Source organism: Shewanella sp. 10N.286.52.A9 (assembly GCF_041468985.1).
Lineage (GTDB): Bacteria > Pseudomonadota > Gammaproteobacteria > Enterobacterales > Shewanellaceae > Shewanella > Shewanella japonica.
Map to the genome: position 1 here is coordinate 1 of NZ_JBFRJQ010000030.1, position 54016 is coordinate 54016.

General features: G+C 40.3%; 49 protein-coding genes and 1 pseudogene. 8 read left to right on the top strand and 42 right to left on the bottom strand.

Translation table 11 applies throughout. The annotated features are described in order from the left end of the window. Nucleotides 1-51 precede the first annotated feature (51 nt). From AB4128_RS18310 to AB4128_RS18380, 15 genes are all read right to left on the bottom strand, one after another. Nucleotides 52-471, bottom strand: coding sequence for a hypothetical protein (locus tag AB4128_RS18310; protein ID WP_372038565.1), 420 nt, complete (start codon nt 469-471; stop codon nt 52-54). 109 nt (nt 472-580) lie between these two features. Beyond that, nucleotides 581-952, bottom strand: a complete 372-nt coding sequence (locus AB4128_RS18315) for a hypothetical protein (protein WP_055026554.1) — start codon at nt 950-952, stop codon at nt 581-583. 102 nt (nt 953-1054) lie between these two features. Next, entirely contained in the window at nt 1055-1438 is a 384-nt protein-coding gene (locus AB4128_RS18320) for a DUF6678 family protein (protein WP_192021234.1), read from the bottom strand. Between the two features lie 100 nt (nt 1439-1538). Continuing rightward, the gene (locus AB4128_RS18325) at nt 1539-1919 is read right to left on the bottom strand and encodes a hypothetical protein (RefSeq protein ID WP_372038566.1); all 381 of its coding nucleotides are present in this window, start codon (nt 1917-1919) and stop codon (nt 1539-1541) included. A 72-nt stretch (nt 1920-1991) separates the two neighbouring features. Then, complete coding sequence (locus tag AB4128_RS18330; protein ID WP_372038568.1) at nt 1992-2285, bottom strand: hypothetical protein; 294 nt, start codon at nt 2283-2285, stop codon at nt 1992-1994. 100 nt (nt 2286-2385) lie between these two features. Continuing rightward, entirely contained in the window at nt 2386-2850 is a 465-nt protein-coding gene (locus tag AB4128_RS18335) for a hypothetical protein (RefSeq protein WP_055026575.1), read from the bottom strand. 119 nt (nt 2851-2969) lie between these two features. Further along, complete coding sequence (locus tag AB4128_RS18340) at nt 2970-3737, bottom strand: hypothetical protein (RefSeq protein ID WP_372038569.1); 768 nt, start codon at nt 3735-3737, stop codon at nt 2970-2972. A 123-nt stretch (nt 3738-3860) separates the two neighbouring features. After that, a complete protein-coding gene (locus AB4128_RS18345) occupies nt 3861-4112 on the bottom strand; it encodes a hypothetical protein (protein WP_055026093.1) in 252 nt (83 codons plus the stop codon). 108 nt (nt 4113-4220) lie between these two features. Beyond that, nucleotides 4221-4559 (bottom strand): hypothetical protein, encoded by a 339-nt coding sequence (locus AB4128_RS18350; protein ID WP_055026094.1) that lies wholly within the window; start codon nt 4557-4559, stop codon nt 4221-4223. A 423-nt stretch (nt 4560-4982) separates the two neighbouring features. After that, entirely contained in the window at nt 4983-5930 is a 948-nt protein-coding gene (locus tag AB4128_RS18355) for an alpha/beta fold hydrolase (protein WP_372038570.1), read from the bottom strand. 121 nt (nt 5931-6051) lie between these two features. Further along, nucleotides 6052-8310 carry a molybdopterin cofactor-binding domain-containing protein gene (locus tag AB4128_RS18360; RefSeq protein ID WP_372038571.1) on the bottom strand — a complete coding sequence of 753 codons (2259 nt, stop codon included), beginning with the start codon at nt 8308-8310 and terminating at the stop codon, nt 6052-6054. Nucleotides 8311-8312: 2 nt separating this feature from the next. Beyond that, complete coding sequence (locus tag AB4128_RS18365) at nt 8313-8780, bottom strand: (2Fe-2S)-binding protein (protein WP_318643770.1); 468 nt, start codon at nt 8778-8780, stop codon at nt 8313-8315. A 3-nt stretch (nt 8781-8783) separates the two neighbouring features. Then, nucleotides 8784-9440 (bottom strand): nucleotidyltransferase family protein, encoded by a 657-nt coding sequence (locus tag AB4128_RS18370; RefSeq protein ID WP_372038572.1) that lies wholly within the window; start codon nt 9438-9440, stop codon nt 8784-8786. Next, nucleotides 9440-10465, bottom strand: coding sequence for an XdhC family protein (locus AB4128_RS18375; protein ID WP_372038574.1), 1026 nt, complete (start codon nt 10463-10465; stop codon nt 9440-9442). Before AB4128_RS18375 ends, AB4128_RS18370 begins: the two co-directional genes overlap by 1 nt. A gap of 336 nt (nt 10466-10801) precedes the next feature. Then, the gene (locus AB4128_RS18380; protein WP_055026099.1) at nt 10802-11446 is read right to left on the bottom strand and encodes an MBL fold metallo-hydrolase; all 645 of its coding nucleotides are present in this window, start codon (nt 11444-11446) and stop codon (nt 10802-10804) included. A 330-nt stretch (nt 11447-11776) separates the two neighbouring features. On the opposite strand from AB4128_RS18380, the gene AB4128_RS18385 reads away from it, so the two are divergent. After that, nucleotides 11777-13075: an alpha/beta fold hydrolase gene (locus AB4128_RS18385; RefSeq protein WP_372038575.1), complete on the top strand. Its 1299-nt coding sequence runs from the start codon at nt 11777-11779 to the stop codon at nt 13073-13075. Nucleotides 13076-13419: 344 nt separating this feature from the next. Here the strand turns inward: AB4128_RS18385 and AB4128_RS18390 are convergent, their stop codons facing one another. The 5 genes from AB4128_RS18390 to AB4128_RS18410 all read right to left on the bottom strand — a co-directional run bounded on the left by AB4128_RS18390 (nt 13420) and on the right by AB4128_RS18410 (nt 18866). Next, nucleotides 13420-13914, bottom strand: a complete 495-nt coding sequence (locus tag AB4128_RS18390) for a hypothetical protein (protein ID WP_119969615.1) — start codon at nt 13912-13914, stop codon at nt 13420-13422. 177 nt (nt 13915-14091) lie between these two features. Next, nucleotides 14092-15078 carry an HlyD family secretion protein gene (locus AB4128_RS18395; RefSeq protein ID WP_372038576.1) on the bottom strand — a complete coding sequence of 329 codons (987 nt, stop codon included), beginning with the start codon at nt 15076-15078 and terminating at the stop codon, nt 14092-14094. Continuing rightward, nucleotides 15078-15530, bottom strand: a complete 453-nt coding sequence (locus AB4128_RS18400) for a hypothetical protein (protein WP_372038577.1) — start codon at nt 15528-15530, stop codon at nt 15078-15080. The genes AB4128_RS18395 and AB4128_RS18400 overlap by 1 nt, the downstream gene beginning before the upstream one ends. 237 nt (nt 15531-15767) lie before the next feature. Next, a complete protein-coding gene (locus tag AB4128_RS18405; RefSeq protein ID WP_055026104.1) occupies nt 15768-16646 on the bottom strand; it encodes a prohibitin family protein in 879 nt (292 codons plus the stop codon). 204 nt (nt 16647-16850) lie between these two features. Continuing rightward, complete coding sequence (locus AB4128_RS18410; RefSeq protein ID WP_372038579.1) at nt 16851-18866, bottom strand: DNA topoisomerase III; 2016 nt, start codon at nt 18864-18866, stop codon at nt 16851-16853. A 431-nt stretch (nt 18867-19297) separates the two neighbouring features. On the opposite strand from AB4128_RS18410, the gene AB4128_RS18415 reads away from it, so the two are divergent. Next, entirely contained in the window at nt 19298-19480 is a 183-nt protein-coding gene (locus AB4128_RS18415) for a hypothetical protein (RefSeq protein WP_055026106.1), read from the top strand. 195 nt (nt 19481-19675) lie between these two features. Here the strand turns inward: AB4128_RS18415 and AB4128_RS18420 are convergent, their stop codons facing one another. The 15 genes from AB4128_RS18420 to fabB all read right to left on the bottom strand — a co-directional run bounded on the left by AB4128_RS18420 (nt 19676) and on the right by fabB (nt 36866). After that, complete coding sequence (locus AB4128_RS18420; protein WP_080916143.1) at nt 19676-20002, bottom strand: hypothetical protein; 327 nt, start codon at nt 20000-20002, stop codon at nt 19676-19678. Nucleotides 20003-20082: 80 nt separating this feature from the next. Further along, nucleotides 20083-20487, bottom strand: coding sequence for a VOC family protein (locus tag AB4128_RS18425; RefSeq protein WP_372038580.1), 405 nt, complete (start codon nt 20485-20487; stop codon nt 20083-20085). A 217-nt stretch (nt 20488-20704) separates the two neighbouring features. Then, nucleotides 20705-21379, bottom strand: a complete 675-nt coding sequence (gene lepB / locus AB4128_RS18430; RefSeq protein ID WP_372038581.1) for a signal peptidase I — start codon at nt 21377-21379, stop codon at nt 20705-20707. A gap of 370 nt (nt 21380-21749) precedes the next feature. After that, nucleotides 21750-22640, bottom strand: a complete 891-nt coding sequence (locus tag AB4128_RS18435; protein ID WP_372038582.1) for a dienelactone hydrolase family protein — start codon at nt 22638-22640, stop codon at nt 21750-21752. A gap of 117 nt (nt 22641-22757) precedes the next feature. Continuing rightward, nucleotides 22758-23003, bottom strand: a complete 246-nt coding sequence (locus AB4128_RS18440) for a DUF2164 domain-containing protein (RefSeq protein WP_055026111.1) — start codon at nt 23001-23003, stop codon at nt 22758-22760. A gap of 192 nt (nt 23004-23195) precedes the next feature. Beyond that, nucleotides 23196-24263, bottom strand: coding sequence for a DUF4382 domain-containing protein (locus AB4128_RS18445; RefSeq protein ID WP_192023049.1), 1068 nt, complete (start codon nt 24261-24263; stop codon nt 23196-23198). A gap of 320 nt (nt 24264-24583) precedes the next feature. After that, nucleotides 24584-26095, bottom strand: coding sequence for an amidophosphoribosyltransferase (purF, locus tag AB4128_RS18450; protein ID WP_372038583.1), 1512 nt, complete (start codon nt 26093-26095; stop codon nt 24584-24586). A gap of 33 nt (nt 26096-26128) precedes the next feature. Next, nucleotides 26129-26617: a CvpA family protein gene (locus AB4128_RS18455; protein WP_055026114.1), complete on the bottom strand. Its 489-nt coding sequence runs from the start codon at nt 26615-26617 to the stop codon at nt 26129-26131. A 115-nt stretch (nt 26618-26732) separates the two neighbouring features. Next, nucleotides 26733-27329 (bottom strand): SPOR domain-containing protein, encoded by a 597-nt coding sequence (locus tag AB4128_RS18460; protein ID WP_055026115.1) that lies wholly within the window; start codon nt 27327-27329, stop codon nt 26733-26735. Nucleotides 27330-27342: 13 nt separating this feature from the next. Continuing rightward, on the bottom strand, nt 27343-28635 hold the full coding sequence (gene folC / locus AB4128_RS18465; protein WP_372038584.1) for a bifunctional tetrahydrofolate synthase/dihydrofolate synthase: 1293 nt from the start codon (nt 28633-28635) through the stop codon (nt 27343-27345). Nucleotides 28636-28677: 42 nt separating this feature from the next. After that, nucleotides 28678-29463 (bottom strand): tRNA pseudouridine(38-40) synthase TruA, encoded by a 786-nt coding sequence (gene truA / locus AB4128_RS18470; protein WP_372038586.1) that lies wholly within the window; start codon nt 29461-29463, stop codon nt 28678-28680. 127 nt (nt 29464-29590) lie between these two features. Beyond that, nucleotides 29591-33079 (bottom strand): FimV/HubP family polar landmark protein, encoded by a 3489-nt coding sequence (locus AB4128_RS18475; protein WP_372038587.1) that lies wholly within the window; start codon nt 33077-33079, stop codon nt 29591-29593. Between the two features lie 178 nt (nt 33080-33257). Then, entirely contained in the window at nt 33258-34274 is a 1017-nt protein-coding gene (locus AB4128_RS18480) for an aspartate-semialdehyde dehydrogenase (RefSeq protein ID WP_055026119.1), read from the bottom strand. A gap of 2 nt (nt 34275-34276) precedes the next feature. Beyond that, a complete protein-coding gene (locus AB4128_RS18485; RefSeq protein WP_372038588.1) occupies nt 34277-35443 on the bottom strand; it encodes a 4-phosphoerythronate dehydrogenase in 1167 nt (388 codons plus the stop codon). 211 nt (nt 35444-35654) lie between these two features. After that, nucleotides 35655-36866 (bottom strand): beta-ketoacyl-ACP synthase I, encoded by a 1212-nt coding sequence (gene fabB, locus AB4128_RS18490; RefSeq protein WP_065110650.1) that lies wholly within the window; start codon nt 36864-36866, stop codon nt 35655-35657. A gap of 265 nt (nt 36867-37131) precedes the next feature. Here fabB and mnmC point away from each other — a divergent pair, with 265 nt between their 5' ends. Together mnmC and AB4128_RS18500 are read left to right on the top strand one after the other, a co-directional pair. Next, nucleotides 37132-39183 carry an FAD-dependent 5-carboxymethylaminomethyl-2-thiouridine(34) oxidoreductase MnmC gene (mnmC, locus tag AB4128_RS18495; protein ID WP_372038589.1) on the top strand — a complete coding sequence of 684 codons (2052 nt, stop codon included), beginning with the start codon at nt 37132-37134 and terminating at the stop codon, nt 39181-39183. 21 nt (nt 39184-39204) lie between these two features. Continuing rightward, a complete protein-coding gene (locus AB4128_RS18500) occupies nt 39205-39681 on the top strand; it encodes a hypothetical protein (RefSeq protein WP_282167727.1) in 477 nt (158 codons plus the stop codon). A 2-nt stretch (nt 39682-39683) separates the two neighbouring features. Here AB4128_RS18500 and AB4128_RS18505 read toward each other — a convergent pair whose 3' ends face one another. The 6 genes from AB4128_RS18505 to prmB all read right to left on the bottom strand — a co-directional run bounded on the left by AB4128_RS18505 (nt 39684) and on the right by prmB (nt 45010). Continuing rightward, nucleotides 39684-40229: an RNA methyltransferase gene (locus AB4128_RS18505; protein WP_055026124.1), complete on the bottom strand. Its 546-nt coding sequence runs from the start codon at nt 40227-40229 to the stop codon at nt 39684-39686. A gap of 25 nt (nt 40230-40254) precedes the next feature. After that, nucleotides 40255-40530 (bottom strand): YfcL family protein, encoded by a 276-nt coding sequence (locus tag AB4128_RS18510; RefSeq protein WP_372038590.1) that lies wholly within the window; start codon nt 40528-40530, stop codon nt 40255-40257. A gap of 3 nt (nt 40531-40533) precedes the next feature. Further along, nucleotides 40534-41676 (bottom strand): ATP-NAD kinase family protein, encoded by a 1143-nt coding sequence (locus tag AB4128_RS18515; protein ID WP_372038591.1) that lies wholly within the window; start codon nt 41674-41676, stop codon nt 40534-40536. Between the two features lie 74 nt (nt 41677-41750). Beyond that, nucleotides 41751-42932 carry an MFS transporter gene (locus tag AB4128_RS18520; protein WP_372038592.1) on the bottom strand — a complete coding sequence of 394 codons (1182 nt, stop codon included), beginning with the start codon at nt 42930-42932 and terminating at the stop codon, nt 41751-41753. Further along, nucleotides 42933-44027 carry a chorismate synthase gene (gene aroC, locus AB4128_RS18525; protein WP_055026128.1) on the bottom strand — a complete coding sequence of 365 codons (1095 nt, stop codon included), beginning with the start codon at nt 44025-44027 and terminating at the stop codon, nt 42933-42935. Between the two features lie 38 nt (nt 44028-44065). Beyond that, nucleotides 44066-45010: a 50S ribosomal protein L3 N(5)-glutamine methyltransferase gene (gene prmB / locus AB4128_RS18530; protein WP_055026129.1), complete on the bottom strand. Its 945-nt coding sequence runs from the start codon at nt 45008-45010 to the stop codon at nt 44066-44068. A gap of 80 nt (nt 45011-45090) precedes the next feature. On the opposite strand from prmB, the gene smrB reads away from it, so the two are divergent. After that, entirely contained in the window at nt 45091-45615 is a 525-nt protein-coding gene (gene smrB / locus AB4128_RS18535; RefSeq protein ID WP_065110656.1) for an endonuclease SmrB, read from the top strand. A 93-nt stretch (nt 45616-45708) separates the two neighbouring features. On the opposite strand, the gene sixA is transcribed toward smrB, so the two are convergent. After that, entirely contained in the window at nt 45709-46182 is a 474-nt protein-coding gene (gene sixA / locus AB4128_RS18540) for a phosphohistidine phosphatase SixA (RefSeq protein WP_055026131.1), read from the bottom strand. A 179-nt stretch (nt 46183-46361) separates the two neighbouring features. Between sixA and AB4128_RS18545 the strand changes: the two genes are divergently transcribed. From AB4128_RS18545 to AB4128_RS18555, 3 genes and pseudogenes are all read left to right on the top strand, one after another. After that, the gene (locus AB4128_RS18545; protein ID WP_372038594.1) at nt 46362-49175 is read left to right on the top strand and encodes an insulinase family protein; all 2814 of its coding nucleotides are present in this window, start codon (nt 46362-46364) and stop codon (nt 49173-49175) included. 275 nt (nt 49176-49450) lie between these two features. After that, complete coding sequence (locus AB4128_RS18550) at nt 49451-53740, top strand: EAL domain-containing protein (RefSeq protein WP_055026132.1); 4290 nt, start codon at nt 49451-49453, stop codon at nt 53738-53740. Nucleotides 53741-53822: 82 nt separating this feature from the next. Continuing rightward, nucleotides 53823-54016: pseudogene (locus AB4128_RS18555) on the top strand (hypothetical protein); the annotation flags it as partial.

Here is a 54016-nt window from a genome sequence, read left to right on the forward strand (position 1 = left end):
TGTGGGAAGCGCCAAAAGCTCGAAATTAGCTATTGACGCCATAGTCTCTTGTTATAAAGCCGTTCTCGGAACCCAATACATTACTTTGTTTACCCCCTGATTTTCAACAACTTGAGGGTGTGAAGCAAATTGCATAATTTTTGCGGTAACTTGCTCTTTACCAAAGGATTTAATACAGGGCTCAATGAACCACCTATTAAAGCTTGGGTCATGCTCCATTAATGCTGCGAGGACTAAATCGTCAAAAAGAGACTTTGGGACAGGGTTTACTTTTTCCAAAAGTTTTACAACAAACCACTTTTTCTCAGAATCAATTAAGGCTGCAGTAAACCATGCTAGTGAATAGGAATTATCTTTTGGAAAATTTGAAGCAATTTTTCCTATTAATTTTCGCACTAATTGATGGCTCTGGTTTTTATCTTTGAGCGATTTAATTTGAGTATATTCTTCGTAATGTGCTTCGAGGTTCATCCCTTACCTTGGGCTTTATAACGCCCCATTAAGAGGCGCAAAATGCATGGCTATAATTAGTGAGGTACGAACGCAAACCATGCTTTTTGCGTCCTACTTTAGTGCCTTGTTATAGGGCTTTTCTATCCCAGACAACAAATGATGCGTTCACAGCACTACTTGCAGATAACGCCAGTTGTTCATTGTCAAAACCATTCAACTCTTGAAACATTGACATAAACTCGGGTGCTTTAGGACTTTCAGAGGCTAAGTAAAAATCAATATTTTCACACTCAAACTTCCAAAACAAATCATCACTGAATGGGCCTTTATCGTTTGTAATGATTTTAATAAATCGAATAGTTTTTGGGTCAACATTGATTCTTTTACCAAATGACCCTTTACACAAAAACATATCACCAACTTCAATTAACCATGGGCCACGAGGATAAAAGTTTTCGTTACCTGATTTTTTACGAAATAGTCGATTTAACAATGACACTTATTGAGCCCTATAACGCCCTAATAATGGGCTAAAAATTGTTGGCTAAAATGTTGAGGTACGAAAACAGCAAACTGTTTTTAGTCCTTATTTATTAGCTTGTTAAGTATACTCTTCACCAAAACTCTCGTAACACTTTGGAAAGTAACCCCAGATCCTGATTGTTGATTTAGTTGTTTCGAACTCAAAACCAATTTTTCTCACAAAAGTTAATACACTTTCAGTTAGTTCTATATCAATCCACTCAACGCAAAGTAGTGGAAATGGTAAGTGATAATACCACTCGCTATCCCAGCCCGATATGTAGCCATTAACAACCTTAGTTCGGTAGCAAGGAGGATTGGGGAGCTCACGCATTTCTGAGATGAGTTCATTCCATTTTGTGTTGTTGGCAGCACCAACTAATTGCTTTTCAGCAATGTTCCTTTTAGCTTCTTTCACGTCCTTTTCATCGGACACTGCATTAGCCATTGGCAGAAGACTCATGTGTATACCTAACGCCCTAATAATGGGCAAATTGCAGTTGGTTAAAATACGCGACGAAGGAGCAAAAACCAACTGTAATTTGTCCTTATTTATTAGCTTGTTAGGTGCACTTGAGCCTGTAGTTTATAAAAAACATTGCATGCTCTACATGATTAGTTGCATCAATCATTTCCCATGTTCTTATAACCGTACAACTTGAATTTGTACTTTCGACAAATTTATCAACTAACTTTGCTCTTAAATCATCATCGTAATATGGACTAGCTGTATTCAATTCAAAAACACACAAGTAATAGTTATCTTTAAAGTTGCTTGGCTCTTTAAAGCAGGAATATCCATTTTTTACGGGTACAGGTTTATGAGGTGTAGTTACACATGCACTCAGCCCTAATAACAATACAGTGATTAAAATAGTCTGAAACAAACTCATACTTACCTGTGCACCTAACGCCCTGCTAATATGTGAACCGAGTGCTGTCATGCTATTTGCGCAGCAAATAGCATGACAGCCTTGGTGAATCTGAATTTAGCAGCTTGTTAGCTAAGTTTCATACTAAGCATCGTGTACTGCATAATGAATAATTCGCTTACAAGCTTCGTCTGAACCGATTTTCTCTTGCCTCATGGCATCCAACATTTCTTTGACCAAAAAAACTTCTAGAAAATACGCCTTGCCAGAACAATATTTTTCAGCAACTTCTGATGTCGGTAATGACAGCTCTTCATCAGACATTTCAATTATCTGAGCATCTGAAGAAGCTAGGTAACTCCCCTCAATCAACTCGGCAAAAATTATGCCTTCATCATTGTAGTTCTCAATAGACTCAATTAATTGTCGAAGTTCCATTACTACCTAGCTAACGCCCCAATAAGAGGCAAAAAATAGTTGGTTATACTTGTGAAGCATGAACAAAACCAACTGTTTTTTGTCCTGCTTGATTGGCTTGTTATAAGTTGCCAACTCTACTGCTTTGGTTTTCTTTACTCTGGTCGTGAGGCATGCAATTGTTATAAGCATATGCAATATGATGACGATTATTGTCATCCAAAATATCACACTTAATATTACAAGGATTACCTAACGCGCTTCTCCAATAGTGATGCTTATGATCGTACGCTGTTTCAAATTCAGCGGTAATTATCACCGAAGTAATCCACGCCAATGGTATATCATGTTTTCCCAGCAAGCGTGTGAGCATATTGTGGTAATGGGTAAGCATTCCATCAAACTCTGTTGAGCTCGGGCTTATAGCTTTACCTTTCAGGTCAATTAAAACGGTTTTTCTTTCAAGTTGAGCCACAAGTTTGTAGAGTTTGCCAATCCCCCAATATCCATCAATATCATTATTCCTGCTATTGAATGAGCCAATAATGCCACTAGCAATACTACCTAACTCTCTTCGACGAGCCATAATTCTCCAGCTACTCCTAACGCCCGCATAAGGGGCTGATAATGCTTGGCTATACTTGTGCAGCGAAGCGGAACCGAGCCAAGCGTTAGCAGTCCCTTCGCTTGATGCGCTTGTTAGGCTTACTTGTCACACTTTACTAATCGCTCAGTGCAATGCCCTTCAGGCCATTCAGATTGCTTCCAACAAAACGACTTATCATCTTTCAATATCAAATCCCAGAGAAACATTTCTCCTTCATCTGTTTTCTGAGTTTCATTGATCACTATTGTACGCAAATATTTATCCCCCTCAGACAAAATTGAATAAACTATTCTTTCGTACAATTCATCACTAGTTGTTAGTTTCATTCCTGATTTCGAAGTGTGATACATTTTTGTACCCGCATCATCGAAAGAGATGTTAATGACGTGTTCATCATTGCAACTATCTTCTTGATTACCCCAATCCCAATTCCCTGTTAGTGACTTCCTGATATCATCTTCAGTTACCGAGAAATATATACCCGCTGAATCATAACCTTCTATGCCCATTTCTGCATACCAATCGCCGGGTTTGTCTGTACTTTTATCTAAGTCATGTGAACACCAAAAATTGAAGTTACTGCCATCCGATTGGAAAGTATTGAATTGAGAATTTATTACTCGCCTATTACCATCATATATTATGCAGCTATATCTATATTTGCCTGCGGGTAAGTTCCATTCCGAATAGACGTAAAATAGTTTGTGATCTAGCTGAATAGAGTCTATTTCATCGGTTGGCACCCCATTACCATCTAATGAACTTGTTACAAGAATCCTATAACCACCAATTTTATCCACATTTGCCATTGATAGTTGGCTAAAAGCCACAGTTAAAGTGATCGATAAAAAACAAACTATTTTCATGTGATACATCCTGTAATCCTAACGCTTTGCTAAGGGGCAATTGACTGTTGGCTATACTTGCGCGAAGCGCCAAACCAGCTGTTAATTGTCCCAGTGAGTTTACGAACGAACTTGAGCAACTTGTTATAAGCCATCTTTAGCACCATGCGTAAACAGTAAAAATTTAGGGGCGTACCCTGTGAATGTTACATGACCTGATATGTAGCCCATTATCAAAATCACAGCTGTGAATAACCAAATAAAATGATCATAGGGTTCTGTGAAAGCAATGAAGATAATCATAGGGACAAGTAAAAGGGTCAATATAAAAATAAAACCAGATAACACTCTAAATGGGGTTCTGACTTTTGCTAATTGTTCCCTCGAAATACTCATACTTACCTTGGCTTATAACGCCGCATTAAGCGGACAAAAATAGTGGGTTAAAATGTGTAGCGAAGCGAAACGTAACCCACTGTTTTTTTGTTCCGTTTAAATGCCTTGTTATGTTTTTTTTGCCAAGTCGAGAGCAACCATTAACTGAACTTGCTTTATACGACTAAGCTCATGCTTATATTCAGAAAGATCAATTTCATCAAATACAGGAGTTACATTGGAATCTTGGCGATCAAGTTCAACCTTTACTAAATAACTTCCATCAATGATGACAAGATATATATCTTCATATTGCTCAGGTATCCAATTTAATACATATGCATTATCAATTGAATGACCTTTAGACTTTAGTGCGAGGCTGAGTTTAGACTCCGATAAAAGACTACGTTTTGATTCTTCCAGCTCAGCTCTGAACTCGTTTTCAACTCTGCTACCAATTAATTTCATAATTCAATTCACAGTAAAACCTAACAGCGTATTAGCGAGAATTCCGATAAACACCCTTAGGTACTTTACCAAAACTTGATCACTAGCAGCTCTATTTATTAATAATTTTAATAACTTAACAGCCACCATTATCTAAATCAATCAGCTTAACTATGGATAAAAACGAGAATTGAGTTAACCAAGAGTTATTTTGGGTCGTTATGTGAATATTCATGATTAAACATTTCAAATGAGATTTGGGTTACTGACATAAAATAATCATTCACTCAACGCGAAAAGGCGCTCCCAACGCTGCTTATAAATGATGAAGCCAATCACCTCTCAATGAGTTAGGAAAGACTAACTTATCTCGTCAATTATGTATGCTAGTGGGCTAACGTCCCTATCTCTAGTATCACAAGCATTAACCGGTTCACATAATGGTTAATGCGCGTTCGTAAACGTGAGAAATGATTCTGCGGTTGCTGATGGCACTTCAACCATAGGCAAGTGCCCCACATCCGTCATAACGGCTAATCTGGCATGTGGAATAACCTGCTTGAGAACAGATGCCCCTGACACATGCAATACTCTATCTTTGTCTCCCCAAGATACGAGTACGGGTCCTTTATAATGATTCAAGACCTTATCAAGAGGTAAATCTGGGTGCGGTTCGCCATTTTTCATTCTATGAATTTGTTCAAATATTTTGCTATTTATTGCTATATTCTCACTTACCTGACTTGCTAAATAACGAATAATTGGCGATGGGATGAATGGCGGTTCGACAAATAAAAAATCAAATAACGCTGAGAATTCCGCTTCTGTTTTCGGTAAAACAATGGGGGCTAATCCCTTCTTAGTCGCAGCAAACATGTCACTGATTTGGGCACCTTCAACTCCAAATGGGCTTATAAGCCACAATTTATCAACTGAATTAGGATATTGAGCAGCAAAATTTCCTGCAATGTATCCCCCCATAGAACTACCCGCTAAGCTAAATTTTTCTAAGCCAATTGCCGCTGTTATTCGATGTAATCTATCGACCTGAGAAGCAACATCATAGTCTAATGCTATATTCTTTGTGCTATTGCCAAATCCTGGTAAATCAATTGCGATAACATCAAATTGATCGACTAAATAGCCCGATAAACGATTCCAGTTATCTTTATCTGCGCCAAAACCATGCAGTAAAACTAATTGTGGCCCGCTACCTCCTCGCAGATATTCAATTTCAAGTTCCCCAACCTTAACTCGATTAACGTCTAGGCTAGCCATACTGCGTTCAGTTTTGATTAGGTAATGAAATAATGTCGAAACTGGCGTGACGGTATACAAAAAAACTAAGCTGACACTGAGCCCCAACAATAAAAAAGTGAAACGTTTTTTCATGTAGTCAATTCCTTTTAACATTACAACAAGCCTTCCTTCACGACATTTTATAAAAACTTAAACCATAAAAAGCCCAAGCTAGTTAATAGCTTGGGCGTAAATACGACTATAAATACGTCGTCTACATTTTTAACACTTTACTCAGCGGTAAATCGCGATAACGTTTACCAGAGGCTGCAAATATCGCATTGGTTAAACTCGGTGCCACTGGCGGCACGCCGGGTTCACCTACGCCTGCAGGTTTGGCATCTGACTCAACAATAATGGTTTCAATTTCTGGTGACTGACCGATGCGTAGTAGCGGATAGTTATGGAAATTAGATTGCTCGACTTTACCGTCTTTGTAACTAATTTCGCCCATCATTGCGAGGCTTAACCCAAATATAATCGCGCCTTCCGTTTGCGAGTGCACTCTATCTGGGTTCACCACTGTGCCTGCATCAATGGCGGCGATACTCTTCAGAACCTTTAGCTTATCGCCATCCATTTCAACTAATGTGGCGACAGCAACATAACTGACGAAGCTGCGATGCACGGCAAAACCCCAGCCTTGATTGGCTTTGATTTTAGGCTGTTTAGCCATAGCCTTTTCAACGGCATCAATCACACCTAAATAGCGGCCAATATCAATGGGAAAATCTTCTAGCGTCTCACCATAGTTACCGTATTTCACCACTTGGTTTTCAAGCTTTTCTTGTCGCGGTTTGCCCAATAGCTCACGCCACATGTTAATACAGGGTTTGCCTGCATTAACAGCAAGTTCATCGACAAAGCTGCCGACACCAAAACCATGCTGAATATTACACACTGAGCGCATCCAACCGATACGGGAATGCGCAGTAGCTTTGACTGATTCCAATTGAATTTGGCTTAAATTAAACGGCATATCCGAAAAACCAAGATCTAACTCCCCTGCTGATGGCATATCGACGCCTTCAGCAAAGGTTGAGCTAATTGATGGAAAACCTGTACGGGCAAGTAACGCCACTGGGGCTTTATTGCCATCTAACTTTGCTTGGTAATGCTGCGCACTAATCGCATGGTAATACCCGTTTTGAATTTCATCTTCACGGCTCCATAACAGCTTTACAGGTTTGGCGATTTTTTGTGATAACCACGCGGCCTCGGCGCTAAAGTCAGGTTTTGATTTTCGGCCAAAACCACCACCTAGTAAAGTGACATTCACTTTAACTTGTTCATCTTTTAAGCCTAAAACGCCAGCGACATTCTTTTGAGTACTTTGCGGCGTTTGGGTCGATGCCCACAACTCACAGCCGTCTTTGGTGACAGATGCTGCAGCCGCTGGCGGCTCCATCATGGCATGGGTTAAATACGGCACGGTATAAACCGCTGACAAGCTATTATCATCGCTCCAATCGGTCACTGAGTCACCTAACTGTCGAATCACAGCTCCTGGCTCACCGACCCGTTTAACAAGCTCTGCTAAATCGGCATCCGAGTCATATTGGCTGTTTGCTGATTCTGTCCATGTGATGTTTAAGGCTTTTCGCCCTTGCAGCGCACTCCAGCTATTGGTTGCGATAACGGCAACGCCCCCTAATGGCTGAAATAGCGGTGCACCTTTTGATATCGGGATTTGAATCACATCCAACACCCCTGCGACTTGACGGGCGGCGCTATCATCTAAAGTAGCCACATCACTACCTAATACTGGCGGGCGAGTAATTGAGGCGTGCACCATTCCTGCTACTTTGACATCAAAACCATATTCAGCTTTACCGTTAAGCATATCGTCCATATCAACAATCGTGGGCGATTTTCCGATATGGGTAAATTTTGATGCAGGCTTTAATGTGACACTATCAAGTACGGGTGTTGGCAAAGCGGACGCTGCAATCGCGAGCTCACCAAATGATAAGCTTTTACCATTGGTTTTGTGATGCACTTTACCCGCTTTTGCATACACATCTGATGGAGAGACTTGCCACTGGTTAGCGGCGGCTTGCTCTAACATGCTTCTTGCTGTTGCGCCCATTTGACGCATTTTTTGATAATGCTTACGAATACTCCGGCTGCCATCGGTGTTTTGGCTGCCAAACTCTTCATCTGCGAGACCTTGTACGACAACAATTTGATCCCAATCGGCTTCTAATTCATCGGCTAAAACTTGTGGCACACCTGTTCTGATCCCCTGACCCATTTCTGAGCGGTGACAGGTTAAATACACCTTATTATCTTCGCCAATGGCGATAAAGATATTCAGCTGTGCTTGCTTACCTTGGGCTATTGCCTCTTGAGCGATAGCCATAGGGCTCCAAGCTAAACCTGATGCCCCTAGTGCTAAACCGCCTCCTACTGCACCAAACAGCTTTAGCACATTACGGCGACTAATATTCTCTACTGCGGTAAATGTGGTCATGGTTATGCCTCCACTTTACTATTGTCTGCAGCGGTATTGATCGCAGCTTTAATACGGGGATAAGTGCCGCAGCGACAAATATTGCCTGACATCGCATCATCGATTTGCGCTTCAGAAGGTTTGGCTGTGGTACTAAGTAATGCTGCAGCAGACATGAGTTGCCCAGCTTGGCAATAACCACATTGCGGCACATTGTGTTTCTCCCATGCCGCTTTTAACTTATCAGCTTCAAGTCCTTCAATGGTCGTTACAGACTTACCTGCAGCCTGCTTAATGCTGGTTAAACAACCGCGAACAGGTTTACCATCAACATGCACAGTACAAGCCCCACATAGACCGGCACCGCAACCATATTTAGTACCAGTTAATCCTAAGATATCTCGTAGTGCCCACAATATCGGCATATTCGGATCTGCATCTAAGGTGAAGCTCTTTCCATTAATTTCAAGTGTTTGCATCTCTTGTGACATCACTTACTCCTTGTTAGCCAACCACCAATTAAGATCGGCTTTAGTATCAATATCAATGGCGGCTTGCTCTAACGGTAGTACTGCCAAGCTTTGATTTGATAAATGTTGTAATAATAATTTTTTAGCACCAGCATCACCTGGTAATTGTTGTAGTTGTTGAAAATCTTCAGACAAAAATATCGCAGGTACTCCAGGGTTTTGTTGGTAATACGCTGCTGTGGTTTGACCAAAAAGACAAAACACACGAAAAAGGCTCATATAGTGTTGTTGAGTGATAGCAACTTGATCTGCCAGCGATAGCAATAAAGCATCGGCATGTTGTGCTTGGGCATATTCCGCCGCCATCGCAACTGAACTGCCAATACCTGTCTGCCAATCTGGGTTAACTAGGTACTCAGTGTTACTTGGTAATAAAGGAAGCAAAGTATCTTTATGACCACCGAGCATCACAACTGGTTTATCCATGCCCATCTGCTCAGTTGCTTGCGTCAGTTCATCTAAGCTGTGAGCAAGCAAACTTTGGTTTTTAGCCTGAACATCAGGATCGTTCACTTCTGGACCTGACACCAAAGCAGCAAGCTTAGCACCATCAAATCGGCTGCTTTGTCCTGCCGCTAGCATCACTGTGGTAATTTTGGGAATAGAAGACAAAAAAGTCATCAGTCCATCACCCTATCAAGTCTACTGACATCATCTTGTTGCGCAAAATGATGATGAAGTACTCCATGACACTGAGATAAAATACTCAAAGCGACTGAGCTCGGTAGCTCGCCACCAATCGCTAATCCGGCTGGAGCTGAGATAAATCCACTAAAATCTTGTGGGCGTAAACCTGCCATGGCAAACACTTTGTCACGTCGATGACCAGGTCCAAGTAATGCAATATATCTGATTGCTATCGGCTGCAACGCCGTTAATGCGTCGCTATCTAGCTCAAGGTTATGGTTCATCACAACGGCAGCATCTAAGTGAGAAAAATCACTGTGCTGGCATTGTGTTAATGGGGTTTTATTAATTTTGGCGGTTGGAAAGTCATAACTTCTTGCATAGGCCGTGCGGCTATCAAATACGGTAACTTTCCAGTCTAACTGATTTGCCATGGCTGCTAATGGTTGCGCATCTAATCCACCACCAAAAATGCCAAGATGAAAAGGTGCTCTAACTGGCACTTGTAGAAGTTCACCTTGCTCGTTTGTTATTTGGGTTGTTTTAGTTAACGAAGAGGATTGTAACTGCACTGCAGGAATAAACTTCCCTCGAGTATTTGCGGCATGGGAACCGTCGTCATTCAGTGATAATTGATAATAGCCCTGCCGGCCGACAGTGAGTTGCTGATGTAGCTCATGCAAACCTAGGTATTGGTTATCAGCCAGTAAAGGAACCATCATAATGTGCACAATGCCACCACAGCCTAATTGATAGCTGGTGTCATTTTCATCGGTAGCATCATAGGTAAGTTGCAATACTTGTTGTGATTGAATCGCATGTTGGGCATGACGACGTAAATCAGCTTCTAAACATCCACCGCTGAGCATTCCTAATGTTTTACCCAAAGGATCGAATAACATCATTGCCCCAGGCTTACGGTAAGATGAACCTTCAACAGAGGTAATAATGGCTAATGCCCAATCTAATTGCGACTTTTCAGCCCAAGTATCTAACAATGATAATAAGTGATGTGCCATAAATCCTTGCCTATCATTTTAATTCCTTTTCGCACTTATTGCGCTAACCCCAAAAGGGAGCAGGCAGCATAACGCTGCCAAAGCGAACTGACCTTTGCACCTCAAGTCATTGGATATAGACAAACGAAAATGAGCATACTGCAAAGCGAGTCTGTATAAGCTAACAAAGGATAGGCATAAAGCAAAGATTAGTAACGCCTAATAAAAAAACCGTTAACGATTTAGTCGGCGTATTACCAGCAAGACGGGGCTCTTGCTGGCTTATGAAGTAGAAGTAAAAGCGTAATAAAATGTAACAATAACTGAATCAATGACCCATTAATTATTGATAACGGCTTAACCAAGCAGCTGATCTGCTACAAACGGGTTATGCTGACGTTCTTCTTCAAATGTTGACATTGGTCCATGGCCCGGAATAAAGCTGACTTTATCGCCCAATAGCCAAAGCTTTTGAGTAATTGAATGAATTAATTGCTTATGGTCAGATTGTGGAAAATCAGTGCGACCAATAGAGCTTCTAAATAACACATCGCCAACCCAAGCTAAATGCGACTCTGCAGAGTGAAATACAATATGGCCAGGTGTATGGCCGGGACAATGCAATACCGATAAGGTTTGTTCGCCGATTGTCACCTTATCACCTTCATTGAGGTATTGTGTCGGCTCAAAGGGGTCGATATGCGGAAAACCAAAGTTTTGACTCTGTTTAGCTAGATTATCAAACCAAAACTTGTCGGCACTATGTGGGCCAACAATATCAATATTTAATTGATTAGATAACATTTTGGCGCCGCCAACATGGTCAATATGCCCATGTGTTAATAATATTTTCTCTAAAGTAAGCCCAAGTTTTTCGACTTCAGTGACGATGCGGTCAATGTCACCACCAGGATCAACGACTGCAGCGAGTTTGGTTTTTTCACACCAAATCACACTACAATTTTGCTGGAACGGGGTCACTGGAATGATTTGGTATTTCATGTCTTACATCCTCACTTTAGCAGGCGTTTGCTTTGTCGCTATTATGCGTTAAGTGGCGCAAAAAAGTTTGATCTATCTTTGCAATCAACAAAATAAATTGACGAAAAATGATATTCAAAAGCCACTTGAATTAAATCACTCGGTTATTAACACGTGAAAAGCGATTAAAAGGTTAAATAATCAACAAGTTAAAAATGCTGTAAATGATAACAAACATAAATCAGTAAAAGCGAAAGGTAAATTACTAATATACCCTCAGTTTTTGATTGTGATTGATAGTTAAGCTTTCTACAATACTACCTTTCTCTAGCCTTTATTCACAGGTACAGCATGCAAATGGATAGCATACTTTCAGGTATTGTTTCAAAGAAACATTTTTTCTCGGTTCCCTTAAATTATCAACAACCTGAAGGCGAGAAAATTACTGTATTCGCCCGTGAAATTGTTAGCACTGAAAACCAGCATAAAGACTTACCTTATTTGGTTTATTTTCAAGGTGGGCCGGGCTTTGGCGCTGTAAGACCTGTTGAAAACAGCGGCTGGATTAAACGTGCATTGCAAGAGTTTCGTGTTATTTTACTCGATCAGCGTGGCACTGGCTTATCAACCTTATTAAATCATGTCACCCTGAGCCATTTATCCCCTGAAGCACAAGTTGAATATGTCAGCCAGTTTCGCGCCGACAATATTATTCGGGATGCTGAAACGATTCGATTGCAGCTAACTAACAATACCCAATGGAGTATTTTAGGCCAAAGTTTTGGTGGTTTTTGTGTGCTGCAATATTTATCAGCGGCGCCAGATTCAATTAAAGAAGCCTATATTACTGGCGGCATTCCTTCATTAACGCGCCAAGCTGACGATGTCTATCAAGCCACTTATAAGCGAGTGATTAAAAAGAACAATGATTTTTATCGCCGCTTCGGAGACGCTGCCAAACTGACTGCCGAATTAGCTGAATTTATTAAAAACAACAACGTTATATTAGCCACGGGTGAGCAGTTAACGGTTGAGATGCTGCAGTTATTAGGCGTTAACCTTGGTATGGAACAAGGGCCTGAAGCGGTTTATTACTTATTGGAACAAGCCTTAATCGACACCGCAAACGGTAAACAAATTAACCCGTTATTCTTGCATCAATTTTGCCAATTGTTAGATTTTAACACCAATCCAATTTTTGCTTTAATGCATGAATCAATCTATTGCCAGCAGTTCCATCAACGTGGCGCAAATTGGTCAGCACATCGTGTGCGAGAACAATTTCAGCAATTTAACTATCAAAAAGGTCAACGATTACTCTTTACTGGTGAAATGATTTATCCATGGATGTTTGATCAATTTAATCAGCTTAAGCCTCTTAAAGACTTAGCTGATGCTGTTGCATCCAAATCTGATTGGACTAATTTATATGACGTCGATATTTTGATGCAAAATACGGTGCCGGTAGCTGCAGCTATTTTTAGCGAAGATATGTACGTTGATATGAACTACAGCCTTGAAACAGCGGCATTAGTCGATAACTTACAGTATTGGGTGACTTCGGAATATGAGCATAATGGGATCCGCATCGATGGCGAGCACATTCTAGATAAATTGATTTCATTAAATCGCTCTAAGAGCCTGAGATAAATACTTTTAAGCTGAAAGCAGCGTCAGATCACACTATTGAACGCTAAATTAATCTTCAGTTAAGTAAGTGCATCCATACTCAAACCTGTTCCGCCCTTTATGTTGTGAACTAGTGAATTTTATGAGTAGGTTCTTAATGAGCTTACTCATTTTTTTTGCCTTCAATTTATTGAATTTAAAAATAAAGATTATAAAGCAATAGGTTGGATTAATTTTGCGCTGTAAACACAAATAAAAAAGCCAAAGCAAACTCAGCTTGCTTTGGCTAATCAGAAAATCCCTTATCTACCTGTCATCAGTTATCAAAATAAACTGAGTTGATTTTACTTAAGCAATATCGGTCTTTATGCAGTGGTCTCTAATTCGTTGTCACTCGGCTTATCACGCAATGAAAAGTATATTTTTGACACAATAAATTCAGCAATCAAAATACCAAAGACCAGAACAAAGAACGCAACCAAGCCATCAACAGGCCCCGTAAAGGTAATAGCATCACCAAATGCTAAGTTAATTGCTTCAAGCATGATTATTTTTGAAAAGAACAAAATCGCCCAAGTGCTTAAAGCGCGATAAACTTTTGGTGCAGTTCCTGGTTTACTTTTAAAGTAATCAGCTAACTTATGTTCAAAAGCAATAGTGAGCTTAAGTAATAATTGCAGCAAAATAGCCACAAGTAATGAAATCGAAAATGATGACACGTTAATGTGTTGCCAAAACTCATCAAGTAAGTTCAATACCGTTAAATCGACTAAAACGGCGAGAGTGTAACCCACGAAGTACCGTTGAGGACTATTAAAACCATGTAAGGGTCTTGCTAAAGTTGTTTGCTCTTCAGACATCATAAACCTCTAATATTTAATCAAATAACACCACTTACATCATCCTAACAAGTTGACAACAATCTTCAATCTAAAATTCCGTTTATATTGGGCTATTTTGGTTTCTTTTTACTGCAAACTCGAAGATGATTAGAATGCGCCAAAGTAACTCTTCATAGCTTTCAGTCTTAATGATGATTAGAATGCGCCAAAATAACTCTTCATGGCTTTTAGTCTTAAGGTTGCTGCGCCTAACATGTCAATCGGTCCAAGTAACGAAAAAGGTTTCTCAGTTGATATCCAAGCAGACCCTCGGGCGCCTATTGGAATTTCAATGCCCTCTGGATCAGTAAACTCAATTAGCACTGTGCGGCCAATATTTTTAGCGTTACTCACTAACTGCTTTGCTACGCCTTGCTCTTGGCTACTATGACTGCCTCGTGCTTCACCTGTTGCCAATGACACAGAATGGACTCGTCCTCTAAAAATATGGCCTGGATACGCATCGACATAAAACTCTGTAAATTGACCTTGTTTGACTCTGCTCCATAGCTGATCTGGAATACGCATTTCTAAAATTTTTGTTTCAGTATTCCACAGTTGGATGTTACCAACCCTTGACCCTGCAGCGGTATCAAGACGGGTGACAGCACCATCAAATGGAGCTCTAATTTCAAGTTGGCTTGCTTCGAATTCCACTTGTTGTTTTTGAGCAACTAAAGACTCTCGATCAAATTTCAAAGCATTCAGTCTTGACTGATACTGGTCAATATCGCGCTTAGCAACCACGTGCTCAACTTGCGTTAATCTAGCTAAATCTTGCTCAGTTTGGCTGATTTCAGTATTTAAACTGTTAATTTCAGCCTCTATTTTGCGCAAGTTATTCGTTTCTTCATTGTTGACCAATGTATAAAGCAACTGACCTTTTTTAACCTTCTGATTATGCTGCACATAATATTGGTCAATCGACTCTGTAATTGGGCTTAACACTGCCGTTTGCGCCCGAACAACTGATGAGTCAGTTAAGTCGACTGGTGAATAAAAGCGATGTGCAAAAAACACAGCAAGGTTAATAAGTACACCTACCACTACCATTGAAATGTAGTTAGCTGTGGTTTTTTTCACTAAACCGGTTTTTAATAAAATCCAGCAAATTAAAATGTATGGGTAAAGTAATTCTTTCATTATGCTTGTCTCGCTTTTATTACTGCAGAAATTTTCTTCCAATCTGTCACCACGATAAGGATGGCCGCTATCCATAACTCGTTATAAAAAAAGCCGATCGTACATAGCCAGAACACTAACTTGGCTTGCCCTGTATGCGCCGCATATTTTTTAGGCAGTGAGTGCAATTTCCAATACCCCCAAATCGCTAAGCAAATTGTCACTATTAACATCATTGTTAATGCGCCAATAAAGACTTCAGTGTCTAAAAACTTGGCTTTAAGTGCTGATGTTGTTGTCCAGTAATCAGCTGGAATATCTTGATGATGGACAGTAAAGCCACTGGCCAAAAATACCGAACCAAGCGCCACTGTGATTAATGCCAATAAGATAAAAAACTTAGCTTTATGACGAGCAAAAAAGCCGTTAGCTGACTGAGTGTTAGGATGCGTTGTAGTAACTGTATCTGTCATAACCTGCCTTAACGTAATGTGAATGAATCATCGGGTATGGCAGAAATTATAGGGAGTGCTCGCGCGCTAAACTTACCATTATGCGCCACATTTTTTTTACTTGATAAAATCGGTCGTAATACATTGGAGCAAAAAAAAGCGCAATAGTAAGACTATTGCGCTTATCGATTGTAGCTATTGGCTATTGGCTATTGGCTATTGGCTATTGGCTATTGGCTATTCAGGACTGAGCTGGATTTAATTACTTTTAGTCTCACGAATATCCATAATAGGCATAACCCCCTCGCCCATCATGGTGCTAGGCAACTTACCATCCCATGCTTGGGCTTCTGTTAACTTCACAATTAGTGGATTGTTTTTAAGAGCTTTCGCCTTTGCTTCAATGGCTTGTGCTTCTGCTTTACCTCTTAACAGAATTGATTGCGCCTCAGCTTCGGCTATTTTTAAAATACCTTTTGCTTTAGCATCTGCGGTATTCACCGCACGTAATGCTTCTAGACGCTGCCTTTCAAGCTTATGCTCTTCAGCTGCTGCTAAGTTCTTCTCAGTTTGTTTAATCTCAATCGAGTTAATGTATTTTTGCGGAAGAATAATATTCTCAATTTGAATATTATCTACAACCACTGGGAAGTTTGCCATTTCTTCTGATAAACGACGCTCAATCCCTTGTATCGCACTGGCCCTATCTTGAATTAACTGCTCAGCTTCAAACTGTGGGATCGTATCTTTGGTCGCAGAACGAAAACGAGGATCTAAAATACGCTGTTCAAATTGACTTAAGCCGCCATAACTTTTAAACAAATCTAAAGCGGCTTCTTTATTGACAGTCCAGTTAACCGATACTTCGATGGTTACAGGCATTTGCTCTTTAGTGCTTGAAGCCATTTTTTCTGCATTTTTACGGGTTCTAACTTCAATGACTTCAACAGTTTCAATAAATGGGATTTTAAAATGTAATCCAGGGTTTTGTTGATCCATTGCTTCGCCAAAGCGTTTAACAACCCCTACATGCCCCTCGATAACGATGTAGTAAGAGTTAAAAACTGCAATGATTAATAATAATAAAGGCAAGGCTTTAAATAACGAACCTGTGCTAAAAACATCCTTGATATTCATAAACTTCCTTTTGATTTAATGATGTAGTTAAATTAAAGGCGCTAGATTACCTAAAACAAACAAAATCGCAACATCAAATCAAAAAGAACCTTGTAAAGCTTGTATTCGCACGCACGTTACTCAGTGACAGTAACGCTATTCGATCAACACTAAGCTAATCACTAGCCATACCTTTATATTGCTTGGCTTACTCCATAAAACCAATTAACTCGTTGCCTTCTTTGGTGGCCTTTTCTTAGAGGCCGATTTTGCACCCGTTGTGGACTTGCGTTTATAACCCGTTTTAGCGCCGCTTCGGCGTTTTTTGTAACCAGGACCTGTCACACCCGCTAAGGCATTAGGTAACTGATTAGCAGCTTGAGTAACCAATTCATTGAGCTGGGTAATTAAAGGAGACATAAATGCATCGTAACGTAATTGCTTTTGGCTAATGGCATCTAAACTACTTTCCCATAATGCGGTCATATCAGGTGTGGTCGCACTTTCTGGTAGTGAATGAACTAGTCCGACTCCGACTTGGGTTGCCACAATTGACTTCCCTTGACGCTGCAAATAACCTCGTTTAAATAATAATTCAATAATGCCTGCACGAGTCGCTTCAGTGCCGAGTCCATCGGTATCTTTAAGGATTTTTTTTACTTCGCTATTGCTCACAAAACGATTAATCCCTGTCATGGCGCCAAGTAATGTCGCATCAGTAAAATGCTTCGGTGGTTGGGTGGTTTTCTCAAGCAGTTCACCACGAGAGCAATGTAATTGCTGACCATTTACAAGCGGAGGTAAGGTGCTGAGTTCCTCTTCATTTTTATGCCCACTTGGGCCATTTGTATCACTCATGCTTGTTTTGCTCGATTGGCTTGAAGCAAATAGTTGTTTCCACCCCATTGCAGTTTCTTGTTTCGCTTTAGTGGTAAAGAGTCCTCCAGCGATGGTCACTTCCACTTGGGTTTCATCATAAAGATAAGCTGGATAAAACTGGGCTAAATATTGCCTCGCAATGTGCGAGTACAATTTTGCTTCTTTGCTCGACAAAGAGGTTAAATTAGCCATTTTTTCAGTGGGAATGATGGCATGGTGAGCGTCGACTTTTTTATCATCCCAAGCTTTAGATTTAAGCTTAGCGTTTGGCGAATCAATTTTTGCAGTTAACGTCGCGTCATTACTGACAATTGCTTTTATCACCTGCGGTGCAAGGCCATGTTGTTCAGCAGGTAAATAACGACTATCTGAGCGCGGATAAGTAATCAATTTATGGCGCTCGTATAAGCTTTGACAAGTATCTAAGACGTCTTTTGCGCTCATACCGAAACGTTTAGCTGCATCAATTTGCAGTGACGATAAGCTATAGGGCAAAGGTGGATTTTGGCGTTTACTTTTAGCTTCAAGCTTAGTCACCTGTGCAGGCTGATCAGTAATTCGACCAACAACATTTTCAGCTAAGCCCTTTGCTAACACGCGACCTTCTTCATCCATATATGGCTGGCACGCTTCACTTGGCTTCCATTTAGCGGAGAATGATTCATTTTTGTCAGTTAATAAATGCGCAAGTACTTCATAAAAAGGTTTAGGGACAAAATTGGCTATTTCCTCATCACGCCTCACGACCAAACCTAAAACCGGTGTTTGTACTCGGCCAACCGACAATACTCCTTGATAACCCACTTTTTTGCCTTGAATGGTATAGGCTCGGGTCATATTCATGCCGTAAAGCCAATCAGCACGGCTGCGAGCTAATGCTGATGTTGAAAGCGGAACGAACTCTTTATTGCTGCGTATTTGTCCTAGTGCTCTTTTGACAGCGCTAGGGTTTAAATCACTAATAAGTAGACGCTGGGTTTGCGCTAACTTATCAGCTTTAACACCAGCATGTGCTATCACTTCATCAACCAGCAATTGCCCTTCTCTATCTGGATCGCCCGCATTAACAAGACTTGAGGCTTGTTTTATCAATTTTTTAAGGGTGGACAACTGCGAACGCGTTTTAGATTTAGGCTTAAGCTTCCAACTGTCAGGCACAATTGGTAAATGTGCCAATTGCCAGGACTTGTAGGCTGGATCGTAAGCGTCTGGCTCAGCTTGCTCCAGCAAGTGCCCGACACACCAAGAAACATAGTTGCCATTAGCATCCATGATATAACCGTCGCCTTTTTTATGGGGCTTTGGCAATACTTCGGCAATAGCGCGACCTAAGCTGGGTTTCTCGGCAATATACAGGATCATTCAATTCAAACCGTTTAAATCAGTTGAGCCTTTTAATGCAGGCTTTTTAATATCATTCTGATACTGTATATAATTACAGTAGAAAATTACAGTAATTATTTAAAGTTTTTTTACTTTATCCATAAAAAATTTAGTTTGGTAATCGATGGCAATAAATGACGCCTGCACGACAAAATATTACCTTCAAGCATGTTAACAAACTAGAATTGGCGAGTTTTACTGCTTTTTTTGTAGTTTATTTTCATAACCGAAAAATAAAGAATATAAAATTGCCCCAACTGCCATACAATTGACTTTTTACACCGCCAAAAACAAACGTTTCATCTAAATTAAGATAATTAAAGCTGAAATAAAGTTGATCTAGATCATCATTGTTAATGAATTCTTGGGATAGGTTTAGTTATCGCAAATTTTGAGCTCAGGAGCCCGTTATGGAATTGAAACAATGTGAGAAGTGTTACACAGACGTCTGCGTTAACGGGAAATGGTTTCATCATGATCATTTGACCACAAGTGCTTACATGTTAAATGGTGGCTCACCAGAAATGGTTGAACTTGCTAAAATGCCAACCACTGAAACTGAGTTAATCGATATGCTGACCAGCACTTTCTGAGTAAAGTTTGCTGATTTTATTCAGCTAAAAGTGGCAACAACGCCCTATGAATTTTGATAAAAGAGCAGTGCTAACACTGCTTTTTTTATGCCTGCTATTTAAGCTTATAACCAGAGTGTATTTTGGCTTTAGTGCTATTTTAAATGATAAATTAAGTGCTATGTCGTAAAGAACGATGTGCAGCCTATTTATCACCTAATCTGCATTGTCTGCTAGTTGCTTCGCTTTCATAGTACGTAGCACTAAAATAACGATAGCAGTAACTGCTGGACTCAATATTGTCAGTGCAGTTTTGGTTGACCATACCGTTATCAGAGCATCGAGATCGTTATGGGATGTGTAATAATCAACAGGGAAATAGAAAATCAACAACCACAATGGTATCGAGCTTAAGACAATATGAAGCATGTACTTGCTGTTAACTTCTCGTTGCTTAGCTTTTTTATTGCACAGATGAATAACACCAATGGTGATAACAGAGAAAACCACTGCCACACCCCATAAAAGAAAAGCAATCACCATTCCCATTCATTACCTCAACAAACGATTAATTAAACTTCATCACTTCATTAAACTGACTTATTCGGACTTGCTTATTTTGTTTACTTATTCAACTCAAGTAAGTCCCATTTATTGCCGTATAAATCCTGAAACACCACAACAGTGCCATATTCTTCTACCCTCGGTTCCTCATTGAATACCACTTCATTGGCCTGCATTGACTTATAGTCACGCCAAAAGTCGTTAGTTTGAAGAAACAAAAATACCCGACCTCCAGTTTGATTACCCACCGACTGCTTTTGAGTTTCATTGCTAGCTTGAGCTAATAACAATTTGGTGCCATTGCCATTTGGCGGTGACACTAACACCCAACGTTTTCCGCCGCCCAAATCGGTATCTTCGACCAAGGTAAACTGTAGTTTTTGAGTGTAAAAGGCAATAGCGTCATCATAATCGTCAACGACTAATGCAATCATTCCGATTTGCTGTTGAGTAACAGTCGACATGCAATATCCTTTTAATTGAATGTAAAATTAGCACTAAGATTGTAAGGGTTTAATTAGAAAAAATCTGATTTATTTTATTGATATAAAACAAGTTAAATTTTTAAAGGTAGGATTAAATTCAGCGAAAAGTAAAAATAAGCCACTCATTAAGGTGTGGCTTATTTCGAATTAATTGGTCTGCAAATAGTAAAGTGCTTTAGTGACAATTTAGCCTCTTTTAGCCACTGACAAGGGAATGGAAAAATCTATCATGCCTAGGTAAATAATAATTATCATAATTAAAAGACATCACAACACGCTTTGTGCGTCCGATGATTTCATTGCGAGGCACAAGCCCAATCACACGTGAATCAGCACTGTTATCCCGATTATCACCTAATACAAGATAATACCCGGTTGGCACAGTAACCTCGTTAAACTTTGAGCGTATTGAGCCCATTTTATTCACTCTTATTGAATGCGCCACGCCGAGTAAATCTTCAATCTTATCCTGCGTATCATCTTGATAACGATTACTCGTATAACTAAAATCATGATAATTAATGTTTTGATGGTTAATCTCTAATCGATTGTTGTTTAACGCTACGGTGTCGCCAGGTACGCCAACGACACGCTTTACCAGTCTATTTCCAGCAGCTTCGGAGTCAAAAATAATGATATCTCCGCGAGCTGGATCGCCTGTTTTATATAAAGAAACATGAGTAAAAGGAATGCGAACATCGTACGCCATTTTGTTTGCAAGAATTCTGTCACCGATTAATATACTTGGCTTCATTGAGCTTGTAGGCACGGTATACCAATCAGCAACTGCGCTTCTGAATACACTCATTAACGCAATAAAAATCAGCAGTGATTTATACTCTTTTAGCAACTTTGTGAGTTTGTTTATCATCATAATCCCTTATGTTTAGCTATGAACCTAGTGCTAACGCTAAGCTTGCGGCTTTACGCTTACCGTTTAATGTAATGCACTTTCTGTAATGAACTTTATGTAATGAACTTTATGTAATGAACTTTACGTAATAATTTGAGCACTTGGTTAAAGCAATTATAAGGCCACTATTACTTACCAATAAATTCAGTAATTTAATATTTTTAGGGTTAACTGAAATGAGTAGTATCACCACCTTTTAGTCTTTTAACCTAAACAAGTGATACGTCGTCATATGAAAATGAGTTAAACAAACCACTCGTTCAAAATTTTCGCATTAAAAAAGGAAGCCGAAGCTTCCTGTTATTGTGGCACCATCAATGACGAGTCGTTAACTTAATTTCTCTGTAAAAAAGCTAATGGTACGATCCCATGCCAGTTTAGCGTTGGCTTCATCATAGCGACCTGTCGAATCGTTATGAAAACCATGCTTGGCGCCTTTATACATATGCATTTGATAAGGCACTTTATAACGCTTTAAATCAGCTTCGTAGTCAGGCCATGATTTATTAACCCGTTCATCTTCTTCACCAAGTTGTACCATTAATGACGCTTTAATATTTTCTCGAAGCTCTTTCTTAGCGGGTGTCCCGTAAAAAGGCACCCCTGCGATAAGCAAGTCAGATTCGACTGCAGCAAGATAATTGACGATATAGCCGCCGAAACAAAAACCTACCGCGCCTAGTTTTCCATTACTGTTTTCATGAGATTTTAAAAATTTAGCCGCAGCGACAAAATCTTGCTGAATTTTATCTCTGTCCATCGAACGCTGCATTGCGCGGCCTTCGTCATCATTACCAGGATAGCCACCTAATGAATATAAAGCATCAGGTGCGAATGCAATAAAACCTGCCTTAGCAAGGCGGCGAGCGACATCTTTAACATAAGGATTTAAGCCACGATTTTCGTGAATCACTAATACAACAGGTAATGGACCCGTTTTATTCGCAGGTACCACAAAATAACCTTGACCTTTACCGTGGCCCTGTGGCGAGTCAAATGTCTCATAAGTCGCTTTAATATCTGCATCATTAAATGATACTTGCTCAGCAAGAGCATAATTAGGTAAAAGCGCAGATGTCAGAACACTCATGGAGTATCCCACAGCGACTAAAGTACCCAGCTTCTTCATGAAGGTTCGACGGTCCATACCTCCGTGGGCATATTCATCATACCAATCAAACGCTTCTTGCGGGATATCATTTCTTTGTGGCTGAGACATTGCTTTTCTCCATTTTGGATCTTTTAAGATTGAGTTCCTTTGACTAACCTATGAGAGGAAAAGCACAATGTAAATAGTTTGTCGTACAAATAGTAAATGGCTGATTTATTTGAATAGCTATTTAATATCTTTTTCAATACCGTATATATCTTCATCAATGGTTTCGATACGAGCTTCGAATATTGCCCGGGCATCATGTAAGCCACGATTGTAAAAATGCGCACCTATATTCTTGCCTAAAAAGTCCAATAAAAACTCTGCATCAAACTGTCCTAAATCTTGATCTAGCTCTTCTTCAAAATAGCGTTGAAGCTTGTTAACCATCATTTCACGTTGTTCTGCGGTAAATTCGATTTTGGACATTAAATAGCCTCCATTTAGTGTTAACCGTTAAACCATATATAACGGTTGATACTGTTTTAAAAAGTAATTAATTAAAATTCAGCTAAGTATGACTAATTCCCCTTTAATAGAACAAACTAATTTTCGATTTTCATGACATAAAAAAGAGAAGCTAGGCTTCTCTTTCAAAAGTAATAAGTCATTCATCTGCGACTAAAGCGCCATTGGGAAATCTCTTACAGTTGTTTCATTTTCAACTACCACAACACTCTGTTCATCTGCACTTAAAAAGAACGGCAAAGAACCATCGTCAGGCTCAGCAATGTTGGTATCTTCTGGATCATCGTTTTGTGCTAAACAGGTATAACCTAAACTGTAGGTCTCTGCGCTGACAAAACCAAACTCATATCCATAGCTTTCAACGTCTCCGCTGGCATCAAGAGCTGGATTAACTCTTGCTGAAGCTATTGGCGCGACTTCATCTTCACTGTAGTCAGCGTCTCTGAAGTCAGCCATAGACTCTAGTGCGGTGTCTTTAGGATAAAGGTAAACAGCAGCGTTAAATTCAGAACCACCAGCTGCAGTCTCACAATCAGCCATAGTTTGTTCGCTGATTTGGCCTGAAATTGCGCCCACTTCAACAGTATTAACTAACTGAACAGAAGTCGGCTTTAGGGTCCAATAATCTTTATTACCTTTTGGTCCTTGTAGGCCTTTGGTAAGGTTAAATTCAGCCACAAAATTATTGGTTCCAGCTGCGATGGTGAATGATTTATTGAAGAAAAGTCTGCCAGTATCTTCCTCTTCAGCCCCAACACCACCACATGAGCCATTACTATTAGTGACAAGCCCTTCTACCACGCCACCGACCCATTCATTGGTGTCAGTATCTAGCTCTGCACCAGACAGCACATATGAACTCTCATCTATTGAGACTTCATTGTTTTGCATGTAAATACACATCTGGTATTCGCCAACAGGAATTGACTGTCCGCTAACTAATGTTTCTATTTCAGAGCCTTGTACACTTAATAAATCGACGTGTTGTAAGCCATCATCTCCAGTGTTTACATCAAATGAAATTGCACCATCGCTATTTTTTAACACGACCTGCTTAAATGCAATATTAACCACATTCGCTGACGCTGGGTTATCTGAAACACCTAAGCTAAACACACCTTGCTCTGGTGTTGGGTTTGAGTCTGAGTCCGAACCACAACCGACTAATACGCTACTAATTGCGACGGCCAATGCTAGGCGCGAATATTTTTTAATTGTCATCATAAAACCTTATTGGAACATCATTGATGAATCTTAATTCCTTTTAGTTTCACTCAATCACTGTTTATTCATTTATTGTTTGTATCTGCACATTATAAGCGATAATGCTCATGCAAGTTTGAAAATGTATATAAGTTGATCATTTTATGGATTAGTTCGACGATATTTCCAGCTCACTAGCCTTATAGGTTTACATCAGCCCATAAAAACACACATCTGTATTACCTATAAATCTCTATAATAATCAGCTGTTGATGGGATTACACGCACAAAAAAGCCAGCTTTCGCTGGCTTTTCAAATGCAATGACGTCACGTCAAATTAAGGATGACAAACGTTGTGCATTTCTAAGTTAGTGCCGATGTCTTTGCTGTTTGCTTTAGCATCGTCATTACGCAACTGTGTTAAGTGATCTAAGTAAGCTTGGTCAACATCGTTAGTGATGTATTGACCATCGAACACTGAGGTTTCAAAACGCTTAATATCAGGGTTTTCCATACCTACAGCATCAACTAAGTCAGTTAAATCTTGGAAGATAATACCGTCAGCGCCAATGATTTTAGCAATTTCATCAGCATCACGGCCATGAGCAATAAGCTCATTAGTGGTTGGCATATCAATACCATAAACGTTAGGGAAACGGATTTCAGGAGCAGCAGAAGCAAAGTAAACTTTCTTCGCGCCAGCTTCACGAGCCATTTCAATAATTTGCTCAGAAGTGGTACCACGTACAATAGAATCATCAACTAACAATACATTTTTGCCTTTAAACTCAGTGTTAATAGCATTGAGTTTACGACGAACTGATTTCTTACGCTCTTGCTGACCCGGCATAATGAAAGTACGGCCAATGTAACGGTTTTTCACGAAACCTTGGCGGTAAGGAAGGTCCATACAACGAGCAATTTCTAATGCGATATCACATGATGTTTCAGGAATTGGAATAACAACATCAATGTCGTGATCTTCCCATTCTTTTTGAATTTTAGCGCCCAACTTTGCGCCCATATTTACACGGCTGCCGTAAACAGAGATTTTATCCATTGACGAATCAGGACGTGCAAAATAAACAAATTCGAAAATACATGGTGCATAGCTTGGTTCAACTGCACATTGACGAGTAAATAGCTGACCATCTAATGAGATGTAAATCGCTTCACCTGGCGCAACATCACGCATCACTTCAAAGCCTACGGCATCTAATGCAACGCTTTCAGAAGCGACCATATACTCAGTACCTGTTGGGGTTTCGTGCTTACCAAGCACTAACGGACGGATACCGAACGGGTCACGAAATGCAACTAGGCCCTGACCGATAATCATCGCTGCAACAGCGTAAGCACCACGAGTTTGTGCATGAACTTTAGCCACGGCATCAAACACTTCATCAGCGCTTAACGTTAAACTTCTTGTTTCTTGTAGTTCGTCAGCTAACAGGTTTAACAACACCTCAGAATCTGATGTGGTGTTAACATGGCGACGTTTTTTCACTAGGCCTTCAGCCAACTCAACTGTATTGGTTAAGTTACCATTGTGAGCCAATGAAATACCAAACGGTGAGTTAACATAAAACGGCTGTGCTTCTGAAGCACTTGAGCTACCTGCGGTTGGGTAACGCACGTGTCCAATACCGGCCTTACCTTGTAGGCGTTGCATATGTTTTACTTCGAAAACGTCTTTAACTAGTCCATTTGCCTTACGTAAACGAAACGCGTTCTTGTCAACAGTCACAATACCTGCTGCGTCTTGACCACGGTGCTGAAGCACGGTCAATGCATCATAAATGGTTTGATTAACCGATGATTGACCAACTATTCCGACGATACCACACATGGGTAAGCTTCCTCATTGTAAGATGTTTTATATTTATATTTTGGGTACAAAGCTGGAGGTATTTTCCAGATAGTCAAAAAACCACTGAATAACCACACCAAATTGGGGTACAAGTTCTGATTCTTTCCACCAGTCCTGATTTGGCGAACCGGTAAAAGCATCAAGAAAAAATAATATCGCGCTGACAATTAATGCCCCGCGTAATGCACCAAAACACAAGCCTAAGACTCGGTCGGTGCCTGATAAACCGGTTTTAGAAACCAGTTGACCAAGTAAATAGTTAACTAACGCGCCAATGATTAGTGTGGCGATAAATAAGATGGCAATGGCTACGCCATTTCGCATAGTTTCGTCGCTCATTTGAGTCAAATGAACGGCTAAATCTTGATAAAATTGGCTAGCAATAAAGAAGGCAGCAAACCATACCACTAAAGACATGGCTTCTTTGGCAAATCCGCGAACCAAACTGATGACAGTTGATATGCCGATGACGATGAGAATAGCGTAATCAATCCAAACCATTGAGATGGGGATCCGGTATAGATGTTAAGACGGCGCGATTCTAACAGAGACAGAAAACTTTCTCACCCACTGCTAGATAAATTGACTTTGCGCTGTACCAAACAATAGTGAATAGTTAGTTTTCTAGGGGATTGTATTTAACAATTTTACCTTGAAGACCCGTTATTTTTTTAATTTTCTGTTGCTGAGTTTTTAGCTTGTCGGCCGATAAATCTGGGCCAACAAACACCTTTGTGAGCGAGCCATCAATTGGTTTTGCAGGTAAGGTATAAGCGGTAAACCCATTTTGACGCAGTTGTTTTACTAACCCTTCAACATTTTTGGCATTATTAAAACCACCGAGTTGTAGCGTATAACCCGCTTTAATTGGGGTCGCTTTTTTCTCTACAGGCTCAGATTTAGCCACTTGCTGCGTTTGAGTATTCGTTGGTTTTTTAGCAGGTTCAGTTTGAGCTTGCTCCACAGATTCTTCTTCTGAAGAGCTAACCAAGTCTTGAGTCTGCGCGATTTCTTCGACTTCAAAAGTCTCAGGTTTATACCCTTCACCGATATCATCTTTAGCTTGTTCAGTGATAACAGGGCGAAGTGGGATTTCGGTAAATTGTTCGACTTCTCGTTGTTTTTTCCCATCGAGCAAATCAGGTAAAAAAATCACCCCGAGCGCCACAATTACGACAGTTCCAACTAAACGATTTTGAAATTGAGCAGACAATGTGTATTCCCTTTTATAATAATTCGCTAAAGCCAGCCACAGTGTAAAATGAGCCAAAAACAATTACCACATCATCAGTGGTAATATTTGCATTAAGACTTTGCCATGCTTGATTTATCGAAGAAAAATGTGATGATTTTAGCGGTGGTTCATGTTGTGCAAGCATACCAGCTAATGCAGTGGCCTCTAGCCCTCGTTCCACTGGTAAATCAGTAAAGTACCATTCATCAATAACGTCTTTCAGTTCAGACAAGACTGCGGCTGCATCTTTGTCTTTTAACATGCCACATAAAGCAATAATACGTGCAGGTTTATATTGCTGTAACTGGGAAGCCAAATATTTTGCTGCATGTGGGTTATGCGCCACATCGACTAACACTTTTGGGCTGTCTTGTACTTGCTCTAAACGCCCAGCTAATGATGCTCTAGCAATACCCGTCATAATATCTTTAGGGCTAATGCTTGGCCAAGTTTGCTCTATTACTGCAACAGCTGTGGCGGCATTGGCAAGCGGCAGTTTTGGTAAAAGCAACTTATGAAAGACACAATTAGCACCAATGTACTGCCAAGTGTCACCATTAAGGTGGTAATTAAAGTCATGGTTAACACGATAAACATTCGCATTAATTTCTGCTGCGTAATCTAACACCGTGTGAGGCAGGTCAGGCTCGCCGATAATAGCTAGGCATTCAGGACGAAACACGCCTGCTTTTTCACGCCCAACTAGCTCGCGGGTATCACCTAAGTATTCTTGATGGTCAATATCAATCGAGGTGATCACACTGACATCAGCATCAATAATATTTGTGGCATCTAAGCGCCCACCTAGCCCAACTTCCAATAGCACGACATCAGGCTTTTCAATATTAAATAAGTACAGGCCAGCTAAGGTTGCATATTCAAAGAAGCTCAAAGAAATAGTGGCACTATCTGGAAAAGTTCTCGCTGTTTCGATTGCATTAAATGCTGCTATTAATGCGCTGTCAGAAACATCTTGCTGATTAATCCGCACTCGCTCATTAAATTTTAACAAATGCGGTGAGCTATAAACGCCAACGGTAAAGCCAGCTTGCATTAATACTGACTCAATCATGGCGCAGGTTGTCCCTTTACCATTTGTGCCAGCGACAGTAATCACTTTTGATTGAGGGGATAGTACATTTAATCGCTTAGCGACCTCTGTTACACGCGTTAACCCCATTTCAATTTCAGTTGGATGAATAGATAAAAGATAATCCAACCACTGAGACAAGCTTGCCGAATCTGTCGGTGCTGAACAAGGTTGATTGTCACTAACTGAACTCATGTTATTCCTTAACTCAATGTCATTGATTAGCGGATGGATTAATCAATCCAACATAAATAATGGCCCCATAGGTGGCTTAGGTAACTCATAATGCTCAGGGTAAGTCACATCCACTAAATATAGACCATTAGGCTTAGATGTTGGTGCGGCAAACTTGCGATCTTTTAGCGCCAAAAGCTCATTGACCCACTCGACTTTTTGATTAGATTGTCCAATCTCGATGAGTGTACCAACAATATTTCGCACCATATGATGTAAAAAAGCATTCGCTTTAATATCCACAATAATGAATGCGCCTTGGCGAGTGACATTCACAAATTCTATCGTTCTTACTGGACTATGAGCTTGGCACTGTAACGCGCGAAAACTAGTAAAGTCATGTTCGCCAACAAAAATTTGCGCCGCTTGATGCATTAATTGATGGTTAAGTGCGTAATGATAGTGACTTAATCCGTGACGTAATATACCAGGCCTAAATTCACTATTATCAATAATATAACGATATCGACGCGCCGTGGCAGAAAAGCGAGCATGAAATGTATCATCGACTTCTTTTGCCCATCGAATGGCAATATCATCTGGTAATTTGGCATTGACACCTAAGGTCCACGCCGACATTTGACGTGTAGATTGGGTATCAAAATGGACCACTTGTCCAGTACCGTGCACACCTGAGTCTGTTCGACCTGCACAAATAATTTCAATGGATTCATTGGCTATTGATGATAAAGCGGCTTCGATTTTTTCTTGCACAGACACAACTTCTTTTTGTCTTTGCCAACCGAAATATTGACTACCATCGTATTCGACACCTAACGCCACACGCATTGAAATTACCCTCAGATTTAAAGAGCGCGCATTTTAGCACAAAAAAAACGGCGCATGCATTTAGCGCCGTTTGTTCGTGATGAAATAGGAAATTAATCGAATGAATGATGATTAATTAATTTCCAGCTTAACTCATCTCGTCAAGTAGTTTGCCAGCTTCAGTTTGCTGGCGTTCATTACCGTCAATTTGAACTTCTTTTAAGATTGCTTTTGCTGCATCTTCATCTTCAATTTCAATGTAGGCTCTGGCTAAATCTAACTTGGCGTTCACTGAGTTTTCTTCATCGTCAACATCAATCATTTCAGCATTACCAATGAGTGAGTTCACTTCGCCCATTTCAACAGCAACATCTTTATATTGATCGCTAATTTCGACATCTTCATCAGCATCATTTAACAATTTATCGATGTCGATAAAGCCATTTTCTTGCTCGAAGGTATTTAGCGCAGTATCTGAAACCATGTCAGATGGCTCATCAGAATCTAACCTAGTATCCTGTTTATTACTTTCTTCTGCATCAAGGGCTGCTAGCGCTTCATCAACCGTTAAATTGTCATCGGTTAATTGGAAGGTCTCGTCATCGATATCATCAACTTGCGCTTCCGATGCTGGATGATTTGACGCTTGTTGGAATAAATCAGCTTCCCAATCAAGACTCGCTGCATCCGCTTTTTTAGATTTTAAATCGTCGAAAAAGCCTGACTCTTTCGACAATGCCTCTGTATCAGGTTGTTGTTCGATGATGGTATCTGGCTCATCGGCAGATAATCCCGCTAACATGGCATCAAAATCTTGTTCTGAGATGCTGTCCTGCTCATTTATTTCTTCATCAGATACAAATAATGGAACGTCATCTTGTTCATTAAGTTCAAGCTCATCAAGATCGCTCTCAAGTGTGTCGGCCACCTTTGGAGCAGTAACTTCACTATTGCTACTATCTAACTCACTCTTATCTGAATCACTCTTATCAATATCAAAGTCTTCAACATTGAAATCAGCCAATAATGCGTCCAATTCATCAATATCAGAGTCTTGCTCATCATGACTTTGCTGCACTTGTTGATCGGCTTGCTCAGCTGCTAATAACTCAGCAACTAAAGGATCCTCTTGCTGCTCACCGGTCGGTATATCATCTTGAATATTCAGTGTTGATTCATCACCCGGTGCAAATTTCAACTCATCTGAAGATTCGGTATTATTTACCGAAACTGGCTCTATTGCTTCAACATCGGCTAGCAACTCATCTAAATCTGATTCAGACACCGCGGTGCTTTCTTCTAACGTTTCAGCAAACTGATTTTGAGCTTCATTTGTAGAGTCCGTTTCTAAATCAGAAATAAGCGAGTCAATATCATCATTATCAGTGTCAATGGCTAACTCAGATTCAATTTGCTCAAGCTCTGCTGTCAAAACTTGTTCAACATCTAATCCGTCGTTGCTTAATGGAGCAAACTCTTTATCTGTATCAACATCAGCAAGGAGGTCATCAATATCGGACGATTCATCCAAACTGACAGCAACATCCTCTTCGAGCTCTGCGGCAATCTCTGCAGTGAAATCTTGCTCTTGTTCTGCAGGTATATCTATTGAAGCAAGTAAGCTGTCGATATCATCTTCTGCACTACTTTGAATATCTATTTCAGCTGACTCTTCTGCGGCAGGCTCATCAAAGCCAGCCAGTAAGCTGTCGATGTCATCTTGCGTATCGCTTTGACTCTCTATTTGAGCAGGTTCTTCTGCGACAGACTCATTAACCGCTGGTTCATCAATTGCTGGTTCATCAAAGCCCGCTAGTAAATTGTCGATGTCATCTTGCGCATCACTTTGACTATCTGTTTGAGCAGGCTCTTCTGCGACAGACTCATTAAGCGTTGGTTCATCAATTGCTGGCTCATCAATTGCTGGCTCATCAAAGCCCGCTAGTAAATTGTCGATGTCATCTTGCGCATCACTTTGACTATCTGTTTGAGCTGGTTCTTCTGCAGCAGACTCATTAACCGCTGGTTCATCAATTGCTGGTTCATCAAAGTCCGCTAGTAAACTGTCAATATCATCTTGCGCATCGCTTTGACTATCTATTTGAGCTGGTTCTTCAGCAGACTCATTTACCGCTGGCTCTTCAAAGCCTGCGAGTAAGCTGTCAATGTCATCTTGCGCATCACTTTGACTATCTTTTTGAGCTGGTTCTTCTGCGACAGAGTCATTAACCGCGGGCTCTTCAAAGCCTGCGAGTAAGCTATCAATATCATCTTCTGCAGCACTTTCATCTGAGTCACTGTCGGCAGGAACACTGTCAACAGGTAATGGTTCTTCCAATGAAGTCTCAATGACATCATCATTGGTATCGAGCCCTTCAAGAAGGCTATCTAAGTCATCCTCATCCGCTTCAAGCGGCTGCATGTCCTCTTCTTGCTCTTCCATCGCCTCAGCCCAAAGATCATCTAAAGAGGTGCCTTCATCAGATTCTTCCGCTGGTTCTTCTTCGGTGATATACATATCAGCATCAGATTCACCATCGAGAGTGAGCTCTCCTGTGTCTTGGTTATCTAGATCTAATAAGTCTTCAATGTTTTCTGGCGATTTCTCATCTTCATCTAAGTGAACCGCTAAATTATCAATATCATCGACTTCTGATACGGTCTCTTCACTAGCTTGATCAATCACAGGCTCTGTTTGAGCTGCAGACTCAGGTTCAGTTTTATTTTTACGACGCATGAGCCAGAAGATAGCAAGGAAAATAATAATCAGTGGTAATGCTGCAACAATCGCTAGCAAAATCATATTATCTGACAATGAGCGCCAAAAATCTGTTGGCTCTTCAATAACTTGAGGCTGATTATTTTTTTCAACTAATGCCTGATGTTCTGTATCTAATGCTTGATACTTCTCGGTAAGTAATTGCAAATCCTCTTGCATTGCAGATAACTGCAAAGAGAGTTCTTGGATTTTTGCTTTCAATGCATTGTTATCTGCATCTTTGACTAATAATGTATCCTCAGCGCGAGCCAGTTCATCAGTCAGTGACAATGCTTTGGTTTGCGCGTCTTCTAATTTCGCTGTTAGCTCGTCAATTTCAGGCTGCGCTAATAAAGCCGCTTGCTGAGCCAATTCTTCAGCAGTCGGTTGCTTGGCAACAATTTGTAATGGTTTTTTACCCGTCGCAGGCACTGATGTTTCAACGGCAGTAGTATTGTTCGTTGCAGGTTTAGCCGGATTAGCGTTGGGTAATCTCTTGTCATTATTTTCGGCGCGTAACTTAGCATCTGCAGCACTGATCTGTGCCATCACATCAGCCGATGGCACGAGTAGGGTCATGCCACGTTCAAGTGAGTTGTAATTGTTACTACTGAACGCATGAGGGTTAGCATCAAATAATGCCGCCATCACTTGATAAACAGAGACGTTCTGGTTTGGCCTAACTTTTTGGGCAATACTCCAAAACGTATCCGAAGAAGTCGTTGGCCCATATTGACGAGTTGGAGCGTTGACAACTTCTCCATTCGGGCCGGTAATTTTGAGCGTTTCTGCGTGGGCAGGCTCGATAATTTGAGATGCAGAAACAGCGGCCAATGCACAGGCCATCATGCCAACAAAATAAGAGGTTCGAAAAATCATCAATCTTTCCCTTTGAGCGCGATCGGGTTGTCTTCATGACAACTGGCTTTAGGTAATTGTTTTTATTAATTACGACTATAAACCAGAATTAGTCACCCTGCTACTGCTGACAGCGGTAAAACGAAAAAAGCCTGCAGGCTGCAGGCTTTTTAGTCTAAATAACTCTATTCATAGTAGATTAATAATAATCTCTGATCAGAACTTCAGCTATTTGAACACTGTTTAAAGCAGCACCTTTACGGATGTTATCGGCCGTAACCCATAAATTTATACCGTAATCGTGAGAAATATCTTTTCTTACTCGGCCAACAAATACAGGGTCGGTACCTGCTGAGTCAGTTACTACAGTAGGATAGTCTTCATCATTCTCGAAAAGCACCACACCTTCAGCGTCACGTAAAACCGCTTTAATTTGTTCAGCTTCAACAGGTTGACGAGTTTCTAAGTGGACTGCTTCTGAGTGACCATAGAACACAGGAACACGTACAGCTGTTGGATTAACAACGATATCGTGGTCACCAAAAATCTTTTGAGTTTCCCACACCATTTTCATTTCTTCTTTGGTGTAGCCGTTTTCCATAAACACATCGATTTGTGGTAACACATTGAAAGCGATTTGCTTTGGATAAACTTTATTTTCAGCAGGTAAGCCTTGTAACAATTTAGCGCATTGCCCTGCTAATTCATCAATAGCTTGTTTACCTGAGCCAGACACTGATTGGTAAGTTGCCACGTTAATACGTGAGATACCAAATGCATCATAAATAGGTTTTAATGCCACTAACATTTGAATGGTTGAGCAATTAGGGTTTGCGATAATGTTTCGATTACGGAAGTCAGCAATCGCTTGTGGATTAACTTCTGGCACAACTAACGGTACGTCAATGTCGTAGCGGAAATGTGAAGTATTGTCGATGACCACACAACCATGCTCCGCTGCTATTGGCGCCCATTTAGCTGAAACGTCACCACCAGCTGAGAAGAAACCAATTTGTGCTTGGCTCCAATCAAACGTGTCCACATCAAGAATTTCTACTTGTTTACCATTAAAGCTTACGGTTTCGCCAGCACTGCGGCTACTCGCTAATGGGTATAAGTTTGCGACTGGGAATTTTCGCTCTTCAAGGATCTCAATCATAGTTTGACCCACTGCGCCCGACGCACCTAAAACAACAACATTAAATTCCTGTGACATAATTAACGCTCGACTCCTGAAAAACCTAATTTAAACATCCAATCTACCTCACAATGACCCGTGTTGACTAGCGACAATGCACTAAATTCACGCCGATGAGTGTGATTTTTTCTCATATGGTCAAACCCATGGTTATTAAGGAAGCTATTTCTAAACAAATAGTCGTCATCTGCGAGGTTGTAGACCAATCTTGCTAGCGTGAGTAATTGAGTTTCAGATACCTTGTCAGTGATGTGTAACTGACTAATGTTAAATTTAGGCAGTAAGTTCAACAGCGATTTTTGGTGTTCAAGACCAAAGATTTCACACAGTTTTTCGAACAACATATAAGTGCCGCGAGCTTTACCTTCTAAGCTGTATCCTGCGATATGTGGCGTCGCAAACTCAACAAGTGGCACTAATTCTGGCATAGGGTTAGGCTCGCCTTCCCACACATCGAGTACCAGTTTGAGATTATCCCGTTGTTGTTTCACCTTAATCAAAGCGCGATTGTCAATAACCTCACCACGGCAACAATTCAGTAACCAAGCATGCGGTTTTAATTGATTCAATTTAGCTTCGTCAAACAAGTACCAAGTTTTGTGCGGTCCAGTTTTAGTGATAGGAACATGTAAGCTTATTATGTCAGCTTGCTCAATAATGGTATCTAACGACACAAACTGACGGGAATTTTTGTCGCTGATATTAGTCGCGCTGCGGTTGGATAACTGCTGTTCTTCAAGTAATGGATCGCACAATAAGACCTTCATACCATAAGCATTAAGACAATGCTCAAGTGCGCTACCTGTGTTACCCGCGCCAACAATTCCTACCACTTTGTCTTTTAAAGGCTGTTTGAATCGTTTAGCTAATTCCAGCATAGCAATAAAGGCAAACTCCCCCACTGCTGCTGCGTTACAGCCAGGTGCATTAGTAAAAGGGATATTACGTTGTTCTAGTAAGGCTAAATCAATATGATCAGTACCGATGGTGGCACTACCAACAAATTTAAGTTTATTGGCTTGTGATAACAACTCTGCATTCACTTTAGTGACAGAACGGACTAGAAGAACATCAACATCAATAAGCTGCTCTGGCGTTAACTGGCGACCATTTACACGGGTAATCTCTCCGATTTCACCAAATAACGCTTCGACGTACGGCATATTCTCGTCTGCAACTATGTTCATTCTAATGTTTGACCTTATTTATGTGAGTTATCCGATCATTCTATCAACTAATGACACTCAGCAGTTATCTACAAAAAGAAATAAAGTGTTCTTAATTGGTAATTTGACTGACTGTCAAAGTGGGTTAATCGCAATAAAAAAGCCTTTAGCATTCAGCTAAAGGCTTTATCGATATCAAAACACTAACCTACGCCAGCGATGAGATAATATATTATTTCATTTTACGCATAACTAATGTGGCATTAGTTCCGCCAAAGCCAAAACTGTTACTCATTACAGTCGTCAGTTCTGCATCACGATATTCTGTAACCAATGGGATGCCAGCCGCTTTTTCATCTGGAGTATCAATATTGATGCTAGGTGCAATAAAGCTGTTTTCCATCATTAATAAGCTGTAGATGGCTTCATGAACACCTGCAGCGCCCAAGGCATGACCAGTCATTGACTTAGTCGACGCTACTGGTGGAATATTGTCTTGGAAAACTTCATGAATCGCTTCAAGTTCACGAACATCACCAACAGGAGTCGATGTGCCATGAGTGTTGACGTAATCAATCGGAGTATCGACATCAGCAAGTGCCATTTGCATACAACGCACAGCGCCTTCACCAGAAGGTGCCACCATATCGTAGCCATCTGACGATGCACCATAACCAATGATTTCAGCATAAATTTTAGCGCCACGAGCTAATGCATGCTCAAGCTCTTCAACAACAACGATTCCGCCGCCACCAGAGATAACAAAACCATCTCGGTCAGCATCATAAGTACGCGATGCTTTTTCTGGGGTTTCGTTATATTTAGTTGATAATGCACCCATTGCATCGAAGCCCATTGTTAGGGTCCAATCCAATTCTTCTGCACCACCAGCAAACACCATATCTTGCTTACCCATTTGGATAAGCTCAGCTGCATGACCAATACAATGCGCAGAAGTTGCACAAGCAGAACTGATTGAATAGTTCATGCCTTTAATTTTAAATGGTGTGGCTAAACATGCACTTGCCGTACTCGCCATAATACGAGGAACAATGTAAGGACCAACACGTTTTACGCTTTTTTCACGTAACGTATCTGCCGCTTGAACTTGGTTTTTGGACGAAGCACCACCTGTACCAACAACTAAGCCAACACGATGATGAGAATATTGTTCTTCTGTTAAGTTGGCATCACTGATCGCTTCTTGCATTGCAATGTATGCATATGCGGCAGCATCACCCATAAAGCGTAACGCTTTACGATCAATGTGGTCCGCTGGGTTTAATTTAATATCACCCCACACATGACTGCGTAATTTCATTTCTTCGAATTGGTCAGAATGGGTAATACCACTGCGTCCAGCTTTTAGTGAATCTGTCACTTCTTGCTTGTTATTACCGATGCTAGAAACAACACCTAAACCTGTTATTACGACTCTTTTCATTATTTGCTATCCATTTTGTACATGTCAGTACCTAATTTTGCTGCCGCAATGATATCCGCTTTAGACGAATAAAGTGGTCAGCTTTCAATAAACATAGGTAAAATAATCTCAATTGAACCACATTGAGTAATGAGCTTTGACCCAAATAACCACTGACTTCCCTATAGTTACCCGAGATTGTGCAACAATATCGACTAATTTTCCAAGTAGTTACTGTCAAAACCCTAATTATGCAGCAAGCATAAGGCATTATTATGAAACTGTCTTGTCCAACAAGGCAAACTCAACTAAAAGCTGCTCGATTGGGCAAATTGGCTTCGGTAACGCCATGGAAATCATGTTGTTGTGGCAATTATCTCAACAATTAAAACGTCCTGTAAGGCTGAGTGTTTTTGACCCCTATTCAATTAACAGCATTGAGTTGGGTCAATTTTTAGCAATGCCGCAAAATCAAGCAACGATTAATTCACAGCACTTAGCGGAGTTTTCACAGCAGTTACAAACTGCTTGCATTGCCAATATTCAAGGTTGTCAGCGGCTCATATTTGATCATGGTCAATTCATTGTTGATATTTATTTTGGTGATATTGAGCATAACCTTAAAGGTATTCAAAGTGTCGAAGCTGATGCCGTTGAGTATTGGCATTGCCTTCCTCATACGACCTCAACTGAGTATATAGATCACCATATTTCAGAAAAATTGTTTTGGCAGATGGGAAGGTTAAGTAAAGATAATGCATGCTTTTATGCTTATCCGCAGGAAATTGACCGTGTTGAATGTTCAGCGATAACAGTATTAGCGAGTCAATCAGGCTTTATCATCAATGCGCAAAGTGGCAATAGAGATGACATTAGCAATACCAGTGAACGCTCAAGTACGCCAGATTGCGACATTCCTGCAGCTGAAAGAAAAGCATTAAGGTATTCCCATCAGCGCCAGTACGCTTATTGCTTACCCAGTGCAAGCGCTCAACCTACGAATACATCGACTTCAAAAGAGAGTGTGGCCATTATCGGCGGTGGTATTGCAGCGGCTCACCTTGCACTATCGCTCGTCGAAAAAGGCAAAAGCGTCACGATTTATTGCAAAGACAGTATGCTTGCTGATGGAGCTTCAGGTAATAAACAAGGCGCTATTTATCCGCTTTTAACGCCTGATAACAACTTAATGAGCCAATACTTTCAGCAGGCTTTTTTATTCAGTCGACGTAGGCTTAAGCAACTTGAAAATGCAGGTTACGCTGTTGAGCACCAGTTTTGTGGCGTGTTACAAACGGGGTTTGATGAGCGTAGCGATGCAAGATTAACTAAAATCATCCAAGGACAAGCTTGGCCAAGTGAAGTTGCAACCCAAGTGTCACCAGGTGAAGCTAATATGCTCGCTGGTATCACCATAGATAAGCCTGCCTTTTACTACCCTTGGGCTGGTTGGATTTGTCCGCATCAATTCGCTCAATCGGCCGTAGACTATGCGCAAGCTATTGCGAAAAACAGAGGGCTTACAGTCGAGATCAGACTTAATACCCCAATTAGTGAACTAACTCGTCAAGGAACCCTTTGGCAGTTAAACACGACTGAGCAAACCTCAGACTTACACCCTAAATCCCCCCCTAACTCGAACAAAAACTCTGCGGTACAATCATTTCTTCATTCTGAGGTCGTTGTTGCATCAGGGGCGCAACTCACTGAGTATCAACAAACAAAACAACTACAAGTCACAGGCTTTAGAGGGCAAGTAAGCCATATTCCGTCAAAAGGACAATTAACTAAACTTAATAGCGTTATTTGTGCTCATGGTTATTTAACCCCTGAAAATAATCAGCACCATTGTGTTGGCGCTAGTTATGTAAAATCGCCTGATGACTTACGTTTTTGCCCTACCGAGCAACAAGAAAATGCGCAAAAAATGCATCATAGTTTTCCACAAAGAGACTGGGTGAGTGATATTGATATATCTGACAACAACGCCAGAGTGGGTGTCAGAATGGTCACAAGAGACCACTGTCCTATGATGGGGCTTGCACCAGATATTGACGCCATATTAAATCAATATAATACCGAGCCTTTGGATCAACATCAGCTCACTGTAGCCAGTCGTGACTTTTGGCGTTATCACTCCGCACCAGTATATAGCGGACTTTATGTTTTAGGTGGGCTCGGCTCAAGAGGACTAAGTTCAGGACCTTTGGCAGCAGAAGCTTTAGCTGCAATGATTTGTCATCAAACCCCACCGATCAGCTATGACATGTTTGCAATGCTAAACCCAAATAGAATGTGGTTAAGAAAACTATTGAAAGGTAAATCTTTGCTTAGCTAAAACCCCGATAAAGGAATAACAATGAATCAGCAAATACATCAAGCGTATCTAGGCGAACTGTATGGCATTGCCTTTTTTACGTTATTTAAAAATATTGAAGAAGACGCCACGCGTATTGCGTTGTGGGATAAATTAATTGAAGTTGAAAGCATCACTGCGGAGATACTGTTGTCTCACTTATTAAAACAACCTGAGACATATCCCTTTGACGTGGTAACCATGACAGAAAAAGGTCAGCAAGATGCACGCAAGTGGCTACACCTTCCCTGGGAAGAGTTATTAAAAACACTTTATGATTGGGCTAAACCCTACGAGCAAGAATACCGTGACTGGCAAGCCTCTGCGACTGAGCATCAATCAATCATGACTATCATCGCACAACATGAAACAGCCATTTTGAACTGTTTTTCTGCTGAATTACAACAAAAAAATGGCCAAGCATATCTTGACCATTATTTAGAAAACACCCAATTATTATCTAGCATCAAAAGAGGCTGAAGTTACTTCAACCATTTTTTGACTTTAGTTCGATTATTGTTATCTCGGCTTTCTTTGATCAGTTCATCATCTGCTGTCACTTGAGCACTTTTCGATAAACGATCATAAAGCAACACATTGACTGAGGCCGCAAGGTTCATACAACCAACAGTTGGCACATAAACCACCTCATCCGCAGCATCAATAATTTGCTGCGGTATGGTGCCATCCTCAGGACCAAAAATATAAAAGGCATTTTGAGGATGTTCAAATAAAGGTAATGGCGTTGCGCCAACAACAAGATCAACACATACCAACTTACTGTCTTCAGGTACTTGTTCCAGCAATGATTCAACGCGAGTTAATGGAATGGTTTTAGCTGCATTTTTAGTATCAACGTCATACTGAGCCTCACCTGAACGGGCCGCTAATTCATATCTATTTCCGGTATAGAAAACTGAATTAGCTTGATAACAACCAGCCGCGCGCATGATGCCACCTACATTTACTGGCGTTTTAGGGTTAACAAGGCCAATCATGGCACTGTGCTTTTGAATAGATTCAGTCATGCCTTTTACTTATTTAATTTCATGCTTATTTAATTTCACTGATAATTTGACGCAATTGTTGCCAAGCCGATTTTACAAGTTCAAAGTCAGCCGTTTCTAATTCATCATCAGCCAATCCCAAGCAATCTACCATTTTTTCGTCAAGCGCCTCTAAACTTGTAGATTGTTCCTGTTCCAGTTGAGACAAGACGACAGCGATGTGACCTTGTAGGTATCCACAGGCAAATAAGGCATCATCATCGCCATTAGCAACCGTATTTTCAATCCACCCTTCTAATGCTGCATCATACTTCTCTAACATGGTCTAACTCTCCAATAAATCTGGGTTGGCAACTTGGTACATCACGTAATCATGATATCCAGTGGTAATTTTATAATAACCACTTAATGCACTATCTAATTCTGGGTCGCCACTATCCACAATTAATGGCCTTCCTTCAAGTGCTTTTAACTTAGTTTTTGTCGCAAGAATAATTATATTGTCTTTTCCTATCCGTTTTATCAGTTCAGGAGACAATTGCTGATTACCCCGTCCTAGAATATGTCCTTGCCCACCAATCAAGGTGATCACTAATTTCGTCGGCTTATTTTGGGTCAGTTCGAGTAATTGGTTTGCAGTAACATCACTGGCAACGATCTGCTGCTCATGAATAACATCAACACCCAATAAGGTGTTATCTAAATTAAGCTCTTCCATAACTGCTGCCACAGTGGAGCCACTGCCGATGATATATAACTCATCTTCCATTTGGTTTATAACATCTGCTGCGATATCAGCTAATACAAGCTCATCGACTTCTTTGCCGCCCATTTTTACCGCTTGGATATATCGTGGCTCTGCAGGAACAAGCATTTCACCAAATCGTTTGGCTTTTACCGTTCCTTTTCTGAATGCTTCTTCGTCAATATCCATCACATCAGCGGTCATCAAACTCACTAACTCACCTTGAAGTAGCATGCTCACGACAACCCCTGCAGCGTTAGGGGTAATTGCGTACACACCGGAATGGATTTTTACTCCAGCAGGCACGCCTAAAACAGGTAATGAATCATCAACGACTGAATAGATATCCCTAGCAGTGCCATCGCCACCAGCAAACAGTAACAAGTCGAGAGATTCATCTTGCAACGCTTTTACAGTTTGCTTGGTATCCGCTGCAGAGGTGTTGTTATTACTACTCCCTGGTGATATCTGATGAACACAGTTGACCGAAAAGCCTAATTCAAGCGCTAAAGTTTCGCCCATATCACCACTGGCGGTCACAATATCAATTTGTTCGCTAAAGGGCTTTATGACAGTTAATGCTTGCTTCATTCTCAATCCGGCTTTAGCTTCAGCCCCTCTTGAGATCGCCAGCTCTGCCACATCATCAGACCCCTTTAACCCAACACTGCCGCCTAAACCTGCTAATGGGTTAATAATTAAACCTAACCGAAAACGCTTCACTGCATACAATCCTTTCATTTATATCTAAGCTGGGCGATAAAGCCATTTATTTGTCACCCTTTGCCCATCACTTTCTATGGGTTAATACTGTCACTTTTTATAATGGGTTTTGGCTCAGTAATCGCTAACGCAGCAATGAGTGATAATCCTGCACACGCTGCGGCAAAAAACCAAGTATGGGTTGAGCCTGAGCCATCCCCCCAAATAACGCCACTTATCCAAGTGCCAATTGCGCCACCTAAACCAAAACTCAAACTGGCATATAGCGCTTGGCCTTTACTGCGGTGGGCAATGTCAAAATTGCGATGAATAAACTGGATTGAGGCCGCATGGGTTAACCCAAATGTAAAGGCATGCAACGCCTGACTCAATGAGAGTAAAGCAATATTATCCACACCATATGCTAACAAAACCCATCTTAATACCGTTAACAAAATACTGACTAGTAGAAGTAATTTAACCCCAAATCGACCTAATAACCTCGGCGCCAATATGAACATTAAAATTTCAACGACAACACCTAAAGCAACAAATAAACCGGCAACGCCCTCTGAATAACCAGCCTGTTTTAAATACAATACAAAAAAGCCATAAAATGGCCCGACACTCATTTGAAGTAAAATGGCTGAAATAAGAAACCAAACAACTGCAGAAGATAATTTAAGTGGTGGTCTTGGTGCTGAACTTGACAGTTTGACGCGATTACTCGGCAGAGCCATGGCACAAATAAACATGCCGATAAATAATACCATTCCAAGCGCTGGCACAATCTCAGCGCCAAATTCACCAATAGCAAATCCCGCGGCAATCACCAAGCATATATAACCGACACTTCCCCAACTTCTAATTGCACCGTAACGATGGGATTCATCGCCTAACGACTCTAATGTAATCACCTCTAGCTGAGCTAAAATTGCATTCCAAAAAAAAGTATAAATCATCAAACTGATGGCAAGGTAAGTCAAACTGCCATCAAAGAAAAAACTGACATAAGTGATAGCAGCTGCCGCTGAACCGAACTTGACTAGCTCTGAACGCATTCCAGTTCGGTCAGCAACCATTGCCCAAACATTAGGTGCAACAATCCGAGTTCCCATCAATATCGCCATAAGAAAGCCGATTTCTTGCGCGTTAAAGCCACGGTTATCAAAAAAGACACCGAGATATGGAACCATTAAACCGAGAATTGAAAAAAAGAAAAAGTAACAAGCGCTGAGCCAACGGGCGTTGGGCTCAGCAGATACAGCGTTGGGCATTTATTTCATACCAATAACAGGAGTTTGTGAAACAACATCTTGGTTTTGAGCGCGATGACGAAGTAAATGATCCATTAACACAATTGCTAACATGGCTTCAGCAATAGGCACAGCGCGAATACCGACGCATGGGTCATGACGACCTTTGGTAACAACATCAGCAGTTGTGCCTTGTGCAGTCATGCTTTGTCCCGGCACTGAAATACTTGAAGTCGGTTTAAGAGCAATGTGCGCAACTATCGGCTGACCTGAAGAAATACCGCCTAATACTCCACCAGCATGATTTGATTCAAACCCTGCAGGTGACATTAAATCACGTCCTTCAGACCCTTTTTGGGTTACCACACCAAAACCATCACCAATCTCAACGCCTTTAACTGCATTAATCCCCATTAGAGCATGAGCTATATCGGCATCCAGTCTATCGAATACTGGCTCACCTAAACCTACTGGTACACCTGTCGCTGCAACAGTGATTTTAGCGCCAACAGAGTCACCTGACTTTTTCAAATCACGCATGTACTCATCAAGTTGCTCTAATTTTGATGCATCAGGGAAAAAGAATGCGTTTTGTTCTACTTCGTTAAGATCAACCGATTCTGCACTGATTGGGCCCAGTTGCGACATGTAACCGTTAATCTCAATGCCATGAACCTGCTTAAGGTATTTTTTCGCAACCGCACCAGCAGCAACCCGCATGGCTGTTTCACGGGCTGAAGAGCGCCCACCACCACGGTAATCACGTAAACCATACTTTTGTTGGTAGGTATAATCTGCGTGACCTGGGCGGAACAGATCTTTAATGTTTGAATAATCTTGACTACGTTGATCGGTATTTTCAATCAATAAACCAATGGATGTCCCCGTGGTTTTGTCTTCAAATACCCCAGACAAAATACGCACCTCATCAGGTTCACGTCTTGCGGTTGTATAACGAGAGGTACCAGGGCGACGACGGTCTAGATCGCGTTGCATGTCTTCAACAGTTAATTCAAGACCTGGTGGGCAACCATCAATAATACAACCTAATGCAACACCATGACTTTCACCGAAAGTCGTTACGACAAAATTCTGACCTATGCTATTTCCTGACATGCTATCTGCTTACCTCAACGTAATTCATTTAATCGTTATTATTCACTATCTTTATAGATGGCGAAAAGTGATTCATTTTCAACTAGCTGGTCGTAGGTGAGAACAAATACGCCATCGCCGCCAAATTCAAATTCAACCCAAGTGAAAGGAACATCAGGGAATTGCTCAATTAAATGGACCATTGAGTTACCCACTTCGACCACTAATAACCCATCTGGAGTCAAATAGTCAGCCGCGTTCGCTAAAATACGCTTAGTTAAATCTAAACCATCACGTCCAGATGCTAAACCAATAGCAGGCTCATGATGGTACTCATCAGGCATATCACCAATGTCTTGTTCATCTACGTATGGTGGATTAGATACGATCAAATCGTATTGTGGCCCTTTAGGAATTGCTGAGAAAATATCTGATTGAATCGGGAATACGCGGTCAAGTACATTTAACGATTCAATATTAATTTGCGCAACTTCTAAGGCATCTTCACTAATATCAAGTGCATCTACCTCAGCATCTTCAAATGCATAAGCACAAGCTATCGCAATACAGCCGCTTCCGGTACATAAATCCATCACACGATTAACAGGTTTATTGTATAACCAAGGACTAAAGCCATTGTTGATCATTTCAGCAATGGGTGAACGAGGCACTAATACTCGTTCATCGACATAGAACTCTAAATCAGCAAAACGCGCTTTATTCGTCAGGTATGGCACAGGTAAGCGCTCACGAACACGACGAATAATTAATTCAACGATTTTGTGTTTTTCGCTACTGGTTAAATTTGAATTTACCACCTGTTGGCCAATCTCTTCAGGAAGGTGTAATGCATGAAAAACCAAAGAAATCGCTTCATCCCACGCGTTATCAGTTCCGTGCCCATAATAAATGTTCGCATCATTAAAACGGCTAACAGCCCAACGCAACATATCGCCAACGGTTCTTAATTCGGTGACAGCTTCATCTACAAAGATTTTATCCAAAACATAACTCCTGAAAAATTGTTCCTGACCATTGTAACTGAAGTCTATTAAGATGACCTAGAATTCAATACAATAGCGCCATGAATAAAGAAAATAATCCCGACTTTGCACTGTTTTCAGAGCAATTTGGCGGTATTAAGCCGTTAAATCAAGACAAACATCATTTTAAACAGTCGGTCAAATCTAAACAACAAGTCGAAGTAAAAGAACAGCAGGTTTATGCTGACAGTTACTTTTCGGATAATTATCAACCTATTTTGCCTGTTGAAGGTCCAATGCGTTGGCTAAACGACAACGTGGATAAAATTGAGCTCAAGCGTTTAAGACGTGGAGATTATCAACCGGACCTGCTACTAGACTTACATGGTATGCGCCAAGCAGAAGCCAAACTTGAACTAGCTGCATTATTGCAAGCTTGTGTCAAACAGCGCGTACTTTGCTGTTGTGTTATGCATGGTTATGGCTCGGGTATTTTAAAACAACAACTACCGATGTGGTTGGCTCAACATCCTAAAGTCAGCGCCTTTCATCAAGCACCTAAAGAATGGGGAGCAGACGCAGCATTATTGGTCTTAGTGGATATTGATGACAATACCAAAGGGTAATCAAACGAATCTGAAAGATTGGCTGTGCAAAAATTAGTGACAGCATGTAACAAAAATGGCAGCGGTCGCTGCCATTTTTAATGATAACTCAGTTTAAGCACTCATTTGCGCAGGTGTTTGCATTAAATCAAAGTGACCACCATGCTCATTACGCTCAATAGATGCTATCGCTGAAGTGGCAAAAATGGGCGGTTCCATACCAGCAACTAGCTCGCTAACCATATAACCTAAAATAGGCATGTGAGCGATAACTAACACTTTTTTTGCTTGGTAATGTTCGGCATAAGCCAAAATCGCATCAACGGCAATTTGCGGGCTACCCGAAGGGGTAATGTCGTCCAGTACTAACCATTTGTTTGGCTCAGGTAAATGTTTTGCCACCTCTTGCCACGTTTGTTGTGCTCGTAGATAAGGGCTAACAATAACTAAGTCCACACTGCTGACTTTTTCCGTTAACCAATTCGCCATTGCGTTAGATTGAGTTCGACCAAGTTGTGATAGCATTCTTTCTCTATCGGACGGTGCATCGAAACCCGCTTCACCATGTCGCATTAAAAATAGCTGCATACTTCTCTCGCTACTCATTATTATTGTGTTTATAGGTTAATTGTAGCCTTAAATAACTCATCCACAAAGAAACAATGAAGGATATTTAATTAGTCTTTAGTCGATATTTTCATTAGTTATTTGCTAAAAAGCCGCAACGAGATCAATATATAGCTAGCCTTCTTATCTGGAGCATCATCTTGACCATAAAACCAGACATCGAATTAAAAACTGTAGACAACATAATAACAAGTCCAAATGACCACCGACATTATCGTCATGTCGTGTTATCGAATGGATTAAAAGTCTTACTTGTAGAAGATAAAACAGCAACCCAAGCTGCTGCTTCGATGACTGTGTCTGTCGGCCACTTTGACGATCCTGTTTCACGCCCTGGTATGGCACATTTTCTTGAGCACATGTTATTTTTAGGCACTGAAAAGTTTCCTGATTCAGGTGAATACCATCAATTCATCAATCAGCATGGTGGTTCAAACAACGCATGGACTGGCACAGAACAAACAAACTTTTTTTACAGTATCGACGCAGAGCATTTCGAAGAATCTCTTGATAGATTCAGCCAGTTTTTTATCGCACCCAAGTTTGATTTAGAACTAGTCGACAGAGAAAGGCATGCCATAGATTCAGAATACAGTCTTAAATTAAAAGATGACATTAGACGGGTTTATCAAGTTCAAAAAGAGTCTATTAATCCTCAGCATCCATTCAGTAAATTCTCCGTGGGGAATTTACAAACCTTAGCAGGCGATGAAGCAGAAGTGCGTCAAGAGTTACTCGACTTTTACCGTTCTAAATACAGCGCCAACATCATGACCTTATGCTTGGTATCTCCACACTCTCTTGATCAACAAGCACAATATGCGCAACATTTTTTTGCCAGCATTGTAAACCGTAACCTTACATCCAGTTATCCAGATACCGCATATTTAACTGATAATCAGCGACTTACCCATATCAACATTTCACCAGTAAAAGACCAGAAAAGGCTGAACATCAGTTTTGCGCTACCCTCAATTGAGCAATTTTATAAGCGTAAACCACTCACTTTTATAAGTCATTTACTGGGTAATGAAAGCCCTGGAAGTTTGTTGTCATATTTAAAAGAGCAAGGTTTTGCTAATAACTTGTCTGCTGGAGGTGGCGTCAATGGCTATAACTTCAAAGATTACAGCATTAGTATCCAACTCACTGATAAAGGTTTAGAACAACTCGATACCATCATCGAGTGCACGTTTGAATATATAAAACTAATCACTACTGATGGAATTGAATCATGGCGTTATCAAGAGCGAGCCAGCTTGTTAGCCACAGCATTTAAATATCAAGAACAAATCAAGGCGCTCGATCTGGCCAGTCATTTAAGCATCAATATGCAGCACTATGACATCGAAGACGTCGTCTACGGCGATTATCGTATGGATGCAATGCATGCAGACGAGACTCTCGCGCTATTGGCATTGTTATCTCCTGACAACATGAGAACACAATTAGTTTCCAAAGAAGTGAGCACTAACCAGCAAGCAAAATGGTACTTTACCCCCTACTCTGTTGAAAAAATTCCAGCAGAAAAAATTGCACAATGGGGAAAAGTAACCCCAAGGAAAGCGCTAACGCTTCCCACTAAAAATCCATTCATAGTCGATAACCCAACATCAAGAGTAGAGCACAGTGAAAGTGATGTACCACTAGTGGTTGCAGAAGATGCAGGATACCGAATTTGGCACCGAAAGGACGATGAATTTAATGTCCCCAAAGGCCATATCTTTTTGTCATTAGATTCTGAAAATGCAAGCCCAACACCTAAACACGCAGCATTAACCAGACTTTATGTTGAAATGGTATTGGACTACATGACTGAGGCCACTTATCAAGCTGAGGTCGCAGGACTAAATTACAATATTTATCCTCACCAAGGAGGGATCACTCTACACTTAACAGGTTTCACCGGTAACCAAGAAACACTACTAGCATTAGTTATTGAAAAGGCTAGAGAAAGAAACTTCACACAAGATCGATTTAAGCTAATTAAAAAACAACTACTCAGAAGCTGGACTAACGCCTCACAAGCTAAGCCGATAGCGCAATTATTTACCAGCTTAACGGTCACCTTACAAAAACGTTCCTATGAGCCTGCTCGCATGGCAGAGATGCTTGAGGACGTCACTCTCGATGAGCTTCACAACCACGTCAGCGCGTTTTACGAGAAAATATACGTAGAAGGTCTTGTTTACGGTGACTGGTTAGTTAACGAAGCCCAACAACTCGCTAAACGGTTAAAACAAGTATTGTCACTTGTCACTAAACCCAGTTCAGAATCGAGTAGAGAACTAATAAATATTGCAGGGCAAGGGACGTTATTACGTGAACTATCGGTTGAACATCAAGACAGTGCCATTATTGTTTATTACCAATCTAGTGACACTTCTGCTCATAAAGTAGGCTTATTTAGTTTGCTTAACCACACAATGTCGTCTACTTTTTTCCATGAGCTTCGTACAGAAAAGCAACTCGGTTATATGGTCGGAACGGGATATCTGCCACTCAATCGCCATCCAGGGATGATATTCTACATACAATCACCAACCACAGGTCCAAGAAACCTGCTTGAAGCCATTGATGAGTTTATTGCAGACTTTAACTATGCAGTGATGCAGATAACGAAAGAACAATGGGAAGCGACAAAGCTTGGCTTAATCAATCAAATACTTGAAAAAGATGCCAACTTAAAAAGCCGCAGCCAACGTTATTGGGTCTGTTTGGGCAATCGAGATTACGACTTTAAGCAAAGGGAAAGAGTCGTTGAAGAGATTAAAAAGTTCACCCGAGCAGATCTCATCAAGTTTATTGTTACCAATATGCGCAGCAAGCATAGCGATAGATTAGTGATGTTCAATGCTGGAGAACAACATGATCATCTTGACCCCTTGCCTACAGCGACGAAAATTACTGACTTAAAAGGTTTTAAAGCGCAAGCAAATAAATTTGAGTTTTAGAGGGGCGACTGTCGAGCTTAAATTTTATTACAACTTTTACAAAGTATTTAAATTGACAGATAAAACAGCGAAAAAAACCGATTTTTAGCAGTAAAACAGTGATAATTGCGTAAAAGTTAAACGAGCAAGCACTTGCGTAGTATAAAAAAAGTACAACCGTAAAAAATATTTATTTTATTTACACTTACGATTTTTTGACAAAGTATTAACTTTCTGAAAAAGTGGAGTATTACCTTGAATAATTCTCGAATACAAAAGACAAAAGTATACTTTATATGCAATTACTAAGACGGTTGTTAATTTGTACAACTCTTTTAATCCAAAGCTTTTTGGGTTTAGCTTTGGCTGATTCAGGGACAAATTATGACCTTACACTCAGTACAGAAGTATACAATACTGAGGATGGCCTCTCTCAAGTAACAGTTACAAGTATTGCAGAAGATGCAGAAGGCTTTGTCTGGCTAGGGACTGTTAATGGTTTAAACAGGTTTGACGGCACAAATTTCAAACACTTTTTCGCTGAAGATTTGAATTCCAAATTGCCTAGCTCATTCATAAAAAGTCTCTTTATTGATAAGAATAACCGCCTAATAGTAGGTACTGATTCAGGCTTAGCATTGTACCGTGGAGATAAAGAAACATTCGAACCTGTTATTATTGATAACCAACCCATTACCCAATCAATATGGTCAATATCAGCCTTATCAAAAGGATTAGTCGTTGGTCTCGATAATAAGATAATTATACTTAATGAAGATTTAACTCGAGCCATGTGGGACTTCCAAAGTGAAGTTTTACAAGAAGTCAAAAAAGTAATAGAAGTTAATGGATCACTATATATTAGAAACTACAATGGTATCGTTTTTAAACTTGAAGAAGACCAACTTACAACAGTTGCCTTCGAATCTAATGATATTGGTATAATTTCTGATAAATTAATTATTTCCACTCAGGAAGGCCTGTTTAGTATCATTAATAACAAGAAGGAAAAAATTTCTGATGAAATTATGACCTACCTTGAGCCTTCAATATCAGGAAATGAACTAACATCAATTATTGACTCGGATATTGTTAGAATAAACTCTGAAAACGTGATCAAAAAAATTGGATTTATAGAGCAAGATGCAGCTAGAAAACGTCCATATATTAAAGAGACTAAATCTTCAATTTTCATTACTGATGTGAATTTAGGTGTTATTAAAATTGATCGTAATAGAAACTTAATTAAAAGCTCTAAATTCATAACAGACAATATTTGGGCAATAACACAAACTGAAGAAAATATATATTTAGCAACTGATTCTTTTGAAATCAGAGTTTTGGATAAATCACTTCAATATTCCCACTCTATTTCAATTAAAAATGCTTCAGGCCCAAAATCAATCAAGGTTCTCAACAAACATTTATATACTGGTAATATAACTGGTTTAACAATTACTGACCTCGAAACCTTAGAAACTAGCAAGATACTTGAGCGTCATATAAGTAATGTACAACTAAGTGAAGATAAAACTAAACTCTATGCCTCTACAATCAATGGGAAAATATTCGTCATTGAAGGTGATGAGGTTATTGAAACACTTACTACGGGTGAACGTTATCCAATTTTTGATCTCGTTGAGAGAGATAGTGCCCTATGGGTCGCAACTCAAGGTGGCCTATTTAAAATAACTAATGGGAATTCTGAAAAAATTTACTCAGAAAGCATGGTGACAACATTAAAATTTGACGAGAATTACCTTTATTTTGGTACAAGAAATTCATTATTACAGTTAGAAATAATATCAAACCAACTCAAAGAAATTTTCAAACATAATAAATTAGTTTACTCAATAGAGTTATTTAATAACTTTTTAGTTTCATCATCAGCAATGGAACTCAACATTACAAATAAAACAAACTTTAAAAATTTGAAATTGTCATCTAGAAATGGAGCTCAAGGTGACTACAACTCCCTAGCTTCAATTCGTTTGGATGATTACTCTTTATTTGGTGGTGCTAAGGGACTAAGTATTGTTAACCCCAATGAAATCTATAATGAAATACTTATTTCTGGAAGTACAGATGTTGCTTTAATAGATTTTTCATTATTTAACGTTTCTGAAAAAGTTGGCGGGGACATCCTGCAGCAACCGATTAATAAACAAGAAAATATTACTTTAAAATATTCTGACTACCCTTTCACATTTACTTTTGTAACTCCTGGTCAAGACTTAGATGAATTTGAGTTTTTCTATCAAATGCAAGGCCTAAACGATAGCTGGCTTCCATCTCAATATATTAACTCAGCAACATATACCAACTTATCAGCTGGTGTTTATCAATTTAATGTTTATGCAATTAATAAACTTTCAGGTAAGCAAGGTAAAACGAAGTCTATAACAGTGACTGTTACACCACCGTGGTATTACTCTTTTGAAGCTAAACTAACCTATACACTTCTGTTTTTACTATTTTTATTAGTCGTATCTAAAATTCTTTTACGTCGTCGAGAAATTCAAAAGCAGATAGCTCTCAGTGAAGAACGCCTAAAACTGTCTCTGTGGGGAAGCGGCGATGAAATGTGGGATTGGGATATTGAAACGGGCGAAATCTACCGCTCTAACATTTGGGGAACCCTTGAGTTTCCGCAAGATGGTCGACGCTCAGGCAAACCCGGTGAAGAAAGTAATATCCACCCTCTTGATCAACATCGCGTCAAAACTGCGTTAAATGATCACTTCAAAGGGCTTACAGATCACTTCGAAGTCACTTACCGAGTTAAAAGTCGCGAAGATTTATGGATGTGGATCCTTGATAGAGCCAAGATTGTTGAAAGAGACCACAAAGAAAACCCTGTTCGAATGACAGGTACGATTAAAAACATCAATAATTTAAAACAAACCGAAGAACAATTACGTTTATTTGAGCGAGCCATTGAAAACATCTCCGAAGGCATGTTTATTCTTGATGAAAAGTACCGTTTTGTCGAAGTTAACGATGCCTGTTGTGTATTAACAGCACAGCCTCGAGAAGAGTTTATAGGCCAGCTATTTACCTTCGGTCGTTACCCAGAATCATACTCTAATCAAGTGCACGCCTCATTGTCCCAGCAAGGTTGCTGGAGTAATGAATTAGAAGCTGATAGAGGAGACGGTAGTCACTTCTTAATGGAGCTTACCGTTGATGCGATTTATAACGAGCAAGGTGAAACAACTCATTATGTTGGAGTGTTCTCTGATATTACTCGTCGTAAACAACAGGAAGAAGAGCTACGTAAATTAACCAATAGTGACTTACTAACTGGGTTGCCAAATCGTTCAAGCCTGCAAGTTACACTGAATAATTTGGTTAAGAAAGATATCCATCACACGTTAATGGTTTTAGATTTGGATAACTTTAAGCGAATAAACGACTCGTTAGGGCATCAGATCGGTGATGAGTTGTTAGTTGATGTCGCCAAGCGTATTCAAAACAATGTTCCTAAGCACGTTAGTCTTTATCGACTTGGTGGTGATGAATTTGCAATATTAGTTGATCAAAACCCTGATATCGGCTCTTGTGCTGCTATAGCATCAAGAATAATAGATTCATTAAAAGAAGAATTTAAAATTGATAGAGAGTCCTTAGTTGTTGGCCTCAGTATTGGTATTGTGCTGTATCCAGAAGATGAGCAAAATGAGCAAGCGCTATTAAGAAAAGCCGATATTGCGATGTACCACGCGAAATCTGGCGGCGGCAATCGTTATCAGTTTTACTCAGAGTCTTTAAACCAAAATGCACTTCGTCAGTTAGAAGTTGAAAATCTCATTCGCGAAGGCTTAAAAGAAGACCTATTTGAGGTTTACTATCAACCCAAGGTCGATTTGAAAAATGATAACCTTGTTGGAATGGAAGCACTGGTTCGCTTAGTTCACCCAGACTTTGGCGTTATCTCTCCCAACGAATTTATTCCATTAGCAGAAGAAAATGGGTTGATTGTTGAGATTGGTGACTTAGTGCTCAGAAAAGCCTGCTTTGCAGCTCAAAAATGGCGTGAACAAGGCATCTTCACAGGCCGTGTCGCAATTAATCTATCTTCTAGGCAGTTTGCCCTACCAGATCTGCAACAACGCATTTCAACAGTATTACAGCTAACTAAATTACCCGCTTGTCATTTAGAGCTAGAGATCACTGAAAGCACCATTATCAAAAACCCTGAAAATGCTATCAAAGTCATGAATCAACTTTCTAAAATGGGCGTGACCTTGGCACTTGATGATTTTGGTACTGGTTATTCCTCTTTGTCTTATTTAAAACGATTCCCGATCCACTGTCTAAAAATTGACAAGTCATTTGTCGATGATATTAGTAAATCAGATCGCGATCTTAAAATGGTCGACAGTATTATTACCATTGCTCATAACATGGGGCTATCAGTCGTTGGTGAAGGTGTCGAGGACGATGCCCAACTCAATATACTCAAAGCACTCAAGTGTGAAGAGATACAAGGCTACATATTCAGTAAACCTGTTCCAGAAAAAGATTTTACTGAATTACTCAATATCAATTTCGATAAACAGGAATTAAAAACACTACAAAGTTAACATTGGCACAACAAGTGCAAATAGCAGTTCAGACGTCAAATAAAAAACTTTTTTATTAACCCTGAACTGAGAGATTAATACAATGATTAACGGAATTATCATAGCTGCACTTTTAACTTCTACTTCTACTGCCGCTAATATGACAATGGAAGTTTCACAGTCAATTGAGTCAAATAACAATTACATTGTTGGTCTACCTAATATCAAGTTTATTGACTCGCAAGTCGCTGGCCTACCGAATATTAAGTTTGTAGACACACAAGTTGCTGGTTTACC

Bases quoted from the DNA above. Each gene is read 5' to 3' on its own strand.
- sixA (WP_055026131.1), bottom strand. From the start codon at position 46,182: ATGCAGCTATTTTTAATGCGACATGGTGAAGCGGGTTTCGATGCACCG.
- AB4128_RS18385 (WP_372038575.1), top strand. From the start codon at position 11,777: ATGCAAATGGATAGCATACTTTCAGGTATTGTTTCAAAGAAACATTTT.
- AB4128_RS18455 (WP_055026114.1), bottom strand. From the start codon at position 26,617: ATGGTTTGGATTGATTACGCTATTCTCATCGTCATCGGCATATCAACT.
- AB4128_RS18505 (WP_055026124.1), bottom strand. From the start codon at position 40,229: ATGACTGAATCTATTCAAAAGCACAGTGCCATGATTGGCCTTGTTAAC.
- AB4128_RS18330 (WP_372038568.1), bottom strand. From the start codon at position 2,285: ATGGAACTTCGACAATTAATTGAGTCTATTGAGAACTACAATGATGAA.
- AB4128_RS18310 (WP_372038565.1), bottom strand. From the start codon at position 471: ATGAACCTCGAAGCACATTACGAAGAATATACTCAAATTAAATCGCTC.
- AB4128_RS18410 (WP_372038579.1), bottom strand. From the start codon at position 18,866: ATGATCCTGTATATTGCCGAGAAACCCAGCTTAGGTCGCGCTATTGCC.
- AB4128_RS18500 (WP_282167727.1), top strand. From the start codon at position 39,205: ATGAATCAGCAAATACATCAAGCGTATCTAGGCGAACTGTATGGCATT.
- AB4128_RS18345 (WP_055026093.1), bottom strand. From the start codon at position 4,112: ATGAGTATTTCGAGGGAACAATTAGCAAAAGTCAGAACCCCATTTAGA.
- AB4128_RS18360 (WP_372038571.1), bottom strand. From the start codon at position 8,310: ATGACCACATTTACCGCAGTAGAGAATATTAGTCGCCGTAATGTGCTA.
- AB4128_RS18370 (WP_372038572.1), bottom strand. From the start codon at position 9,440: ATGACTTTTTTGTCTTCTATTCCCAAAATTACCACAGTGATGCTAGCG.
- AB4128_RS18395 (WP_372038576.1), bottom strand. From the start codon at position 15,078: ATGAAAGAATTACTTTACCCATACATTTTAATTTGCTGGATTTTATTA.
- aroC (WP_055026128.1), bottom strand. From the start codon at position 44,027: ATGTCAGGAAATAGCATAGGTCAGAATTTTGTCGTAACGACTTTCGGT.
- AB4128_RS18320 (WP_192021234.1), bottom strand. From the start codon at position 1,438: ATGAGTCTTCTGCCAATGGCTAATGCAGTGTCCGATGAAAAGGACGTG.
- AB4128_RS18435 (WP_372038582.1), bottom strand. From the start codon at position 22,640: ATGTCTCAGCCACAAAGAAATGATATCCCGCAAGAAGCGTTTGATTGG.
- AB4128_RS18550 (WP_055026132.1), top strand. From the start codon at position 49,451: ATGCAATTACTAAGACGGTTGTTAATTTGTACAACTCTTTTAATCCAA.
- AB4128_RS18365 (WP_318643770.1), bottom strand. From the start codon at position 8,780: ATGTCACAAGAGATGCAAACACTTGAAATTAATGGAAAGAGCTTCACC.
- AB4128_RS18405 (WP_055026104.1), bottom strand. From the start codon at position 16,646: ATGAATATCAAGGATGTTTTTAGCACAGGTTCGTTATTTAAAGCCTTG.
- AB4128_RS18355 (WP_372038570.1), bottom strand. From the start codon at position 5,930: ATGAAAAAACGTTTCACTTTTTTATTGTTGGGGCTCAGTGTCAGCTTA.
- AB4128_RS18350 (WP_055026094.1), bottom strand. From the start codon at position 4,559: ATGAAATTAATTGGTAGCAGAGTTGAAAACGAGTTCAGAGCTGAGCTG.
- AB4128_RS18340 (WP_372038569.1), bottom strand. From the start codon at position 3,737: ATGAAAATAGTTTGTTTTTTATCGATCACTTTAACTGTGGCTTTTAGC.
- AB4128_RS18375 (WP_372038574.1), bottom strand. From the start codon at position 10,465: ATGGCACATCACTTATTATCATTGTTAGATACTTGGGCTGAAAAGTCG.
- AB4128_RS18390 (WP_119969615.1), bottom strand. From the start codon at position 13,914: ATGTCTGAAGAGCAAACAACTTTAGCAAGACCCTTACATGGTTTTAAT.
- lepB (WP_372038581.1), bottom strand. From the start codon at position 21,379: ATGATAAACAAACTCACAAAGTTGCTAAAAGAGTATAAATCACTGCTG.
- smrB (WP_065110656.1), top strand. From the start codon at position 45,091: ATGAATAAAGAAAATAATCCCGACTTTGCACTGTTTTCAGAGCAATTT.
- AB4128_RS18440 (WP_055026111.1), bottom strand. From the start codon at position 23,003: ATGTCCAAAATCGAATTTACCGCAGAACAACGTGAAATGATGGTTAAC.
- AB4128_RS18380 (WP_055026099.1), bottom strand. From the start codon at position 11,446: ATGAAATACCAAATCATTCCAGTGACCCCGTTCCAGCAAAATTGTAGT.
- AB4128_RS18510 (WP_372038590.1), bottom strand. From the start codon at position 40,530: ATGTTAGAGAAGTATGATGCAGCATTAGAAGGGTGGATTGAAAATACG.
- folC (WP_372038584.1), bottom strand. From the start codon at position 28,635: ATGAGTTCAGTTAGTGACAATCAACCTTGTTCAGCACCGACAGATTCG.
- fabB (WP_065110650.1), bottom strand. From the start codon at position 36,866: ATGAAAAGAGTCGTAATAACAGGTTTAGGTGTTGTTTCTAGCATCGGT.
- AB4128_RS18485 (WP_372038588.1), bottom strand. From the start codon at position 35,443: ATGAACATAGTTGCAGACGAGAATATGCCGTACGTCGAAGCGTTATTT.
- AB4128_RS18445 (WP_192023049.1), bottom strand. From the start codon at position 24,263: ATGACAATTAAAAAATATTCGCGCCTAGCATTGGCCGTCGCAATTAGT.
- AB4128_RS18325 (WP_372038566.1), bottom strand. From the start codon at position 1,919: ATGACAGCACTCGGTTCACATATTAGCAGGGCGTTAGGTGCACAGGTA.
- AB4128_RS18480 (WP_055026119.1), bottom strand. From the start codon at position 34,274: ATGTCACAGGAATTTAATGTTGTTGTTTTAGGTGCGTCGGGCGCAGTG.
- AB4128_RS18425 (WP_372038580.1), bottom strand. From the start codon at position 20,487: ATGTCGACTGTTACTCAACAGCAAATCGGAATGATTGCATTAGTCGTT.
- purF (WP_372038583.1), bottom strand. From the start codon at position 26,095: ATGTGTGGTATCGTCGGAATAGTTGGTCAATCATCGGTTAATCAAACC.
- AB4128_RS18335 (WP_055026575.1), bottom strand. From the start codon at position 2,850: ATGGCTCGTCGAAGAGAGTTAGGTAGTATTGCTAGTGGCATTATTGGC.
- AB4128_RS18475 (WP_372038587.1), bottom strand. From the start codon at position 33,079: ATGATTTTTCGAACCTCTTATTTTGTTGGCATGATGGCCTGTGCATTG.
- AB4128_RS18420 (WP_080916143.1), bottom strand. From the start codon at position 20,002: ATGGTGATTGCTTTTCTTTTATGGGGTGTGGCAGTGGTTTTCTCTGTT.
- AB4128_RS18400 (WP_372038577.1), bottom strand. From the start codon at position 15,530: ATGACAGATACAGTTACTACAACGCATCCTAACACTCAGTCAGCTAAC.
- AB4128_RS18415 (WP_055026106.1), top strand. From the start codon at position 19,298: ATGGAATTGAAACAATGTGAGAAGTGTTACACAGACGTCTGCGTTAAC.
- truA (WP_372038586.1), bottom strand. From the start codon at position 29,463: ATGCGTGTGGCGTTAGGTGTCGAATACGATGGTAGTCAATATTTCGGT.
- AB4128_RS18520 (WP_372038592.1), bottom strand. From the start codon at position 42,932: ATGCCCAACGCTGTATCTGCTGAGCCCAACGCCCGTTGGCTCAGCGCT.